The organism is Bradyrhizobium sp. LB14.3 (genome assembly GCF_040547985.1).
Taxonomy (GTDB): Bacteria; Pseudomonadota; Alphaproteobacteria; order Rhizobiales; family Xanthobacteraceae; genus Bradyrhizobium.
The window spans coordinates 57672-112236 of sequence record NZ_JBEPQT010000016.1 but is presented as its reverse complement, the minus strand read 5'-3'; the positions used below and the strand labels follow the sequence as shown (position 1 = coordinate 112236).

The following is a 54565-nucleotide window of genomic DNA, read 5'->3' as shown; positions in this document are numbered from 1 at the left end:
AGAGCACGTCGTGGAATTCCGACGGCGGCGGCGACAGCATGGGATCGCCGGGCTTGACGACGTTGCGCCGGCGCATCTCGTAGGGGTTGATGCCGAGCTGCCTTGCCAGTTCCTCGATCGCGGCTTCGGTCGCGATCAGTGTTTGCGGCAAGCCATAACCGCGGAACGCGCCTGCCGGCACCGTATTGGTGTAGACCGCGTAGCCGTCGACCTTCTTGTTCGGGCAATTGTAGACGCCGATGGACTCGGACAACGAGTGGAACATCACGGGGCCGGCGTGATTGCCGTAGGCGCCGGTGTTGGAGAGCACGTTGAGCTGGAGCGCGGTGAGCCTGCCGTCCGCGTCCGCACCGGCCTTGATGTGGACCCGCATCGGATGTCGCGTCGAGGTCGCGATGAACTGCTCCTCGCGGGTGAGCTCCAGCTTCACCGGCCGCCCGGTCTTGAGCACCGCGAGCGCCAGAATGTCCTCGACGAACATCTCCTGCTTGCCGCCAAAGCCGCCGCCGACGCGCTCGCAGAACACGCGGACCTTGTCGATGGGAAGCTCGAAGATATCGGACAGCGCGCGCCGGGTCAGGAACGGCACCTGCGTCGAGGTGCGAACATTGAGCACGCCCGAAGCATCGAGCCAGGCCAGGCCGCCATGGGTCTCCAATGCGGCATGCTGCACACGGTGACTGTGGAAGGTAGCCTCGTAAGTGACGGCGGACGTCGCGAGCGCAGTTGCGACATCGCCGAATTCGCCGTGCGTCTCCGCAACGAGGTTGCGCTGGGCGTCGGCGATCCGGTTCGCGGTGGTGCGGTCAGGATGAATGACAGGTGCACCCGGCGCCATCGCCTTTTCAGGGTCGATCAGCGCAGGCAGAAGCTCGTAATCGACCTTCAGCCGGCGGCAGGCGTCCTCGGCGGCGGCTTCGCTGTCTGCGACGACGGCGGCGACCTTCTGTCCGATGAAGCGGACAACGTCGTCAAGGATCCGGGTGTCCTCGGGATCCATCCAGTCCTTCTCGTGCCGCGCGGTCGAGATCAGCACCGTAGGCGCATCCTCATGCGTCAGCACCGCGTGCACGCCGGGAATGCTCAGCGCCGCAGACTTGTCGATCGCGACGATCTTCGCGTGGGCGTGCGGTGAACGGAGCAGCTTGATATGCAGCAGGCCGTCAATCTGCGTGTCGAACGTGTAGCGCGCCTTGCCGCGCACGACGTCAGGGCCAGCTGGCGCCGGCAGGCTGCGGCCGAATGCGGCGCCGGCCTCGACGTTCTCATCGACATTGGACTTGCCGAGCAGCGCATCCTCGATCGAACGATAGCCGGTGCAGCGGCAGATATTGCCCTTCAGCGCCACGCCCAGATCGGTGCGCTGCGCCTGGTTGAGCGAGGCACAGGTCAGGATCATGCCGGCGGTGCAGAAGCCGCATTGAAAGCCTTGCGCATCGAGGAAGGCCTGCTGCATCGGATGTGCGCCGCTGTCCCCGCCGAGACCTTCGATCGTGGTGACGGCGCGCCCCTCGGCGCGGAAGGCCGGGATCAGGCAGCTATGCACCGGCTCGCCGTCGAGCAGCACGGTGCAAGCGCCGCAATCGCCGGCGTCGCAGCCCTTCTTCACGCCGAAATGGCCGAGCTCGCGCAGGAACGTGCGCAGGCACTGGCCGGCGCGCGGTGCTTGCGAAAACGGTTTGCCGTTGACCTCGAAGCTCATGATGGTGCCGCGCCCAGGAGTTCGTCACGGATCTCTTCGGCAAGCCGTAGTGTCATGTGCTTGCGCCAGAGCGGCTTGCCGTGGATGTCGGTGTGGTAAAGCTCGTCGGTGATGTGTTGCTCGATCGCATCGCGGAGCGCGCTCGCGTTGGGCGGCTTGGGAAAGGACAGCTGGATCGGTCGTACCGTGGATGCCGTGACCGTGAGCTTCAGCGTGCCGTCGGTATCCAGGCTGCCGATCAGAAGCGCCGCCGAGCGGCCGACCGGCGCCAGCGAGATCTGGCGAAAGGCCGCGCGACGCTTCAACGCGGCAATCGGGATATCGATCTGCCGGAGCAGGTCCCCTGTCGCGAGACGATTGCGCTGGTTGCCGGTGACGAATTCGGTGACTTGTATCTTCCGTTCGCCTCCGTCTGCCTTCCAGATAGTGCAGACCCCGTCGAGCGCGGCGGTGAGCGAGATCATCGGTCCCGCCGGAAGCGACATGCAGAGATTGCCGCCGACGGTTGCAGTCTTCCAGATCTTGAACGATGCAAGGAAGGCGCGGCAGCACTGGTTGATCAGCGCCGCAGCGAACCAGCCGGGTGGGCAGACGAGTCCATCGAGCTGCGCAACGGTGCACGTGGCGGCGATGCCGAGATGGCTCTCGGTGACGGTCAGTGCCGGCCATTTCAGGTCGGCCAGATCGATGAGCCGAGTCAGGTGGACCTGCGGCTCCGAGAACAGCCAGGTGCCGCCCGCGAGCCAAGCATCACCTGCCCTCCAAATCGGTAGCTGGGCGCGCGTTTGCGGATGGGCCACTGTCGTGATGGTATTCAAATCCATGGCTGCGCCAACGCTTCCGCCCGGTGAATCATGCAACAGAGTCTTGCAAGACCGGAGCCAAGTCGCAACAACAAGTAGCTAGCTGGAAGGCGTCCGGCCGGCTTCCGCATGGGGCGGCCGCCGTCTACGGATGTGAGGAGGAGCGGGATCATGAGCGATGCAAAGCCGATCTGGATCAGGGATCCCCTGGCTATCCTGGCCGACGGGGCCGAGCGCGGGGTCGTGGTGAAGGACGGTCGGATCGTCGAACTCGTGCCGGCCGGCGGTGTACCCGCAACCGCGGATGTTGCGGTGTTCGATGCTGGCGACCACGTCGTGCTGCCGGGACTCATCAACACCCATCACCATTTTTACCAGACGCTGACACGGGCGCTGCCGGCGGCGATGGACCGCGAGCTGTTTCCCTGGCTCCAGGCGCTCTATCCGGTATGGGCGAAGCTGACGCCGGATGCGCTCGAGCTCGCTGTCACGGTGGCGATGTCGGAGCTTCTGCTCTCCGGCTGCACCACCACGACGGATCATCACTACGTGTTTCCGGCGGGGCTCGAAGACGCCGTCGATATCGAAGTCGGAGTCGCAAAACGGCTCGGCGTGCGGGTACTGCTCACGCGCGGCTCGATGAACCTGTCGCAGCGCGACGGCGGCCTGCCGCCCGATAGCGTCGTGCAGGATGAGGACACCATCCTCGCGGACAGCGCGCGCGTGGTCGCCAGGCACCACCAGCGCGGCGCGGATGCGATGGTGCAGATCGCGCTCGCACCGTGCTCGCCCTTCTCGGTGACGACGTCCCTGATGCGCGCCACCGCCGATCTCGCCGGCAAGCTCGACGTGCGCCTGCATACCCATCTCGCCGAGACCGAGGACGAGAACAAATTCTGCCAGGAGATGTATGGTTGCCGTCCGCTCGATTATCTCGAGCAATGCGGCTGGCTCAATGCGCGGACGTGGCTCGCCCATGGCATCTTCTTCAACGCCGAGGAGATGAAGCGGCTCGGCAAGGCAAAGACGACCATCAGCCATTGCGCGTGCAGCAACCAGATTCTGGCGTCCGGCGGCTGCCCTGTCTGCGAGATGGAGGAGGCCGGTGTCGGCATCGGCATCGGCGTCGATGGCTCGGCCTCGAACGATGGATCGAACCTGATGCAGGAGGTGCGGACCGCCTTCCTGCTGCAACGGGCGCGCTACGGGGTGACGAAGGTCAGCCACAAGGATGCGCTGCGCTGGGCTACCAAGGGGTCGGCGGCGTGTGTGGGCCGGCCGGAACTCGGCGAGATCGCGGTCGGCAAGTCTGCCGATGTCGCGTTGTTCAGGCTCGACGAATTGCGCTTCTCCGGCCACGGCGATCCGCTGGCCGCACTGGTGCTGTGCGGGGCGCATCGGGCCGACCGGGTGATGGTGGCGGGAAAATGGGCCGTGATCGACGGCGCGATCCCGGGGCTGGACGTCCCTGACCTCATCCGCCGCCACAGTTCGGCGGCGCGGACGATGCAGGCGGGATAACATCCCGGCGAAAATAAAAAGAGGGGGCGACCACAAGTGCCGGGTGCTTCTGGCCACCCCCTCCGAACCTCCTCCGGGAGGAGCAGGTGATTTAGGCAATGCAAGAAGCGTGCTACTTGCCCGGCAGCTTGTCGTCGATGCCCTTGACGTAGAAATTCATGCCGAGGATCTGGCCGTCGTCGAGATTTGCGCCGCCCTTGCACTCGACCGGCTTGCCGTCCTGCCCAACGACCGGGCATTTGAACGGATGCAGCTTGCCCGCGGTGATCGCGGCCTGGGCATCCTCGGCGATCTTCTTCACGTCGTCGGGCATGTTGGTGTAGGGCGCCATCGCGAACATGTGGCTGTCGAGGCCGCCCCAGGTGTCCTCGGATTTCCAGGTGCCGTCGAGTTCTGCCTTGACGCGGGCGATGTAGTAGGGACCCCAGGTGTCGAGGATCGAGGTCAGCTGGGTCTTCGGCCCGAACTTGATCATCTCGGAATCCTGGCCGAAGGCGAGCTTGCCGCGTTCGCTGGCGATCTGCATCGCCGCCGGCGAATCCGTGTGCTGCATGATGACATCAGCGCCCTGGTCGATCAGCGCCTTGGCAGCGTCCGCCTCCTTGCCCGGATCGAACCAGGTGTTGGCCCAGATGATCTTCACCTTGATGTTCGGGTTGATGGTCTGCGCCGCCAGGATCGTCGCATTGATGCCAGCGACGACCTCCGGAATCGGGAACGAGCCGATATAGCCGAGCACGCCGGACTTCGACATCTTGGCCGCGATCAGGCCCTGGATGTAGCGGCCCTGGTACCATTTGGCCGAGTAGGTCGACATGTTCGGATTGCGCTTGTAGCCGGTAGAGTGCTCGAAATGCACGTTCGGGTATTTCTTCGCGACCTTCAGCGTCGGATCCATATAGCCGAACGACGTCGTGAAGATCAGCTTGTTGCCGGCGCGGACGAGCTGCTCGATGGCCCGCTCGGCGTCGGGACCTTCAGGCACGTTTTCCAGATAGGTGGTCTCGATCTTGTCGCCGAGCTCCTTCACCAGCGCCTGGCGTGCCAGCTCATGCTGATAGGTCCACCCGAGGTCTCCGATCGGACCCAAATAGATAAAGCCGACTTTCAGCTTGTCGGCGGCGGAGGCTGCACTGACGCTTCCGGCGAGCAAAAGCCCGGCAGCCAGCGCAAGAAGTGATTTCCTCATCATCAATCTCCAAACATCAGGGGAAAGCCACGATCCGCAACGTGCGCGCCCCATCGCGCACGCGGCAGAAATGAAACGCTAGCGATCCGGCACGAACACGGTGCCGAGCGCGGCCGGCGCGGTCGATCCGCCGGTGCGCGCGCGGGAGAGCAGGACCAGCACGATGACGGTCGCAAGGTAAGGCAGCGCCGACATGAACTGCGAGGGAATGCCGACGCCCCAACCCTGCGCGTGCAGTTGCAGGATCGTCACCGCGCCGAACAGGTAGGCGCCGACCACGAGTCGGCCGGGCCGCCAGGACGAGAACACCACCAGCGCCAGCGCGATCCAGCCGCGGCCTGCAGTCATGCCCGGAATGAAGAAGGGCGTATAGGCGAGCGGCAGATAAGCGCCGGCAAGTCCGGCGCAGGCGCCGCCGAACATCACGGCCAAGGTACGAATGCGCAGCACGGGATAGCCGAGCGCATGCGCGGAGACGTGGTTGTCGCCGCAGGCGCGCAGGATCAGCCCCGGTCGCGTGCGGTACAGGAACCACCAGACGCCGACGACCAGCGCCAGCGAGAAATAGATGAAGGCGTCCTCGCCGAACAGCACGCGACCGATCAGCGGGATGTCGGTCAAACCGGGGACGTAGAGATGCGCTGCCGGCGTGATGCGCTCGCCGACGAAGCCAGCGCCGATCAGGCCGGACAGACCGACGCCGAGGATGGTCAGTGCGAGACCCGTCGCAACTTGGTTGACCGCAAGCCCGAGCGCCATCAGCGCGAAGACCAGCGACATCATCGTGCCGGCGACGATGCCGAACAGTGCGCCAATAAAGATCGAGCCGGTCAGCCACGCACCTGCAAAGCCGCAGGCGGCGCCGACGATCATCATGCCCTCGACCCCGAGATTGAGCACGCCGGATCGTTCGGTCACGAGCTCGCCGGTCGCCGCGATCAAGAGCGGCGTCGAGGCGGCGAGCACCGCGAGGATGATGGCTTCAACCAGTTCCACGAGCCACCTGTCGGTTCGGGAACACCAGCTTGAAGCGGTAGAGGATGAGGGAATCGCAGGCGAGCACGTAGAACAGCAGGATGCCCTGGAAAACCTTGGTGACGTCCAACGGAATCTTCATTGTGATCTGTGCCTGCTCGCCGCCGATAAAGGTCAACGCGAGAAAAAGGCCTGCAATTAATATTCCAAGCGGGTTCAATCGGCCGAGGAAGGCAACGATGATCGCGGTAAAACCGTAGCCCGGCGAGATGCCGGGCTGGAGATGCCCGACCGGTCCTGCCACCTCGATGATACCGGCGAGGCCCGCGAGCGCGCCGGAGACCGCGAAGGTCAGGATGACCAACTGATTGGAATTGAAGCCGCCGAACCGCGCGGCGCGGGGCGCTGCACCGACCACGCGAATCTCGAATCCCTTGATGGTGCGTCCGAGCAATATGGCCACCGCCGCGACGACCAACAGCGCGACGATGGAGCCGAGATGCAGCCGGCCGCCTTCGATCAGCAGCGGCACCGTTGCGACCGGATCGAACTCGGCCGTAGTCGGGAAGTTGAAACCGTGCGGATCGCGCCAAGGCCCGCGCACGAGATAGTCGAGGAAGAGGTCGGCGACGTAGACCAGCATCAGGCTGGTCAGGATTTCGCTGGCGCCGAACTTCACCTTGCAGATCGCCGGGATCAGCGCGTAGAGCGCGCCCGCTGCGGCGGCGAGCACAAGCATGACCGGCAGCACCCAGACGCCGGCGTCGGTGCCTTGCGTCTTCACTGCAATCCAGCTTCCGGCGACCGCGCCGATCAGGAACTGCCCTTCGGCGCCGATGTTCCAGGCATTGGCGAGATAGCAGAGCGACAGCCCGATCGCAATCATCACCAGCGGCGTCGCCTTCACCGCGATTTCCTGGAGCGAATAGCTGTCGGTCAAAGGCGCGATGAAATAGGCGTGCAGGGCGAGCAGCGGATTCTTGCCGAGGATCGCGAACAGGATGACCATCGTCACGATCGTGAGGCCGATCGCGATCAGCGGAGAGATCAGTGCGATCGTGTTGGAGCGTTCCGCGCGCTTCTCAAGCACCAACTGCATGCACGGCCTCCTCCGGTTCCAGCGTACTGCCGCCCATCAACAGCCCGAGTTTTTCGCGGGTCGCCTCGCTGATGGCGAGCGGGGCGGACAGATGGCCGTGGAACATCACGGCGATGCGGTCGGCGATTTCCGCGAGCTCGTCGAGGTCCTGACTGGTGACGAGCACGGCGGCGCCGGCGGTTGCAAGATCAAGCAGCGCCTGGCGAATGACGGCGGCAGCGCCGGCGTCGACGCCCCAGGTCGGCTGGCTCACCACCAGCACCGCGGGGTTGCGCAGAATCTCGCGTCCCACGATGAACTTTTGCAGATTGCCGCCGGAGAGGCTCGCGGCTTCCGGATCGCGTTTGGCCTTGCGGACGTCGAACGTCTCGGTCGTGCGATCGACGGTCTTCAGCGTCGCGGCGGTGTCGATGAAGCCGTGATGGACCATACCGCTGGCGGCGTGCCCGGTGAGCAGCGCGTTCTCCGAAAGCTTCATGCGCGGCGCAGTGCCGTGGCCGAGCCGCTCTTCGGGAACGAAAGCCGCGCCGAGCTTGCGGCGCTGCGTGATCGAGAGGTGGCCGGCAGCAAGGCCTTCGATCACGATCGTGCCGGGGTCCCTCGACAAGCGCTCGCCGGACAGTGCAGCGAACAATTCGTCCTGGCCGTTGCCCGCGACTCCGGCAATGCCGAGGATTTCGCCACCCTTCAGCTCGAACGAGATATGCTCGAGCCGCACGCCATGCGCCTCGCCAGGAGCGAGCGTGAGGTCATTGACGACGAGGCGCGGCACGGTGGTCTTCCGGCCGGCGGCCGCTTTCACTTGCTTGACCTCGCCGCCGACCATCATGCGCGCGAGCGAAGCGGCGGTCTCAAGCCTGGGATTGCACGTCTCGACCTTCTTGCCGCCGCGCAGGATCGTCGCGGTGTCGCACAGGCGCTTCACCTCTTCGAGCTTGTGGCTGATGTAGAGGATGGCGCGGCCTTCGGCCTTGAGCCGCTCCAGCACGATGAAGAGCTGGTCGGCTTCCGGCGGGGTCAGCACCGCGGTGGGTTCGTCCAGGATCAGGAATTGCGGATCCTGCATCAGCGCACGGACAATCTCGATGCGCTGGCGCTCGCCGACCGACAATTGCCAGACCTCGCGTTTGGGATCGAGCGGCAGACCATAAGTCTTCGACACCTGCTCAAGCCGTGCCGAGATGTCCTTGAAAGACTCTCTCCCATCGAGGCCGAGCGCGACATTCTCGGCGACGGTGAGATTGTCGAACAGCGAGAAATGCTGGAACACCATGCCGATGCCGCGACTGCGAGCTTCCGAGGGACCGGTCAGCGCGACCGGCTTGCCGTTCCAGAAAATATCGCCGGCGCTGGGCTGGATCAGCCCGTAGATCGCCTTGACCAGCGTCGACTTGCCGGCGCCGTTCTCGCCCAGCAGCGCGTGGATCTCTTTCGGCCAGATATCGATGTCGATGGCATCGTTGGCGAGGAAATCCCCATAGCGCTTGGTAAGCCCGATCGTCCTGAGGAGCGGGGTTTCGCCGGAATGCAGGCCGTTAGTCGTTGGATCCAACATTCGCTGATGCGCTTGCACGGGGTGAAGTGCCTCAATAGTGGGCTAGTTTGAACCGTCGCGTAAGGTGTGAAAAAGCGTCATCCCTTGCTCAACGCTTCGGCAGGCAGGTGGTGTCGGCGAGCCGCTGCTTTCGCCGGGCGGCGATCGACCTCAAATGCTTCCCGAACAGCCTTTGCAGCGCCGGCTCGCGTGTGACGTCTGTTGCAAATTTGTGACGGATCAAACCAAATCGGAACCCGCTATGCAGGCTTGACGTGAACTTGAGCAGAGACGCGTCATCACGCGTATGCATTTGCGAACACCGCGACAGTAGCTCCCGCCATCGTGTCTGCCTTGTCCGCTCGACATGAAAGGCAAGCGAAATCAAATGGGAATTTCCGGCAATGGCCGCTCTCGCCTGACCGCGTGGCGGTGAGATTGGTCCTCCAAATTCGCCGGTGAAACGCAGCCTCCTGGGCAAACAAGCGGCATGCCTTGAAACAAGTTGAGGCTTCTCACTCCGGGAGATCGGCGCAAGTGTCGCACCAAGGGACGCTCATTTTTGCGTGTCCAAAATTTGGGGGTATTCAGGATGTCGTTTCGTTTCAAGGCAATTGCAGCAGGGGCGCTGTCACTTGCCACGCTCGCTACCGGTGGCCTGGCTCAGGCAGCGGATCTGCCGGTCAAGGCTGCCAAGAGGGCGGCGGACCTCCCGTTCTTCCTGGTGATCGACGACCGCGTCACCTTCTCCTACATTTTCAACGCCTCGCAGCCCGGTGCGTTCACCAACACCAACGGCGTGATCAACGCCAAGACGACGAAGCAGGTCTACTCCTTCACCCATTTCGATGCCTGGGCTTACGGCACCAACTTCTTCACCATCTCGATGTTCAAGTCGGACCACAACGATCCGGCGGCCCCCTGCACCGCCACAGGCGTGATCGTTTCGCCGGCTGCGGGCTTCGCAGCGACGCCGGCGAGCTGTGCCGGCGCGACAGAAATCTATGGCCTTTTCCGCTCGACCTTCGGTTGGAACGAGATCTTCAACACCAAGGCCTTCACGCAGGGACCGCTGCACAACATCTCGTTCGAGGTTGGCATGGATGCCAACACGGAGAACCGGTATTTCGGCGCCGCCAAGCGCGACGTCGTCGCCGGTCTGCAGTTCGCCTTCGACCTTCCCTACAAGGGCTATTTCAACGTAGCGCCGCTGGTGTACTGGGAGTTTGCCAACCACAACTCCTTCTCGCAGTGCGGCGCCGGTTGGTCCGCGCCGTGTATTGCCGACGGCAACACGTCGTTCAAGCCAACCTGGGCGATCGAGACCAATTATTATATGGACCTCGGCTTCCTGCCGCCGAACATGCAGTATTTCTCGATCAGCGGCCGCGCCGGCTGGTACGGCAAGAAGGGAACAGACACCGAGCCGCTTCCCGCCAGCGTCGCCAACGGCGTCTATCCCACCAAGGTCGAGTTCAACTCCGAGCCGATCCGCCTGACCCTCGATGCCTCGAAGGCGGTCTGGGGTGAGAAGTATTCGCACTTCGTGGACGTCTGGGTCGCCTACCGCTACTGGCAGAACAAGTTTGGCCTCGATCACAACAACGCCGTGGCCTGCACCACCCTGGCCGGTGGGGCAAAGGTGAGCACCGGGTCCTGCACCGAGTCCTCGCTCTACTCCGGTGTCACTGTGAAGTTCTAGCCACCTGACACTCTTCGGCTGAACGACGATGACGCCGCGTCAAACCTCTGCGGCGTCATCTTCGTTTGTGGATAAGGAAAGTAGGGTGGATTAGTTAGCACACGGCTGCGCGAAGCGCAGTCCGCTGGCGTAAGCCCCCAACGAAGTTGAACTCTTGTTTGCTACTTCGTCCACACGCCGTCGTGCAGCGCTTCGGCCTCGTCTTCGAGCAGTGGCCCCACAACCTCCGTCGGCCGTTGCCCGCTGGCAAAGACCTCGCGGCAGGGCAGGTCGAGTGTCGGGTTCTCTGGATGGTCGCCGGTGATGCCGCGCAGGCGGTGCTCGCTGAGGCCGTAGACCACACGGCTGATGCCGACCCAGTAGATCGCGCCGGCGCACATCGCACAGGGCTCTGCGGAGGAGTAGAGCGTGGCCTTCGCCAGCACCTCGCGGCCGAGCGTACGGCAGGCCTGCGTCGCCGCGAGACGCTCGGCATGCGCGGTGCCATCGTGATTCGGCATGTAGCCGTTCTCGGTCTCGATCAGCACCTTGCCGTCGGCATCGACGACGATGCAACCGAAGGGATGGTTGCCGTGGGTGAGGGAACGGCGGGCGACCGCAAACGAAAGGCGGAGGAAGTGTTCGTCGCGCTCGGATGCGCCGCTCATCGCTCTTCCCTGGTCAATGCCCCGCCATGTGTCGGCCGACTACGGTGAGATCGGCCTCGCTGGTCCGTGCTTCATACACGAATTCGCCGTGGAACATCACCACCAGCCGGTCGGAGAGTTCCAGCAGTTCGTCGAGATCCTCGCTGACCAGCAGCACAGCGGCGCCGCGATTGCGCGCGGCCATGATCTCGGCATGGATCTGCGCCACCGCGGCGAAGTCGAGCCCGAAACAGGGATTGGCCGCTATCAGTACTTCGACCTTGCTGCCGAGCTCGCGGGCCAGCACGGCGCGCTGGACGTTGCCGCCCGACAGCGCCGAGATCGGCGTCTCCGGCGTGCGGGTCTTGATCTTGTACTGGGCTATCTTCTTCCTGGCGTCGTCGCGAAAGGCGCCGCGGTTAAGCCACCAGCCGCCGCTGGCGAACGGCGCGCGGTCGAACTCGCGAAAAGCGATGTTGTCGGCGACGCTCATGCCGCCGACGCAGGCGTTCTTCAGCGGCTCCTCGGGCAGGAGCGACATCTTGTGGCGGCGCATCTCCTCGCGGCTGGCGCGATAGGGATCGCCAGCGACGCGGATCTCGCCGTTCTCGGCTTCGCGCTGGCCGGCCAGCACCTCGACCAGCTGGCGCTGGCCGTTGCCGGAGACGCCGGCGATGCCGACGATCTCGCCGGCACGGACCGTGAGCGAGACGTCGTGCACAGCGATGGCGCCGGCGTCGTCGAGCGCGCGCAGCTCCGCCAGTTCCAGCCTCGCCTTGCCGGCCTCACCGGTGCGCGGCGGCTGTATCGTCAGCTCCTCGGCGCCGATCATGGTGCGCGCCATCGCGTCCGGCGTCAGCTCGGAAACCTTGCCCGCTCCGGCGAGTTTGCCGCGGCGCAGGATCGTGACGTCGTCGGCGAAGGCCATGACCTCGCGGAACTTGTGCGTGATCATCAGGATGGTCAGCTCGCCCTTGACGACCATGTCGCGGAGCATGCCGAGCACTTCGTCGGCTTCCGCGGGCGTCAGCACTGAGGTCGGCTCGTCCAGGATCAGGAAGCGGCGCTTCAGGTAGAGCTGCTTGAGGATCTCGCATTTTTGGCGCTCGCCGGCCGAGATGGCGGAGACTTTTGCGCCGAGCGGCACCTTGAACGGCATGCGGGTCAGAAAGGCCTCGAGCTCCTTCATTTCCTTCGGCCAGTTCACCACGGCCGGTACGTCGTCGCGCGCCAGCACCAGATTTTCGGCGACCGTCATCGCCGGCACCAGCGTAAAATGCTGGTAGACCATGCCGAGGCCGAGCGCGTGGGCGTCCTTCGGATTGCCGATCGCCTGCTCGCGCCCGCCGACGAGAATGTCGCCCTCGGTGGCGTGATAGTAACCCATGATGCATTTGACCAGGGTCGACTTGCCGGCGCCGTTCTCGCCCAGCAGCGCATGGAACGAACCCGGCCGCACCTTCAGTGCGACATTGTCCAGCGCCAGGAAATCACCGAAGCGCATGGTCATGGCGATCGCGTCGACACCGAAGGCGCCTGACGGCGGTGGTGTTTCGCCGATGATCACGAAATCGCCCCGATGAAGGCGCCTGACGTCGAGACCGCGCCAAACACGCCGCCCTGCATCTTGATCATCTTCAGCGCGTGCTCGTGGTTGCTCCTGTCGGTCGCACCGCAGCAATCGTGCAGCAGCACGCATTCGAAGCCGCGGTCGTTGGCCTCGCGCATGGTGGTGTGAACGCAGACGTCGGTGGTAATCCCTGTCAGCACGATATTCTCGATGCCGCGCACGCGCAGGATCAGCTCCAGGTCGGTGGCGCAGAACGAGCCCTTGCCGGGCTTGTCGATGATGGGTTCTCCGGGGAGGGGCGCGAGCTCCGGGATGATGTCCCAGCCGGGCTCACCGCGTATCAGGATGCGGCCGCACGGGCCGGGATCGCCGATGCCGGCGCCGATCTGGCGCGAGCGCCAGCGCTTGTTGGCGGGAAGATCGGAGAGATCGGGACGATGGCCTTCGCGGGTATGGATGATGTGAAAGCCTTGGGCACGCATCGCCGCGAGCAGCTTCTTAATCGGCTCGATCGGCGCCCGCGTCAGTGAGAGATCATAGCCCATCTTGTCGACATAACCGCCGATGCCGCAGAAATCGGTCTGCATGTCGATGATGATGAGCGCGGTGTTCTCGGGGCGGAGATCCCCGTTATAGGGCCAGGCATAGGGCTCGGACTTGATGGTGCGCTCGGGCATGATTTCGCTTCCTAGCGGGTGATCGACAATTCGGCCGGGGCTCCGGTCAGCGTTCGCTTCGGCGAGCAGGTGATGATCATAATCGCCAGCGTCAGGATGTAGGGCGCGGCGTTGAAGAGGTGGTAGCCGGAGGTGACGCCGACCGATTGCAACGCCGGTCCCAGCGCCGCGGCGCCGCCGAAGGCGAGCGAGGCCCAGAGACACAGCAAGGGATCCCACCGCGCGAAGATCACGAGCGCCACGGCCGTGATGCCCTGGCCCGAGGACAGGCCCTCGTTCCAGCTTCCGGGATAGAACAATGACAGGAACGAACCGCCGATGCCGGCGAGGAAACCGCCGACCATGGTTGCGCGCAGGCGGATCAGCAGCACCGAGTAGCCCATGGCACGTGCGGCATCCGAGCTTTCGCCGGCGGTGCGGATCAACAGACCCCAGCGCGTGGTGCGGAAGGCCCAGTATAGGATCGGGGCCAGCGCCACGCCGATCAGGAACATCACATTGATGCGGAGCGCGGCGCGAAGCTGCGGGATATCGCTCCACCAGCCGAAATCGATCGCTGGCAGCCGCGGCGCGGTCGGTTCGATCAGCGGCTTGCCGAGATAGAAGGCGAGCCCGGTGCCGAACAGCATCAAGGCGATGCCGACGGCAATGTCGTTGACGCGCGGCAGCGAACAGATGCCGGCGTGCAATGCTCCCAGCAATGCGCCGGTGATGCCGGCGGCGAGCACGCCCAACCACGGCGATCCCGTGAGATAAGAGATGCCGTAGGCGCTCATCGCGCCCATCACCAGCGTGCCTTCAAGGCCGAGATTGATGCGGCCGGAGCGCTCGGTGATGCATTCCCCGAGGCTTACGAACAGGAACGGCGTCGAGACGCGAATGGCGCCGCCGAGCACGGCGAGCGGGACGGTCCAGAGTCCGATCGAGCCGTCTGCCATTTCACGACTTTCCCTTCAGAAATCCGATGCGGCCGTAGAGCGCATCGCTGGCCAGCACGAAGACGAAGATAATGCCTTGCAGCACCAGCACGGACGCATCCGGCAATCCGAGGCGGCGCTGCAACAGCCCGCCACTGGCGCTGATGCCACCGAGCAGGATCGCGACGGGGATGATGGCGAGCGGGTTTTGCCGCGCCAGGAAAGCGACGAGAATGCCGGTGAAGCCATAGCCCGCCGCAAGGTTGGCGTTGGCGCGTCCCTGCACGGCGGCGACCTCGACCATGCCGGCAAGGCCCGCGGCGCCGCCGGCGAGGAAGCAGATGGTCAAAATGAGCTTGCTGACGCCGAGGCCGACGATCCTCGCGGCGCGGATGTTGCCGCCGGCAACCCGCGCGGCGAAGCCGAACACGGTGTGATAGATCAGGATGTAGGCGGCGACCGCGGCGATCAGGCCGAACACGAGGCCCCAATGCACATCGGTACCGGGAATGGAGCCGATCATGTTGGCCGCGCCGATCTCGCGGGTCGAGGGCTTGTTGAGGCTGGCAGGGTCGCGCATCGCGCCTTCGACGAGATGGTTGAGGACCGCGAGCGCGATGTAAACGAGCAGCAGGCTCGATATGGTCTCGTTGACGCCGCGGTACTGCCGTAGCGCGCCCGACAGCATGATCCACAAGCCACCGCCGATGACGCCGCCGATGACCATGGCGATCTGCACGATGAGCGGCGGCATGCCCTGAAGCAACAGTGCGGCGCTGGTTGCCGAAAGCGCGCCAATCAGCAGCGCGCCTTCGCCGCCGATGATGACCATGCCGAGCTGCGCGGGAAGCGCCGTGCAGAGCGCGGTGAGGATCAGCGGCGCCGCGCGCGTCAACGTGTTCTGCCATGAGAACCAGGTGCCGAACGCGCCGTAGTACATGTAGAAATAGAGGTCGAGCGGGTTCTTGCCGGACATCGCGACGAAGATGCCGAAGACCGCGAGCGCGCCGGCCAGCGCCGCGCCCGGGATCAGGACATATTCGATCGCTCCGCCGTGACGTTGGAGGAATCCCGGATCGGCGGCCGGGGCAACAGTCCCGACCGCTTCAGTGGAATCCGCCGCCTCCGCTGTCACGAAGTCGCTCCGACCACGCCCTCCACGAGATAGTCCATCTTCTCGAGCTCGGGATCCTTCTGGCCGCGATCGGTGCCGGCCGCGATCACCGTCTTGCCCTTGTTATCGACCAGGCCTCCCTTGAAGATGGCGTAGCCGTCGCCGGACAAGAACTTGGCCTTGACGTCGTCGGCGTGCTTGCGCGCTTCGGCGGAGACCACATCGCCATAGGGCGAGGTCTTGACGATCTCTTCCTTGAGGCCGCCGCGATAGAAGTTCGGGATGCTCTCGCCGGCGGCGATCATCTTGACGAACTTCGGATAGAGCGCCTCCCAGTTCCACTCGGCGCCGGTCAGGTAGGCCTTCGGCGCAAGCGGCGACTGGTTGACGTGGTAGCCGCAGACCATGGCGCCGCGGCGCGCGGCGTTCTCGACCATGGTCTTGGGACCGTCGACGTGGCAGGTCAGTACGTCGACGCCCTGGTCGATCAGGCTGTTGGTGGCTTCGGCTTCCTTGACCGGCATCGACCAGTCGCCGGTAAAGATCACCTGCGTCGTCGCCTTTGGGTTGGCGAGCCTGGCGCCGAGTGCGAAGGCGTTGATGTTGCGCAGCACCTGCGGGATCGGTTTTGCGGCGACGAAGCCGAGCTTTCCGCTCTTGGAGCTATAGCCGGCGATGATGCCCGAGATGTACTGGGCTTCGTCGATATAGCCGAAATAGCTGCCGGCGTTCTTCGGGTCCTTGTCGCTCCAGAGGCCGCCGCAGTGCTCGAAGCGAAGCTTCGGGAACTTGTTGGCCATCTTGACCGTGTGCGGGTTGTAGTAGCCGAACGAGGTCGGGAAGAGCAGGGTGGCACCGTCGAGATTGATCATGGACTCGAGCGTCTTCTCGACCGCGTCGGTCTCAGGCACCTTCTCTTCTTCCACGATCTTGAGGCCGGGAATCTTCTTCAATGCCGCAGCGCCCTGGGCATGCGCCTGGTTGTAGCCATAGTCGTCGCGCGAGCCGACATAGATGAAGCCGATGGTCGTCTCGGCCGCGAAGGCCGGGCGGATGCCTGCCGCCGCGCCGAGGGTGAGGGCCGCACCGCCCTGCAACAAATGACGTCGTGAGATCCTGCCAAATTCCATTGCCTGCTCCCCCTGGCGGATTGACCGCCTCGATCTCGCGGCTGCGCCGGTTTGGCGGAGCCCGGAACAAGATGTCGCAAGCTTCATGCCAGAGGTCGGGAAGCGGGCAAATTATCGTAAGCTATGGAAAAATATAACATTTTTTAATTTTAAGGATCTTGCCGAGGAAATCGGCAGATTATTTTATAGGCAATATCTGTCTGTTGTATGCAATGGAGTTAAGCAGACCGATCAGCTCGCGCGTGTGCACGACGGGAGCTACGCTCTGCCGGCTACCCTCATTCATGCTACCCACGCGCGGATCGGGACCGCGCCCGTGATTTCGCTGGCACCGAACTTGTATCGATTGCCGCCAGGACCGCCGCTGCCGCGGGTCCCAAGAGATGGAAAGCTCGCCGAGATGGCTGCTGGTAACGCCGTTCAGAATGCATCGCTCGGCGAAGCGATCGTGCGAGGGATCAACGAGCTCGCCGCGATCTCGGAAGAAAGCGACAAACTTACCCGCATCTATCTGACCAGCGAGCTGCGCAAGGCCGCGGATCTGATCCTAAGCTGGATGCGCGAGGCGGGCATGAGTGCGCGTCTCGACGCGATTGGCAATGTCTGCGGGCGCTACGAAGGGCAGCGGTCGGGCGCGCCTTGCCTGATGCTTGGCTCGCACTACGACACCGTGCGCGATGCCGGCAAATGGGACGGGCCGCTGGGCGTAGTCACTGCGATCGCCTGCGTCGCCGATCTCAACCGCCGCGGCAGGCGCCTGCCGTTCGCGATCGAAATCGTCGGTTTCGCGGATGAGGAGGGGGTGCGCTTCGCTTCGACCTTGCTCGGCAGCCGTGCGGTCGCCGGCACATTTGACGAGAATGTTCTGAATACACGCGACCGCGATGGCGTGTCGATGCGCGATGCGCTCGTTTCGTTCGGGCTCGATCCCGATCACATCGGCGCGGCTGCGCGGGCGCGGCGCGAACTGCTCGCCTATCTCGAGCTGCACATCGAGCAGGGGCCCGTGCTGGAAGCGCAAAACCTGCCCGTCGGTGTCGTCACCGCGATTGCGGGCGCGACACGGCTTGCCGCGCGCCTGACCGGCATGGCCGGTCACGCGGGCACCGTGCCGATGGCGCTGCGCCGTGACGCGCTCACTGGTGCTGCCGAATGCATCGGCGCGATCGAGCAATTCTGCCGGACCGACGCGAGCGGCCTGGTCGGCACTGTCGGCTACATTCAGGCGAGGCCCGGCGCGACCAACGTCATTCCGGGCGAGGTGTCCTTCACCATCGACATGCGCGCGCCGATGGACATGCACCGCAAGCGCGCGGTCGCCGATGTCGTCCGGCAGATCGAAGCGATCGCAAAGCGCCGCCAACTGACGCTTCAGCTCGACGTCACCCACGAGAACCGCACCGCGCCTTGCGCGCCCTGGCTCAAGGGCCAGATCGCGCAGGCGATCCATGCTGAAGGGTTTTCCGTGTTCGAGCTCCCGAGCGGGGCGGGGCACGACGGCATGGCCATGATCGACATTGCCGATGTCGGCATGATCTTCGTCCGCTGCCGCGGCGGTATCAGCCATCACCCGGACGAGCATGTCGAGCCCGCCGATGCCGACGCCGGCGCGCGGGTGTTGCTGCGGGTGATTGAGAATTTTCAGCCGCGGGAAGGGTAAGTTGAGGCCGCAAGTCACGGGATAGAGACACGAATCAGGCAGGTCCGGAAGCGTGACGGCCTACCGCCGCCACCACGAGACACCATTCCACGCCGCATATGAACAGCGACATCTCTTTTCCATCCCGTTGCGAGAACCGATTTTATCAGGGTCGGGCGGCGACCTTCGTCGCCAACGCGCTTCAGGCCGTGAATTTTCTCGGCGATCGATTCCTGCGAAAGTCACATCATCCGTTCACGGCCATCGAGGACCTTTACCGGCACTCGATGGACAGCGCCTTTGCGGTGACCGAAGCATTCCTCGTCACGGGCGCGCCGCACGCCTCCGCGTACTATCCGCGCGACTTCGCCTGGTTCTATCCCGACGTTCTCGACCCCGAAACCATCATTTGTTCAGCCCGCCAAACCCGTTCCTGATCAGCTCCCGCATCCGCTTGCTTGCCGTCCTCGCGCCGCGTCGTTGCACGCGCGATATCACGCCACGAGATCCAGCAGGCGGCATGATCCGCGCACCAGTACCTTGCGTCCTGTCAATGTCATCTCGGGAACGCCGTCCCTGATCGCGACAAGGCCGAGCTTGATAAGGCCTTCGACAACATGAGTCTTCGTGAGGCGACCGCGCGACGGCGGATTGCGGAGCGCTTTCAGAACTTCCCATTGGTCCGGCGAAAGATCGAAGTCGATGTCGTTGCTCATGTTGCCTCAAGCGATAGTACCGTTCGCTCACCCTGTTAGCGGCGCTGCGTGAAGACCGTGCGACGACAATGAGTCGGGAATTCGGTGAGGTGTTTAGAACTCCTCTTCACAAATTGCCGCATGTCGTTGCGCCACAAGAATTAAGATCGCTCGATCACGAATATCTTCCCGGGGCCTCGATCACATATTGATGAAGCGGGCTTGATGTCGCGCGGAGATGCCGCGCTGCACGGGAAGCGCTGCTGTCCCATTCCGCGTCGCAATATGCATGCAAATCATGAGACGAAACGCTCGAGATGCTGCTACGCTGATTCGCGGGAACGGCTTCACACGGCAGGAGTGGAGTGCATGATCAGGCTGGTCGAAATTCGCAGTCAAGAATCCCTGTGCCGGGAGCGCGCCGCGCTTGATTTCGAGCGCCGGGTGTTCTGGCTTGCGCAAGCCCAGGAATGGGAGCAGCGCGCGCTTGACGAAATCGCCTATCATTTCCGGGAGTGCAATTTGGCTCCGACGGAGTTTGCGCGAAACTGACGTCGGCCTCGGCGTAAAGCCTACTGATAAGTCGCCACGATATCGGACACCGCGCGCTCGAGCTGCTGCGCGGTGGCGCACTGGCGCACCACACTGCAGAAGGTCGCGTAGCGCGGCATCTCGGAATCGCCAAAGCCCCAGGCGAGACGTCCTTCGGGATTGAGCCACACCAGGCGCTTGGAGCGTTCGGAGATGCGGCGCAGGATGTCGGCGCGCGGGTCGAGATTATTGCTGCGGGCATCGCCGAGCACGATCACCGTGGTCTGCGGTGTCAACGTGCTCATGAACTCCTTCTCGAAATCGACCAGCGACGAGCCGTAGTCGGAGGAGCCGAAGCCCACCTTGGACATGATCTCGGCCATTGCCTCTTCCGGCGATTTCGATTCCAGAATGTCGCTGACTTCGATCAGATGCGAAGAGAAGGCGAAGGAATGGACGTCGTCGACCACCTCGTGCAGCGAGTGGATCAGGAGCAGGAAGAAATCGGAGACTTGCGCGACCGAGCCGGAGACGTCGCAGAGCGCTACGATCTTCGGCCGGTCGCGATGCTTGCGCTTCCACGCCGTGAGGAAGGGGATGCCGCCCCAGGCGGCGTTGCGGCGCAGTGTGCGGCGGACGTCGAGATGACCGCGGCGCTGGCGCTTGCGCGGTTTCGAATAGCGCTCGCGCAGACGCCGCGCGATCTGGCGGATGAGAGCGCGCATCTCCGCGACATGGCGCCGCTCAATGCGGGCAAGCGGCGCGTTGCGTAGAATCTCGTTGCGGAGGTTTTCAGCCTCCTCGCGGGCATAGAGCGCAAGCCCCTGCGCGACGGTGTCGCGGACGGCTTCGCGCAGGGCGTCGAGCGCGGAGCGAAGTCGCTCGGCCAGCGCCGGGTTCGTCGCGGTCAGCTCCTCGAGATCGTCGCGCAGCCGCTGGAGCCCCATGGCGTCGAGGATGCGGCTGGAGAAGATGCCGCGCTGGGTGGAGTAGCGGATCTCGGACAGGGAGGCCGCGCCTGAGGCGCTGGCGATCGCGGCTGCGATCGCGTTGCGATCCTGCGACAGCAGCATCTGCGCGAGCGGTCCCAATCCCTCGGAAGGCTGACCTTCGCCCGCTTCGCTGGCCGGGCTGGAGGAGGGCGATTGATCCACGTCCTCCGAAGCGTCCTCGCTGTCGGCCTCGGGCTGATTCTGCCGCGGCTCCGGCTGGCTGAAGAACAGATCAAAACAGTCGCCGAGCGCGAGCTTTTCGTCCTGCGATTTGGCAAGCGTCAGGAGCAGCGCGTCGCGCAGGATGGTCCGGTCTGAAATGCCGACCTGCGTCACCGCGCGCATCGCATCGATGCTTTCGGCGGGCGAGACATGGACGCCGACGCCGCGTGCCGCACGGAAGAAACGATGGAGGTTCTCGCGCATCGGCGTCAACCGAAGACGTTGGATCGTGCTGCCTTGGCAATGAAGGTCGTTATCTGAGGCTGAGCCGCCTCGATGTCGGCCTCGTATTTCAGGAGGACGTTGAGCGTGTCCTTGACTATGTCGGTGTCGAGCTCGGAAGCCTGGAGCAGAACCAGCACGCGCGCCCAGTCGATGGTCTCACTGACCGAGGGCAGCTTCTTGAGGTCGAGCGAGCGAATCTCGTGGATGAAGCCGACCATCTGCCGCCGCAGCGTCTGCGAGATGCCGGGGACGCGGCTCTCGACGATGCGCTCCTCGAGCCGCTGCTCGGGGAAGCCGATATGCAGATGCAGGCAGCGCCGCTTGAGAGCGTCGCCGAGATCCCGCTCGCTGTTGGAGGTGAGGATCACCGTCGGCGGCGTGATCGCAGAGACGGTGCCGAGCTCGGGGATCGTGACCTGGAAGTCGGAGAGGATCTCCAGCAGCAGCGATTCGAATTCCGCATCCGACTTGTCGATCTCGTCGATCAGGAGCACGCAGCCGCCGGGCTGCTCCAGCGCTTGCAGCAGCGGCCGCGGTTCGACGAATTCCTTGGAGAAGAACACGTCGCCGAAATCGTGAAGCTGGGCGAGCGCGTCGTGCAGCGTCTGCGCGCCGCCGAGGACTTCGCCGAGCTTGTCCTTCAGGATCTGTGTGTAAAGAAGCTGCTTGGCGTATTTCCACTCGTAGAGCGCCTTGGCCTCGTCGAGGCCTTCATAGCATTGCAAGCGGATCATCTTCAGGCCGCGCCAGGCCGCGATCGCCTTGGCCAGCTCGGTCTTGCCGACGCCTGCAGGGCCTTCGACCAGAATCGGCTTTTCGATCTGTTGCGACAAATAGACGGCGGTCGCGATCTGCCGGCTCGCGATGTAGCCTTGCGCGGCGAGGCCGCTCTCCACTGCCTCGATCGCGGTCGAGGCCTTCTGTTCAGCCACGAAAGGCGCTCCCAAAGGTCTTGCTTGAGGCTTGTTCTGCCTGTGTTCCCGGCAAAGAACAAGCCTCGTTTGGGAGGGACCAGACCCGCGCGTACAGACGTATTTTCCGCTCAACGCAAATAGTTGAACGGCACACCGGCCGCGCGATCAGTGCCGCAGCAACTCCGGCTTGCGGATGGTCTGTCTGACCTCGGCGCCGCAATCGGCGCATTCATAGACGAAGTCGATCTTGGCAAGGCTCCAATGCGGTTCAACCTCGCGCACATACATCGGCAGGAACCCCATGCAAGCAGGGCAGATCACAGGCGCGATTTCCATATCCTGATGATGCTGTACATAAGCTGGCATCTCGGCTCTCCTTCGCAGGCGACCACCAAACCCGCGCAAAGGCTACTGCCGGTCGGCGCAAGGCCGACATCAACTCTTTCGAACAGAGACGGAACGGCGGAGGTTTGTCGTTCGCTGTGACATTCTTGTTACGTCTCGGTACTGTGACGGGCGGACTAAATGCCTATTTCAAAGGGCCGATCCGGTATTCGGACTTTTACCTCAACGATAAGGGAGCAACGCCCATGACGCATGCCATTCGCTTTCACCAGACTGGTGGTCCGGAAGTCCTGGTCTGGGAGGAGGTCAGCGTCGGCAAGCCCGGACCTGGCGAAGCACGCATCCGCCACACTGCGGTCGGTCTCAATTTTGTCGACATCTACAACCGCTCCGGTGTGTACCCGGTGCAATTGCCGAGCGGTCTCGGCAGCGAGGGGGCCGGTGTCGTCGAGGAAGTGGGTTCGGGTGTCACCGATCTGAAGCCGGGCGATCGCGTCGCCTATGGCGCCTCACCGCTCGGGGCTTATTCGGAGGCGCGGCTGATTCCCGCCGACCGGCTGCTGAAGCTGCCCGACGGCGTCGACGACAAGACCGCCGCGGCGATGATGCTGAAGGGGCTCACCACGCAATATCTGATCCGGCAGACCTATCGCGTAAAGGCCGGCGACACCATTCTGCTCCATGCGGCTGCCGGCGGCGTCGGCCTGATCCTGAGCCAGTGGGCCAAGCACCTCGGCGCGACTGTGATCGGCACCGTCAGCAACGACGAGAAGGCCAAGCTCGCCAAGGCGCATGGCTGCGATCATGTCATCATCTACACGCGCGAGGATTTCGTGAAGCGCGTGGATGAGATCACTGGCGGCAAGAAGGTGCCGGTGGTTTACGACTCCGTCGGCAAGGATACGTTCCTGAAGTCACTCGACTGCCTCGCGCCGCTCGGCGTCGCCGCGCTATTCGGTGCATCCTCCGGCGCTGTCGAGCCGCTCAATCTCGGTTTGCTCGCACAGAAGGGCTCGCTTTACGTCACCCGGCCGACGTTGTTCACCTACGCCGCCAAGCGTGAAAGCCTGGTCGCGATGGCAGGCGAGCTGTTCGACGTCGTCAAGTCCGGCGCGGTCAAGATCGAGGTGCGCCAGACCTATCCGCTGAAGGACGCCGCCAAAGCGCATACCGATCTCGCCGCGCGCAAGACCACGGGCTCGACCGTCCTGACGGTGTAGTCTCCGACCGGGCTGTGGCGCACGCCGGCAGAGCGTTATCGAGCGAAGTGGATTCCGGTTCGCGCAAAGAAAACGCGTCAAGATAAGAATCTAGGGCCGGTTCGCTTCGATCGGAACGGAAACGGCCCTAGGCCTGCGTCACGTCCGTTCGTGCTTGCGCAGATCGCGGGCGTGATCGAGCCGGATCGCCTGGAGGTCGATATCTTCGGGAGGGATCCGGGGCAGGACAGCCTCGGCTAGGATCGCCTCGGTCACGTCCTCGACCGAACTCTCCACGATCTCGTGGATGAACGAGATGTTCTGATATTCGCCTGACGCGACGCGGGAAATGACCTCGCGCCTAGTGATTTCAGGATCGACCACCGCCTCGCGGCCGCGCCGCCCATAGTCGATCATCACGACGAAATACTGCATGAAACGATCCTGCCGTGCCCGACGGCCGGGGCACGGCAGAGTATTTCCGAAAAACGGAATCAAGTCAAGCTAGATTTCTAAACATCAGAAGTCGGCGCCTACCTGCTCTTCTTGCGAGGGCGCGCCGACTTGGCGCGCAACCGCTCGAGTTGGCCCTTGGGCATGGACAGGCAGATCTCTCCGACCCACTCCAGTTTCACGCCGACGATCTGCTTGGCATTGAAGCTGCTGAGATTGACGACGGAGGGGGATTTGCCCCGCTCGATGGTCTTCAGATAGCGCTCGCCGGACTTGAGCCGGACCACTGCCTCTTCGCCGTAGAAGCTCGACAGCGGATGGCGCTGGTCCTTGTAGACCACGATCACGTCGCCGCTCTCGTATTTGGGCAGCATCGAATCGCCCACGATCTCGAACGCGATGGTCTCCTCCATGATCGGGAAGGGCAGCGCGATGTCGCCGAGCCCCTCCGGGGGAACCTGCTCATAATCCGGCTCGATCACGGCACCGGCGCCGACGCGGCCCATGATCGGGGCGAGATTGAGCTCGAGATATTCCATGATCGGAACGATTTCCGAGGCCTTCACCAAACGTTCGCCGCCGAGGATCTCTGAGACCGCGCCGGGCCGTACGCCCATGGCTGCCGCCAGGCCGCCCTTGCTCTTGCCTGTCTTTTCCAGGCCCCGTTCGATCATTGCAGCGTCCAACATGGTGATTCCCTCGATTGTCCATCGTTCCGCCTCTTGTAATCCGAAATTCGGAATTGATGCAATTATGAATATCAGAATTATTGCTTGACACTGACTTCGGAATAACGGAATGTACGCTCCGCCTCGCGATCGTGCGATCGGAGGAGGCGCATCACAGGACAGCAGCATGGAACCGGGCCATTGGCCGTCGGAGCACTCCGACGCGCTTCGCGAATATTTTCTCAAGGGAATGTCTTATGCGGAGATCGGAAGAGAGATTAACGCAAGGTTTGGAACGGCTTACACGCGCAATGCGGTGGTCGGCCGCGCCAAGCGGCTCGGGCTGGTCGTGAAGGTACCGATGAGGAGTCCGTCGATCGTGCCGGTCTTGCCGTCTGGAGCCTGTCTTATCCTCCCGCACCGTCCCACGTTACTGCACCTGCCGCCGAAATCCGCGATGAAGCCCGCCGCGCCGGTCAAGCTGCGCTGCGTCGGCGTCCGGCCGCGTCTGGTCCCGTTGGCCGAACTCGATCGCGACGACTGTCGCTATCCCTACGGCGGCGACAGAGACGGGGAGGAGATTACCTTCTGCGGCCATTCGCGCCAGCCGGGCTCGAGCTATTGCGCGCCGCACGCGCGCCTGACCCGCCGCTCTGTAGCCGGGTCCGGCCGCGCCGCCGGTCCGGTCGTGCTGAGGCTGGTCTCCGCAGCCTGACCTGGCGACCGCCCGTTCAATCGTCAATTTCGCAAAGGAGTATCCGAGTGGCACGTGTCCGAAGCAACAGGTCCTACAAATTGGCGAAGATCTACGACCGGCGCTCGCGCGAGGTACCGTTCAATGCGGAGGTGGCGGACGTCGAGGTCGATAATCCGCTGGCGCTCGACCCCGGAGAGAAGATCATGGCCGTGCGGTCGATCCGCAGCGATCCGCTCGGCAGGCTGCACGCGCACCATCAGATTGACGAGGCGCAATTTCGCGGCGGGCGTGCCTTCCAGAACGATTGGGAGAGGGCCGAGCGAGGTCTTCAGGCGATGGACCCGACCCGCGAATATGTCGATGGCGCGCGCACGCGCGAGCCCGTCACCGAGAGCCAGCGTCAGGCGGTGCTGCGTCTGAACGGGGTCGAGCGCGAACTCGGCACCGACGGCGCCGCGCTGGTGCACGATGTGTTGGTACTGGGCCTGACCATGGACGAGATCGGCCAGCGTCGCGCCGTCCGTACCCAGCGCTGGAACGACTATTTTTCGCGGCGCTTTCGGGAATGCCTGGACCGGCTGGCGCTGATCTATGGCTTTGCGACGGAAACGGGGAGACAGCGTGCAGGGCAGCGCGGATGACAACGGCACGCCTGCGGTCTCGGCCGCCGGCGTGCCAGTCTGCTGCTTAGGGATGCGGCAGGATCTGGTAGGGCGTGGTATAGGGCTCGACGCGGAGCGAGGCGTTGGCCAAAAGCCCGATCTTGGCGGTCGGCGCCTGCTGCAATTCTCCGCTCGGACCGCGATGCACATTGTATTGCCACACGGTGAGATCGCCCTTCTGCGCAAGAGCATGCGCAATCGCGCTGGCATCATTGCCGCCGAGCGCTTGAAGCTCCTCCGCCGACAATCCGACGACGATTTCGTCCTTGATGGTGACGACCTTGAACAGGTTCATCCTGGTCTCCTGCGCCCATGCGCCTTGTATCGAGAGGGTGAGAAGCGCGACCGCGGCGCCTTTGATGAAATCGCAGCGAGAAAGCATGCCGTCGTCCTTAGGTGCTGGGGCGCGCCCGAATCGATCAGTCCGTCGGCTATGGCGCCCGTGATCTGCGTGACTGTTTCGCATCCGCTTTGTCGTTCGCTCCTCAAGAACGGTTCATGGCCAGCAACCAAATACGGCCCGAATGAAGAGCCGCGTCCGAGTCTGACAGCTCGAGGCGGCGGGTATGATGAAATTCTCCGGCGCAGTTTGCCTTCTCATGTCGCTTGGGGCAGCAGACGTCGCTGTGGCTGCCGATCCGTTCTATATCGGCAACTGGACATTGACTGCCGCCGCCGTCGCGCCATGGGCCGATCCGCAACGCAAGCCTGACAGCACCGGGCAGGCGCGGCTGATGGGAAAAGAGGCTGCCTTCAAGGCGAGAGATATCAGGACCTCGTCCAAGCCGCAGGACAAGGTCAGCGATCGAGACAGTATGCCGAATTGATGCCGCTTCTTGACGCAGGTGGGTGACGGGGGGCCATATTCCTGTTATCCGGAATTGCTGTAGCGCGATGCAGACGAAGCATTGCTGCGCCAACTGTTGGGCTTGCCGGAGGAGTTGTTCCTTGGCATAAGTGCAACCTGCTCGGTTGAGCCCGAACGTTCGGACATGTAGCTCAGCGTGCTAACACGCGAGGGTCCGCTCCGGCCGAAAGCTCGCCGTCGCCATGGTATCCAGTTATGCGTTCGGTTATGGCGTTCGGTTCTCAGTTGGGACCTCGATGTCGGATCACGAAAGCCGATGCTTGTTATAGGTGCGAGATGAAAAACCTCAATTTCGCCGCTGAACTGCACCTCAAGCTCGGCGCGCCTGCAGGCGGCACCGTCGAAAGCCTGCGTCTGCTCCGCGCGTTTCTGAAGCTGGCGCCCCGGCAGCGTTTCGAGGTCATCAAGCTCGTCGAAGACCTCGCCACCGAAGAAACTGTTTCCGAACACCCCCTGTCCTAAGCCGGGCTGCGCGCCGGCCTTCCGCCTTGCCCTTCGTTTTCCTGCCAGAACCGGCCGCCGGGCGAGGTTTGCCCCGGGCTGGACGCTGGAAGGCGATCCGGCAAGTGTGGTATTCAGTTTGAAAAAGGGAGGAGTGCGACCATGATCGAACCGAAGATCGAAGTTCCGGCCGAACTGCGCGACCTGGCGGAGAAGACGATTGACCAGGCGGAAAAGGCATTCGGCATGTTTTTCGAAGCCGCCACCAAATCGATGACGACCGTTCCGGGCGCGGGGGCGGAGGTGTCGAAGCAGGCGCTCGCTTTCACCGAGCAGAACATGAAGTCGGCGTTCGAGCATGCTCGCAAGCTCGTTCATGCCACCGACCTTCAGGAGGCGATGCGAATCCAATCGGATTTCCTGCGCAGCCAGTTCACCAGCGCCGGAGATCACATGCGCCAGATGACCGGCAGTCTCATGCAACCGGGAAAGGACAAGTCCTGATCTCGGTGTCTGACTCCATCATCCTCTGCTGATCCCTGCCGGTCCTCCGGCAGGGATTTGCATTTTAGGGCACGCGTTAGTTTGCGACGCCGTGCTCATCCGCAACACGAACCCGGAAATTGCGAGAGGCCGATGCGGGCAATGATCGACCGCAGCTGCCTGCGGGCCGAACGATAGAGATGCCGCGCGAATCTCGGCGTCCTTGCCACGGGCAGGCCAAAGCTTGTCGTATCGAGATTTTTCGTGTCAAGGCTTTGATGGAGTGCGACACGTGCCTCTCCGAGATGGCGAGGCCCTTTCTATCGTGCCCGGCTCGGGGCAGCCTTGACCTGCCGCAAAGGTGCCAGGCTAATAGTCGCCGGGGTTCATGATCATCGGACTTTTCGTATCGGCAGGCGCGAGCGCACTGCTGGCGCTGTCGCGCAGGAAGCGGTCGAGCGTCGCCTGGATTTTCTCCTTGACCGCATCGGGACCGCGGTCGCTCATCTCGGTATGCTGTGCGCCGGTGTGGATAATGTCGATGCCGAGCGCCTTGGCCTCTTCCGGCGTCGGCAGCACGCCCGGGTCGGTCTGGAAATGCGGATCCTTCGAGCGGAACGACAGGATCTTCATGTTGTCGCTGAGCACGAAAGGCACCCGCAGATTGTCCAGCGTGATCACTTTCGACACCAACTCCGGGTGCTGATGAGCGACATACATCGAAACGTCGCCACCGTTCGAATGTCCGACGAGGGTGATGTGGTCGAAATCGACGTTCTCCTGCCGCCTCTTCAACTCAGCCAAGGTGAAGAGGATGTTGGTCTCGCAGCGGATATAGACCTCGCGCCGGCCGACATATTCCTGGCCGACCCGGGTCATCAGCGGCGGATCGCTCGGTAGGTCCTGCTGGATGCTGGCGACAAGATAACCGCGTGCGGCGAGCACGTTGGCGAGAAAGGAATACTCGGTGGCCTTGACGGTGTTGCCGTTGCTGATGATGGCGAGCGGCAGCTTCCAGAGACCGAGATTGGCCTTGGTCTCGTAATCGCGCCGCACCGCGATTTCAACCGCGATCGGCCGCTGGCGGGCGGCGTCGAACAGGGCCAAAACCTCGTGGCGGATCGCGAACCGGCTGACGACGAAGTACTGGCCGACGCCGAGGACACAGAGAAACGCCAGAACTGCAAACACCCTTTTCATGGTTCCGTCTCAAATCACTTTTCACTGAAGATGGCCATTGTGAACTGCCGGATCGAGCGATCGTGAGCAGGTTACGGTATTAAATTTAGGACAGTCTGTGAGGAACGCTGCAAAAGGGCCGCATCAAGGCAGCGGCAACAAGGGTCGCGCGGCTAGAGGTAGCCGTCCCTGCTGCGTTCGGGGCAGAGCCGGAACGCGCTCGACAGGGTGAACAGGAAGCGGGCGCTGCGGCGCTCGTTGTCTGACGCCCGGTAGCTCAAGGGGACCGCCACGCCGAGATCGGCCTGGAAATCGTCCGGCAGGAAGAACCGCACGCCAGCTCCGGCCGAGGTCAACGACAGGCCGTCGCTCAGGCGGTAACCGTCGTTCCAGACTGCGCCAGCATCGCCAAAAGCATAGAGCTGATAGCCGGTCCAGTAGCGGAAATTGAGCTTCTGGTCGAAGCGCAGTTCGAGTGAACCGGCAAGACCGTTGTCGCCGCTGATCTCGGCTGCGCCATAGCCGCGGCCGAAGGCAGCGCCGCCGAGATAGAATTGCTGCGAGGTGAACAGCGGCCGCGACGCCGTCTGGTTCGCAGCGGAGAGCTTGAGCGACCAGGCGTCGTTGAGCGTCTGGTAGCGCGTGAACCAGAGGTTCAGCACCGAGAAGTTCGATGCCGCGCCATCGCGCGACAACAGATCGTCGTCGAAATGCGAGGCACCGAAGATGTCGAGGCCCTGGCGATAGGTCAGCGTCGCGAAATTGGTGCCGCCGAAATGATCCTGGAGCCGGTAATCGGCGGTCAGGCTCGCGGTCCTGATATGGTCGTTGTACCAGGGCCCGTAAAGGTCATGCTCGGATACGTTGCTGAATGTCCCGGCCACGGTAAGCGTCAGCCCCGACGATTGCGACATGAAGGGCACAGTGCTTGCCCGCACCTCGAAAGCTTCGGTCGTGGTGATGTCGCTGTCGAGGCGGCGGGCATCGCCCGGCCGCACCGCGCTGTACAGGACGGAGGCGCCGAGACGCACGCCGTCGACGCCGACGGGCGCGTCATAGGACAGCCGTGCGAAACCGAGCTCACGGGGATCGTTGGCAATGGTCGACAGGTTGACCGCCAGCGTGTCGCCGGGCGTGAGGTAGGAGTTGAACGCGCCGGTCGCGTAGGTCTGCCACGGGCCCACTGACGACGAGCCGAGATTGTCCAGACCGAGCGACGAGAAGACGTGCCAGGTCTTCAAATAGACGGTGAGGCGGAAGCGGCCGGTCGAACCGCCGATCTCCTCCAGCGCGGTATCGGTGATGCGGACGCCCGGCCTGCCGCTGACGAGGAAGAGTTGGCGTTCGAGCGTTGCCAGGCGCGAGGGCTGCTCGGCCAGGATTGGCCCGAGCATCGGCCTCACGCCGAACTGCTCGGTGCCATCGCCTTTCAGGTCGGCCTGCACGATGGCGCCTTCGACCACCTGGATCCGGACGCGTCCGTCGGCAATGTCCTGCGGCGGCACGATCGCCCGGCTCAGGTGAAATCCATCGGCGCGGTAGAGATCGCTGATCGCGCCGGCGATCGCGGCGAGATCCGCCTGCGAAACCTTCTTGCCGACATAGGGCTGGTAGACCGCGGCGATGCGATCGGGGGAAACGGCCTGGGCTCCGCTGACGTTCACGCCGCGCAGCACGAACTGAGGCTTGGTAGCGGCGCCCGTGTTGGGCTGGCCGACTGTTGGTAGCCTGACCGGAGGACGGCTCAGCGATTCCCGCTCGGTTTGGTTTTCAAAGTATTTCTCAGGTTGGCGCGGATCGAAACCCGGCTGGCTCGCCTGTTGTCCGAAAGCCTGAGGAACTCCCGCAAAAATCGGTACCAACAGCACCAGCGCGGTAAGGAGATGCCGCTTCTCAACGCGCGCAACAAGCCTGTTCCCGTAGTTTGACGGAGAAGTGCTCCTAAGGCGGTAAGAGGTCGTTAGCCACATGATTTTTCATAGTTTTTTATGGTCAATGAATCGTTAACGCGACCGCTCCGCTCGCCGCTTCCCGCTAATTCTATCTTGAGTGATTTCGGATACCCCCCAGGACTGGCTGTAACGCGGACTGAGGATCGTCATGCTGGTCAAAATTGGAATGCGGGGCGCCTTGATGGCTGCGCTGATCCTGGGAACGGCCTCCGGCGCCTCCGCCGCGGACGATGGCGTCTGGTCGGTCGGCAAGGCCACCGGCGACGTCTGGGTCGCTACCAACGGCGCTCAGCAGGTTTCGTTGAACCAGCAGGAGGCGCTCAAGCCCGGCGACACCATTCGCACCGGACGTAACGGGCGCGTACTGCTCGTCCGCGGCGAGGAAACGATACTGATCTCTCCCAACTCGGTGGTCGGCTTGCCCACGGAGAAAAAGGAGGGTCTCTCGACCACCATCATCCAGCAGGCAGGTTCGATCCTGCTCGAGGTCGAGAAGCGCAACGTCAAGCATTTCGAGGTCGAGACGCCCTATCTCGCCGCCGTGGTCAAGGGAACGCAGTTCAGCGTCACTGTGAATGCAGGCAGCACCAAGGTCGGCGTGCTTCGCGGCCAAGTCGAGGTCTCCGACTTCAAGACAGGACAGATCGCTCAGGTCATGCCGGGACAAGCGGCTACCGCCTTCGAGCACGGCAAGCCCGGTATCAGCCTGAGCGGTGCCGGCACCTTCAATCCGATCGAGCACGGCAAGCCGCGCGCCTCGACGATCGAGCGCGTCCCCGTGCCGAAATCGGGCCTGTCGGCTCCGCGCAGCGCAGCGAATGGCCGTGCGATTCATGCGCTCGGTCCGGTCGACAAGGGCACCAAGGCGGCCGGCGCAGCTAAGCAATCGCATCAGGCAGCCGGAGTTCACGCGCCCAAGGCTGGGGTCGTGCGCATCTCGAGCTCGCTTGGCGAGGTCAAGCTGAACGTCCACAAGGTCACGCACGGACTCGCCCACGGCGCTGTTGCTCCCGGGCAGGTGCGCAACGCGAACGCCAGCGCTGGTACCGGGACGGTCTGGAGCGATACGAAGGCGAGCACGACGACCGCAGCCGCCAATAGCTCCAACACAACGGCAGTCAGCGTGAGCAGCAGTTCATCCGCAGCCAGTGCCACATCGGCGTCGGCAAGCGCGACGACCGTTGCGACCACCGCTGGGCCGCCGGATAATGTGTCCGGTGGAAGTCCAGGAAACGAAAGCAACGGCAACGGCAACGACGGCGCCACCGGTAACGGCAATGGCCGCAATGGTCACGGCAATGCCTACGGCCATAACAAGCACTGAGGCGATTTCCTAGGGGATGAGGGGCGCACCCGCCGACGCGGGTGTGTAGGAGGATCGGGTGAAACGCTATCGGCCGCATATTCTTGTCGTGACCGCACTCGCGGTGGTGCTGTCCACGGGGTGGCACGGTGCACTTCGCAACGCGCTGACCGATCTGCGGTTCGCATGGCAATCGCGTGCTGCCAGCGGCAACGTCGTCGTGGTCGCCATCGACGCGCCCTCGATCGACCAGATCGGGGTATGGCCTTGGCCGCGCCGGCTGCACGCGGAACTGTTGCACAGGCTCGAGGCGGCGGGGGCGCAGGACGTCGCCTTCGACATCGATTTCAGCACGCCATCTGATCCGGCCGCTGACGAGGCGTTGGTCACTGCGCTTCGTGAAGTCGGCGGCTCGACGATCCTGCCGTCCTTCAAGCAGCCAACGCCGAATGGCGGCGGGGCTCACATCAATCGGCCTCTGAAGCCGTTCAGCAACCAGTCGTGGCCCGCCGTCGTCAATGTCGCGGTCGAATCCGACGGGCTCGTGCGCCGTTATCCGTTCGGCGAGAAGCTCGGCGATGCCTTGATGCCGTCGATGGCCGTCGTGCTGGCCGGGCAGGACGCCAATCGGCGGCCGCCTTTCCTGATCGATTTCGGTATTCGAAGCGCTTCCATTCCGACTGTCTCCTATTTCGACGTGCTCCGCGGCGATACCGCCACTCTCGACAAGCTGAGAGATAAAAAAATCATCGTTGGTGCGACGGCGCTCGAACTCGGCGATCGGTTCAGCGTTCCTAACGGGCGCATCGTCTCGGGACCCGTCCTCCAGGCGCTGGCAGCAGAATCGATCCTCCAGAACCGGATGCTGCGCTGGACCTCCGATATCGGCATGATCCTGGGCCTCAGTGCGATCTGCCTGCTGATGATGTATTCGTGGCGCCGCTTCGCACCGGGAGTTCGCGTCGCAATCTTGATCTCAGCCGGAGCGGCCTTCGAGCTGGTCGCTATCCTCGTGCAGGCAAGATGGCCCTTCATCATCGACACATCGCTGTGCCACATCGCGATTGTCGCTTATCTGGCGGCGATCGCACTGGACGAAATCGACTTCCGTAGTCTCCTGGGACGCATCGCCGAAAGCCGCTTTCATCGGATCGCGATGTCGCTCGGCGATGGCCTCGTCTGCACCGACGAAGATCAACTGATCACGGTGTGGAATCCCGGCGCCAGTGCGATCTTCGGCTATATGCCCGCCGAGATCATCGGCCGCCCGTTCGAAACGCTCTGCGCCGTGCCGGTGGACGATGACGCGCGGCCGTCCATGCGCAACGCCGCACGCCAGGCGCTCCTCGTGCCCGGCGGGGCGGTCGTCGTCGAGTTCGACGGGCGGCGCAAGAACGGTGACACTTTCCCGGTCGAGGCGAGCTTCTCGGGCTGGCAGGGAACGGACGGTTTCCAGTACGGAGCCATCCTGCGCGACATCTCGGTCCGCAAGCGCGAGGCCGACCGCGTCAGATATCTCGCCGAATACGACGCGCTGACTGGTCTTGCCAACCGCAACACGCTGCATGCCGGACTGGTCGACATGATTGCGGACGCCGGGCAGCGCTCTTGCGAGGTCGCGTTGCTCGTGATCGGACTCGACGGTTTCCAGAGCATCAATGACATGCTGGGTCATTCCGCCGGAGATCTCGTGCTGCAGGCGGTCGCTATTCGCCTGAAGGGCCAGGCGGGGGATGGCGCTATCGTTGCCAGGCTTAGCGGAGACGAATTCGCCATTGCGCGTGAAGGCTCTGATGGCGGCGAGCCGATCGCAGAGTTCGCCGAGCGAATCGCGCTCGCCTTCGAAGCACCGCTTGCGACTGGCACACGGCAGCATCGCGTCAGGATCAGCATCGGCGTCGCCGTCTATCCGGAAGGCGGGCACAACGCGGACGATCTCCTGAGCAATGGCCATCTCGCGCTGAGCAAGGCAAAGCTGACGCGGCGGGGCGGCCATGTGATCTTCGAGAGCGCGATCAGGCAGGAGCTGGAGAACCGGCTGACGCTGGAGAGTGAATTGGCGCTTGCCGCGGATCGCGGCGAGTTCGAGCTGTTCTACCAGCCTCAGGTTCGCCTGATCGACGTCAGCCTGATCGGGGCCGAAGCGCTGATCCGTTGGCGGCATCCCGTGCGCGGCTACGTTTCGCCCGGGGAGTTCATGCCGGTGGTCAACACCTCGGCGCTATCCGAGCGGATCGCGAATTGGGTAATGGAGACCGCCTGCCGGCAGGCGCGCGCCTGGGAGCTGTCCGGCAATAGCGTGCGCGTCGCGATCAACCTGTCGCCCTCGCAGCTTCACTCCGGCGATCTCGCGCATTCGGTCGCGACGCTTCTGGACGCAACGGGGCTCACGCCGTCGCTGCTCGAGATCGAGGTCACAGAGGACATCCTGCTCCACGACGAAAGCCGCGTGCTCGACATGTTCAAGCGCATCCAGCAGCTCGGCGTCCGCGTCCTGTTCGACGATTTCGGCACTGGCTATGCGAGCCTGAGCTATCTGAAGAAATTTCCGCTCGACGGGCTAAAGATCGACCGGTCGTTCGTGCTCGATCTGCTCGCGGATTCCGATGATGCCGCGATCGTCGGGTCGACCATCGGCCTCAGCAAGCAGCTCGGACTGACGGTCGTGGCTGAAGGCATCGAGAATCGCGCTACGGCCGATTTTCTGGTGAGCATGGGATGCGAGGAAGGGCAGGGCTATTTCTTCGGCCGCCCGATGCCGGCGGAAGCATTCGAGCGGCAATTCCTCGCGGTCGAGTGCGCTGCCGTCAACGCCGCCTGAACGGGCCCGCTCTAGCGCCGACGCGCCACCGCGACCCCGAACAGGAAAGCAACAAACAGGCTCGCAAGCGGCGCTTCGCGCGTGATTGCCGCAACGGTCGCGAGGGGCCGTCCGGGCTTTCGCGCTTCATCGATTGCGGAGGTCATGCGGTCGACAGCTGCATGCAAGCCGCCTGCGACCTCACCGACGGTGCGGGATACGTCCGTCGCGGCATCGATGGCGCGCTCGGCCATGCCGGGGTGGGAAGTGGACTGCGGAATCTCCGTGCTCAAGCGCGCGACCTCCAGGCTGATCGTGTGACGGAGGCCGGTACCTTTGGCTATCCGCGCGAGCGCTCGTTCTGAACAGCGGGTCCGACGACCTTTGGCTATCCGCGACAGGCGCCGTGGTTTTTACGGCGGGTACCGGCCTTGGATGAGCAATTCGGCGCGCGGGGTTTTGTTCCGAGTCGATACGCCGCTACGCGGACCTTCCCCGTGAAACGACGGGCGCGAATCTCTGTTAGGCTGGCGCAAACTTGCTGATCTCAGGAGACGGCTGTGACCGATCGGACCCCGACGGATCGAGCCCGGCGCATCGCCTTGCTGGGCGCCCCCATCGACATGGGGGCTTCGCAGCGCGGCACCCTGATGGGTCCTGCGGCGCTCCGCACCGCCGGCCTTGCGACACTGCTCGAAAGCCTGGATCTCGAGGTCACTGATTACGGCGATCTCTCGGTGGCCGAGGTCCGGGACCTCGCGGACAGGCCTCCCGAAAAAGCCAATCACTACCGCGAAATTCAGCGCTGGACGCGCGTGCTGAGCCGCAAAGGCTACGAGATCGCGAACACCGGTGCGCTGCCGATTTTCCTGGGAGGCGATCACACCTTGTCGATGGGATCGGTGAACGCCATGGCCCGTCACTGGCAGGAGCGCGGACGCGAGCTGTTCGTGCTCTGGCTCGATGCCCATGCCGACTACAACACGCCGGAGACGACGATTACCGCCAATATGCACGGCATGTCGGCAGCGTTCCTGTGCGGCGAACCCGGCCTCGACGGATTGCTCGGCGATGATCCGCGCGCCTCGATCGATCCCGACAGGCTCGACCTGTTCGGCGCGCGCTCAATCGACAAGCTCGAAAAGGAGTTGATGCGCGCGCGCCGGATCAGGGTTGTCGACATGCGACAGATCGACGAGTTCGGCGTCGCCGTGCTGATCCGCCGCGTCATCGAGCGCGTCAGGGCCGGCAACGGCGTGCTGCATGTCAGCTTCGACGTCGATTTTCTCGACCCCTGCGTCGCGCCGGGTGTCGGCACGACGGTGCCGGGCGGAGCGACCTATCGCGAGGCGCATCTGATCATGGAGCTTCTGCACGATTCCGGCGTGGTCGGATCAGTCGACATCGTCGAGCTCAACCCGTTCCTCGACGAACGTGGCCGCACTGCGCGGACCGCGGTTGAACTGATCGGCAGCCTGTTCGGCCAGCAGATCGCCGACCGGCCGACACCAAGCAATGCGATCGCGCCGGGTGAGTGACGTACGAGCCGTTTGTGCGTTGCGAAGAAGGGAACTGCCGTCGCCGCCGCCGGATTTAGATCAGTCGAGGTCGAAATCGCCTATTTTTGAAACAGCTGCGAATTGCAAATGCACGTCGCAGAATGTTTCATGCGGGTGGCGCTTCAGCCGAGGATCCGCAAATGAGCAGCACGTTCGACGCCGACGACAAATCCGCAGGCACGACTCGCCGCCTCTTTCTGCGCGGCAGTGCTGCGGTGGCGGGCGGCACCGTCATGGGCGCCGGTGCATCGGCTGTCGCCGAGACCGACAACCTTCCACCCAACGTTCCCGAATGGATGAAGGCGCCGGGCGAACCGATGGGAAGCCAGCCCTATGGCGCGCCGTCACCGTTCGAGAAGGGTGTCGTCAAGAACATCTCGAAGACTCTCAAGCAGTACATATCGGCCTCCGGCCGGACTCCATTGCAGGAGCTCGATGGCATCATCACGCCGAACGGACTGTTCTACGAGCGGCATCACGGCGGCGTTCCGACCATCGATCCGGCTCAGCACCGGTTGATGCTGCACGGGCTGGTCGAGCGTCCGCTGATCTTCACAATGGACGATCTCAGGCGTTTCCCGTCGGAATCGCGCGTCCACTTTCTCGAATGCTCCGGCAATCCCGGCTACAGCAAGCCTTACGGCAAGACAGCATCGGACCTTGTGGGTCTGGTGAGTTGTGCGGAATGGACCGGCGTCAGTCTCAAGCTGGTGCTCCAGGAGGCCGGGTTGAAGCCGGAAGCCAAATGGGTCGTCGCCGAGGGCGCCGACGCCGCTGCGCTGACCCGCAGCATCCCGATCGAGAAATGCCTCGAGGACGCCATGTTGGTTTACAGCCAGAACGGGGAGCGGCTGCGTCCGCAGCAAGGCTATCCGCTGCGGCTGTTCCTGCCTGGCTTCGAGGGCAATATGAGCGTGAAGTGGCTGCGCCGCCTGCATGTGACGGCGGAGCCGGTTTATTCGCGAGAGGAGACCTCGAAATACACCGACCTCCTGCCGGACGGCACCGCACGTGAATTTTCGTTCTTCATGGAGGCGAAGTCGATCATCACGCGGCCCTCGGGCGGCCAGCGTCTGAACGCGCCCGGCTTCCACGAGATCACCGGCATCGCCTGGAGCGGGCATGGCAAGATCGCGCGCGTCGAGATATCCGTCGACGACGGCAAGAGCTGGCAGGACGCGCGATTGCAGGAGCCGGTGCTGACGCGCGCTCTCACGCGCTTCCGTCTGCCGTGGCGATGGGACGGCAAACCTGCCGTGATCCAGAGCCGGGCCATCGATGAGACCGGCTATGTGCAGCCGACGCTGTCGGAGCTGCTCGCGGTGCGCGGCGAGAACTATTTCTACCACAACAACGCGATCTGGCCCTGGCGCATCGCGGCTGACGGTGAGGTGACCAATGCGCAGGCGTGAGATTTGCAGCATCGCCGTTGCAATCGTGGTCTCTGTCTTTGCATGCGAAGCGCAGGCGCAAAGCCTGTACGGCATCGGGCACCCGGCGACGGCTGCGGAGATCGCAGGCTGGAATATCGATATCGGGCGCGACGGCAGCAATCTGCCGAAGGGAAATGGCTCAGTCAGCCACGGGCGCGAGGTGTTCGCCCAGCAATGTGCTTCATGCCATGGCGACCAGGGCGAGGGCGGACTGGGTGATCGGCTCGTCGGAGGGCAGGGCACGATCGGGACTCCTAAGCCTATCCGAACGGTCGGCAGCTATTGGCCTTATGCGCCGACGCTGTTCGACTACATCCGTCGCGCCATGCCGCAGAACGCGCCGCAGTCGCTGAGTGACGAGGACGTCTATGCGGTGTCCGCCTATATCCTGAACCTGAACGGGCTGGTGGCAGCCGATGCGGCGCTCGATGCAAAATCGCTCGCGGCCGTCAATATGCCGAACCGCGACAGGTTCGTTGACGATGCGCGGCCTGATGTGAAAAAGTGATGGCCTTGTCGCGATCAGGTTCCACGCGGCGGCTCGGAACTTGCTTATGCGAATGGTGGAACTCGCGGGACGTCATTGAATTAACCTGCGAGAGGAAAAAATATGGATCATACGATGGCAACTGATCGCTTCGCAAACTCCATGTTGTCAGCGCTTCGCCATCCCGGCGTGATTGCGTTGATTGTGGCCGGCGTGACGATTGCTGCGATGCTCATCGTCGATCATGGGCCATGGAATCGCGCCAAGACGCAGCCGGCTCACGTCGCGATGTATGCGACCACGGGAGAAGCTGCGCGAGCCGCTGGTGCGGCAGTGCTCCCGACCGAACAGAAGTCGCCGATCGAGCCGGAGCGGCCGGGGCCGAACACGTCCCCGACCATCAATCCCGTGACGCCGTAGTCGGCCTTAGCCTTTGCGACCGTAGTTGAGGAGCCCGCCGCTGGCCTTTGGCGGATGCGCGCGAAGGGCTTCCTCGTTCGGCTCGGTGCCCCAGCCGGGCCGGTCTGGAATAACCAGATGTCCGTTCGCAATCTCCGGCTCATGCGTGAACAGCTCGCGGTCCCATGCCAAGCGATCGATGTCGATCTCCATGATGCGCAGGTTCGGCACCGCGGCGCAGAAATGCGCATTCATCATCGAGCAGAGATGGCCGTAGAAATTATGCGGTGCGACGTTGACTTCGAACGCTTCCGCGGCGGCTGCGATTTTCATCGACTGCCAGACGCCGTTCCAGGGCGTGTCGATGATCGCGACATCCATCGCCTGCTCGTGGAAATAGGGCAGGAATTCCCGCAGGCCCAATAGCGTCTCGCAGGACGAGATGGGATGCGGGCTTTGCCTGCGGATGTAACCGAGCGCTTCCGGGTTGAAGCTGTCGATCTCGATCCAGAACATGTCGAGGTCCGCGATGGTACGCAGGATCTTCAGATAGCCCTCGGTCTTGGCGTTGAAGTTGCAGTCGAGCAGAATGTCGACGTCGGGGCCTGCACCGTCGCGGATCGCTTCCAGATGCATGCGCAGGTCGCGCAGGATTTTGCGGTCGACGTTGATCTCGGGGGCGAAGGGAGAGCCGAATCCCGGCCGCCAACCGGTCGGCTTGCCGTCGTCGTAGGAAAAGATGTTGGTCTTGAGCGCGGTGAACTTCTTCTCGCGCACCTCGCGTCCCATTGCCTTGACGCCGTCGAGGTTCTCGATCGGCGGCTTGTACCAGGACGGATGATTGATCCGCCATGTCGCGCAATGCGACCAATAGACCCTGACGCGGTCGCGGATCTTGCCGCCGAGCAGTTCGTAGCAGGGCACGCTGAGACACTTCGCCTTGGCATCGAGCAGTGCGTTCTCGATCGCGCCGAGCGCCTGCGCCACCACGCCGCCGGCGGCGGGACGTGTGGCCGCGAACAGCTCGGCGTAGATTCGCTCGTGCCGGAAAACGTTTTGCCCGATGACGCGGGCGGAGAGGCGCTGGATCGCAGCGCCGACGCCGGGCGAGCCGAAGCCCTCGTCGAACTCGCTCCAGCCGACGATACCGTCTTCGGTCGTCAGCTTGACGAAGTGGTAGTTTCTCCAACCGGCATCGCAGGCGAGAATTTCGAGACTTGTTGCTTTTGATGATTTGGTCATGTCGCTCCCCGTCGCCCGGCCGGGCTTTGCTTTTTCTTGAGGCCCGGTCGCAAGCCCCGGCCCTGGTCGCAATTGTTAGGCCAACCACGGATCGGCGTGAAGCCCGCAGCGGGCCTGGCCCTAGACGTTTTACGGCCATTGTCGCAAGGTTAGTCAGCCGATCGCGGAGGAACCGAGCAGAGCAAGCACGGCCAGCGCCATCAACGCGGTGCCGAGCCAGCCCAATACGATGAGCCATGACCGGGCCTTGAAGCGGCCCATGATCGCCTTGCTCGAGACGATCAGCATCATCATCGCCATGATCGGAACGGCGACGACGCCGTTGAGCACGGCGCTCCACACCAGCATTTGAATTGAGCCGATCCCGGTGAAGCCGAGCCCGAAGCCCATAATGGTCGCCGCGGCGATGATTGTGTAGAAGCCGACCGCTTCGTCCGGCTTGGCCTCTAGCGTCGCGCGCCAGCCGAAGATCTCCGCCACGCCGTAAGCGGCCGAGCCCGCCAGCACCGGAATTGCGAGCAGGCCCGTGCCGATGATGCCGGTCGCGAACAGGGCGAAGGTGAAGTCGCCGGCGAGCGGCCGCAGCGCTTCGGCGGCCTGCGTCGCCGAGTTGATGTTGGTGACGCCATGTGCGTGCAGGACCGACGCGGTGGTGAGGATGATGAAGAAGGCGATGCCGTTGGAGAGCAGCATGCCGGCGAGGGTGTCGACCCTGATGCGCGCGAGTTCGGGATTGCCGCCGCGCTTCAGTCCGCGAAGCGGCTTGTCGCGCTTGCCCTGATTCATCTCCTCGACCTCCTGCGAAGCCTGCCAGAAGAACAGATAGGGGCTGATGGTGGTGCCGAGCACGGCGACCACCATCATGAGGTAGTCGGCGCTGACATTGGCCTTCGGCCACACCGCCGCGAGCAGCGCCGTGCTCCACGGGATATTCACGGTGAAGGCCGTCGCGACATAGGCGAACAGCGCCAAAGTGAGGAATTTCAGCACCGGCGAATAGCGCCGATATGGCAGAAACACCTGCAGCAGGGTCGAGCCCGCCGCGAAGATCAGCGCGTGCTCGTGGTTGAGGCCGCCGATCACCAGCGAGAGCGCCTCAGCCATCGCGGCGATGTCGGCGGCGATGTTGAAGGTGTTGGCGGCGACGAGCATGGCGACGAGCGTTAGCACCGCCCAGCGCGGCGCGATCTGCATCACGTTGGCAGCCAGCCCCTTGCCGGTGACGCGGCCGATCCGGGCGCTGACGAGTTGGATGGCGATCATGAACGGTGTGGTCAGAAACACCGTCCAGAGCAAGCCATAGCCGAATTGCGCGCCGGCCTGCGAATAGGTGGCGATGCCGGACGGATCGTCGTCGGCCGCCCCGGTGACGAGACCCGGCCCGAGCCTTTGCAACAGCGTCGGCGACGATTTCGGGGGGGTGAGGGCACTGTCGGTCATGGCAGGAGGGGACCTCGGTCGGGGGCGTCCTTAGCAAATGCTAATGAGGGAACAAGGTTCCGAGCGGCGCATGAGCTGGCTTCTCGCTCATTTCTGATAAAGCTAATCGACTTTTGACTCGTCGGGCGAAACACCTGTATAAGTGCATCATCGAAGAACACTCGGTGCCCGCTTTTGCGCACATCCCTAGCGCAACCGGCGACCATGGACGGCCGTCGCGCGTCCGCAACGTGCGCATGGAGAGCAGCGAGGTGTTTGTCCCCTGAGCGAGTACGCTTCGGGACTATTTGATGCTGACGAACATGCCCCAGGCGCCGGCCAGCGCGGCGCCGGAAAAGACGATCAGCGGATTGTCGCAGAACGCGCTCCCATAGGTGCACATGGTGACGCCGAACGAGCCGATCTCGTGATGGCTTGCGGAATAGAACAGTCCCGACAGCACCAGCAATGCAGCGGCGACGTAATACATCGACGATCTCTCCGAAGCTTTCCCGATTGCGTCTTTCGCAAGGGACACGTTCCAGCATGGCGCGAACGAATTGCATCCTGCCGAATGTGCCTTGCTGCATTTGAACTAAAGTCGATCAGTCCCGCGAGACGTTGCCGCCATTGGTTGCAGTTTGCTGCGCTGTCTACGTTTGATTCGGGACGGGAACATCTGGACGCGCGGTCCATTAACGAACAGGAATTGGCTGGACCCAACCTAGGAGTGGCCCATGGGCGCCGAAAGGATGCACTCTCCGCGGTACTGGCGAATGCGGGCAGAAGAATTCCGCACCAAGGCGGACAATTGCGAGTACGCCGAGACGCGGGAAGTGCTGCGCAAGGTGGCGGAAAATTACGATGAACTGGCGCGCCGCGCCGCGCGCATCTGCACCGTCCCGACCCTGGGCGAAGGGCGACGGCAGGAATCCCACCAAGTCGTTCAGGACTACGCCGAGGATCAGCGCGCGATCATGGGACGTCTAGGCGCGCCCATGAATTAGAAGCGCTACCGCGCCAGGGAACAAACGTTCACTTTGGGACTTAGAACTCAGTTCGCCAGCGAGGGGGAGATGAGCAAGGACCAGCAAGCCGGGCCGTTGAGAGTCCATCATCATCAGCCGGGGCCGTCGTGCTCCAAATGCGAGACGTCCACGCACTACCTGACCTCGATCCTCGACGTGCAACGCGATCGCCCGGTCCTGATCTACCGGTGCGATGGTTGCCGCGAGGAGGTCTGGGTGTGAGCGAGGCTGTCTGCCGGCGGTCCCGCAGAAGCGCAGACCCTGAAAAACAGCTAGTTTGAAGGCCCGCAGCTCAGCGCCGCGATCTTCCCGGAGGCATTAAAAGTGAGGATCGCGCTCACGATGCCGTCGCGGGAAACGTATGAGATGATCGTTGCGTCCGCGGTCGGCTGGAGGTTGTCCAGGCGGGATGCGGGGTAGTTCTTCATGCGATCGACCCAATACTCCCGCAAGCCTTACTCCCACAAGCCTTGCCGGCCCGAGATCGTATTCATGCCGCCGCAGCCGCAATGGACCACCGCGTCGTCAGCATACATTGCCAGAATGGTTTCGATATCGCCGTCGCGGTAGGCATCGAGCCAGTCAACCGCAGCGGCCATCGGGTCAAAGGACATGATCCTACCTACGTGATCCTACCTACGTGCCGTTTCTCGCCGTGGTTTAGGGGCGGGTCGTGAACGTGAGGTGAAAGGCGCGGGTTCGGATTGCGCAAGAGGGCAAGAGCGCACCGGATGGCTGCAGGCGAGCTTCCCGTGTTCACTTTTGGACTGTCCTAAATCGTTTCATAACCTACGCTGCGAATAGAGCAGGAAGACGGGAGCTTGTCATGCTCATCAGCAAGGAATTCGAGGCCTATCTCGACGTGCAGAAAACGCACCAGCTTGACGGAAGCCAAACGACACGACGATTGCTGCGCCGTTCGCGGGAGCAGATCGAGATGTCAACGACACTGCTTCAGCAACGGGTTCCGAAGATCTGGCACCCTGAGCCTCCAGAACAATAGAAACCTCGTCCGCCGTTCCCGCGTTGCGCGGAATGGCGAACCAAGACACCAGGCAGCGGCCTATTTGTGCTGCGTGCAACATACCCATGACGTTCATCGACGCGGTTGCTTCACCGGACGGGGCGATTGCCATCTTTCGGTGCTCCGGGTGCAACAAGCTATGCTGGGAGAAGCCCAGACGAGATCAAAACTAAGGCCGCCTCGGTCGGCGCCTTCAGGCTGCCAACGCTGCCCCCATAGCGGCTGAACCTCTGGCCTGCTTTGACCTGCGAGTGGAAAGAAACGGCCCCAGCGCGGCGGGCCGAGCTGAGGCCGTGGAGGTTGTCGGTCGTTCATCCGGACCGACACCCGAATAACCCTTTGGCCCTTAAAGCTGTTCCTAATCGGGTGGCGTGTTTTTCGCTGTCGCGTAGCTGCCGGGGCCGTGCTCCGGCCGGTTTGCGTGCCCAATGCGGCATGGCGCGTCTCGACGAAACACGCCTGAAACAGTGCTGAAACCAGATAGTCTCGAACTCCCCGCCCGCGGCGCCCGACCAACCAGGCGAAAAGGAGATCACCATGATCCAGGTCGGCTCGAAGGAAGAAGTCGCGTTTCTGCTGGCGCTGTTCGGCACGCACACCCAGCCGGTCAAGCGGCCGAAGTCGACATCGCAGCAGGCGTGAGGCGCTGATCCCATGCCAGGTTTGGCCGAATGCCAGAGCCTCTTGCGCCTTCTGATCGCAAGGGGCGACCCGAAAGCCGTCCCGCTCGCCCAAGGCGCTATCGATTCATACCTGAACACGGCGCCGGTGTGCATGCGCGGGCGCGGCCTGCGCGTGCTCCAGCGCGATGCACTCGACCAGCATGGTGCCGCGGTCGGCGTGCAGCGCTCGTTCGCCGAGACGGTGGATGCCTATATCGAGCGGAAGCTTGCGGAGGAGTGAGGGTGGCAAGTGTCATTTCGCCCCTGTCGCTTTCGCCCGTGAAGAGACCGGGCACGAACGCGGCAACTGATGCTGCCGCGTTCGCGTCTTCATCGAATTTCACGCTCGGCTTCCGCGCGGTTACTGGGTCGGCGGCAGCACCTGTCTGGTTGCTTGTTTTGCTTGAAACCGTCGTCGTGGGATGAGTGATAGGCCGTTGTGGCGCGCGCATCCGTGACGCAGGCGCGGAATCGGCGAGCAGGACGCTGGAGTTCCTGGAACTCGTTGATTCCCCACAGATTTTTTCGTGCCGCCGGAAACCCTTTGTCCGCTTCGGACCTATTACGGCAAAGGATGCTGCAATGCCCCGATATTATTTCGACCTGCGCGACGAGACCGGTGTAGCGCTCGACGAGGAAGGGCTGGAGCTGGCAAGCCCTCGCTCCGTTCACGCGGAGGCCGCCAAGTCGGTCGCGGATATGGCGCGCGACGCCATCCTCTCCGCGCCTCCCGCCGGCCGCAGGCAGACGATGGCGATCGACGTTCGCGATGCCGCAGGTCCCGTGATGCAGGTGAACTTCTCGTTCGCGATCGAGATCTTCAGGACAGCTTCAGAATCACGCGATCATTGACGCGTCAGCAATGTCGCCGACTGCTCGGGCTCGAGCACGGCGATCTTGCGGCCGAGCTGCCAGACCTCGACCTTGCCGTGCCGCGTGAATTGCTGCGCGAAGATGAGCGCGGTCGCATCCGACGTGGCCTCGAAAGCTTCGGCGGAGCGGAAGACACCGTTTTCGCCGACCAGGTAGGCGCGATATTGCTGTGTCATGTCGGAGCCCTCAGACCCGGGGAATGCAGCCAGGCGTCGATGCGAATGGCCGTCTCGTCCTGCCGCGCGCGGCGCAGCAGCATCTCGCGGCGGCGCCCCGGCGCGAGCGTGCGCGCCTCCTCGCGAAGGCGTGTCGCTTCGTCTGCGAGTCGCTCATGGAGGGGTTTGGTCTGCTTGAAGCGTCGACGCGTCAGCATGGCGCATGTCCATCGTGCGAGCAGGGGGAGCGCAACCCCGGCGTTGTCGTTGCCGATCGATGCCGAGTGAGGCGCGGTGATGTCTCAAGCCTAGGCCGCCGGTTTCGCACCGTCTTTGTCATTTGCTATTTTGTTTAGAAGAATCTTTCGGGGGTGCGCGCGGCTAGTCTGAGCGGCTTGAGTGGCTTACTCATTTTGCGGTGCAGGATGCGAGCTGCGGTGGACCGCATCGGCTCGGGCAGCAGCGCCGCGGCGACCGATGAGTGCGCATCGATTTCACCTCCGCGCTACCGTCGTCCCACCTCCTTCAGCGCCCGATGCGGACCACCTCATTGCCGTCGCGAACGCATGCACGCCGGCGAGGTGCAGCGCCAGCAGGCGGCGGGCCGGGGCGCCGGAGAGGTCGTCGAGGTCGATCGAGAACATGGATGCCGGCCTGTGGTCGCGCGCCGCCGGGACGAAGGAGCTCGTCGCAGATAGTAGAGGAGTGTTCTCAACGGGAGCGCCTGCGTACAACGCGTTCATTGACGGGGGCATGACTGGCGCCACGACCAGCAGTAGCTCCGCGTCGTCGATGTCCGGATCGCCGCTGACCGAGCACGCACAGCTTGATCAAGAGGCTGTTTCCGCCGGTTCCTTCGTCGATTGCCTCGGAAACTGGACCGACACGCCGGCCGGCGCTATGCCTGCCCAATACTCGCCAGAACCACTGCTCCCTTCCGCCGCGGGAGTAGTCGCTCCCGAAGAGGTCCGCCGTCTCAGTCGTGTCAATGAGTCGAATGCGGGCAGTGTTTTCACGTCGGGAAGTGCGCCAGTCCCGTATCTGCCTTCCAGGCCGCAGCCGGTCCGAACCACCTCGTCAGCGCGTTAGCGAGTTCGTGTTGGCGCTGATCTCCCACCCAGGCCACGTGCCCGTCGGGCCGCACCAGCACGGCGCCTGGTGCTGCGACTTGTCCGATCGCCGGAAGCTGCCACGGGCCGTCGCAATCGGCGTAAATGCGATCGATGCGATCTGCCCAGGGCGCAATGTCGAGGCCGCCTGTCTTGCTGAAATTGAGCAGCAAGCCCCGCGCGCCATGTAGCAGCGTGAACAATCGCAGCGGTCGTCCGTCGATCGTGAGATCGAGATCGGGCATGCGGCGCCCGAGCAGTGGATGTCCTTTGCCCAGATCATAGTGCACGTCGAGCCCGCTCATCATCGCGCCAAAACGCTGGCGCGGCTCGTCCATCGCGAGCAGCTCCGCCACGATGTCGCGCGCGGCCTTGAGGCCGTCCTCGCCACGGCGGAGCAGGGCGATTTGCGCCATGGTGTTGCGTCGCACGCGCGCGGCGACGGGATGGCGCTCGGCACTGTAAGTGTCGAGCAGGCTTTCGGGGGATATGCCTTTGACCACCTGCGCGAGCTTCCAGCCGAGATTGACCGCGTCCTGCGCGCCGATGTTGAGGCCTCGTCCGCCGACGGAATGATGGATATGCGCGGCATCGCCGGCGAGCAGCACGCGTCCCTTGCGATAGAACACGGCCTGCCGTGCTGCATCGGTGAAGCGGGATCCAGGACGGGCTGTGCAGTCCGAAGTCGGTGCCGTACACGGCGACGAGGGCCTCGCTGAGATCGCGCAAGCCGGGTTCTCCGGTGCGGTCGAGCGTCGCTTCGGTCAAGACCACCAGCACGCGTCCGCTCGTGGTCTTGCTGAGGCCGTGAAAGCCGAGCGCATCGTGGCGCAGGCCCCAGGCCGGCTCGCAAGCCGGTTTTTGGCGCATTTCGACCTCGGCCATGAGGTTGCTCAGCGTCGGATCGGAGCCGGCGAACTCGATGCCGGCGGCCTTGCGCACCAGGCTGCGGCCGCCGTCACAGCCGACCAGATAGTTTGTGCGCAAGGTCTCGCCGTCGGAGAGCGTCAGGTCGATGCCGGTCTCGTCCTCCGCGAAGCCCGTCACCTCCAGGTTTCGATAGATCGGCATAGCGAGCTCTTCGACCCAGCCGGCCAGGATGCGCTCGATATGGCTCTGCCGCAGTGCGAGCCCGTAAGCGTGCCGGGCGGGGAGGTCGCTGATGTCGAGCGTGGTCCAGGCGAAGCCGGCGAGCTGGGTGATCTGTCCTTCGCGCAGGAAACGATCCGCGACGCCGCGCTGGTCGAGGATCTCGATGCTGCGCGCGTGCCTGATAGCTCCTGGTCGGCGCGCCGTTCGACCACGGCGACGTCGACATTCGCGAGCGCGAGCTCCGCGGCCAGCATCAAGCCGGTCGGGCCACCGCCGACGATCACCACGGCGTGGTCGGTCGCGTCGCCGGCGCGGGCCGGTGTGGTGTGGCCGCGCGGCCGGGACGTCGGATGCAATACGGACATGTGGTGACCCCCTCGAGTTTGGATATTGTTCGGGTCGAGGGTTCTACGGCAGGGCCGGGGGCTTGAAGCAAGCCCGTTGCACACCACATATCTGAGTGGGAGAGGAAATCCCCCTTCCGCGTCCGCCACGTTGACACATCGGGCAAAACACCGGCAGAATGGCATCATTGAGATGCGTGCCGCCCGCGGAAGCGGCCTAGTCATCCTTCGACAAATCGCCGGGCTTGGTGGGAAGGTTGATGGTGCCGCCGTCGCCGTGCACGAGATCGCGGCCCTTGTCCTCCGTCTCGCCGGCGTCTTCAACGATGGCCTCTCGCGTGTTGCGCTCCTTCTCGATGCGCGGCTTTTGTCTTGGAAGATTTCGCGACGTCTGTTGGGACGTAGTGTTGCGTGTCATCTGTCGGTCCTCCTGATCGCCTAACGCAGCCTTGGCGAATTCGTTCGTTTGACACGTCGGGCAACACACCGGCAGAATGATATCATCGAGACGAGTTGGTTCACCCGCGCGGAAAACATCCGCCGCGGGTTTTTTTGTCTTGATTTCGAGATCGGACGGCGGTGGCGCATTGCGGCCACGCACTCGTCGAACCTCGAGCGCCGATCGGCGCGCCGTTGGTGCTCGACGGCCCCTATGCGGAGACCAAGGAGCAGTTGCTCGGCTTCTACATCGTCGATTGCAAGAACCTCGACGAGGCTCTCGATGTTGCGCGCGACCTCGGATCGGCCAATCCCGGCGGCGCCTATGAGGTGCGTCCGGTCGGCGTGTTCAGGCCCGGAGGGAATCTGACGTGAGCGAGGCCGATACCGCCTGGATCGAGACCGCGCTGACCTCGGCGCGCCCCCAGGCGGTCGGCGCGCTGCTGCGCTATTTCCGCGATCTCGACACCGCCGAGGAGGCCTTCCAGAACGCCTGCCTGCGCGCGCTCAAGACCATCCGCGGCGTCGTGCCGCCGTCGTCCGAACCATTGCTGGCCGTGCACGCGCGAACGTGCCGGTCGCGGAGTTGGGCATTTGCTCGCGCCGCTGCGGTCTCCGGAGCCAATCTGGTTGTGTCCTTCTACTTCGCTAACCGCGGCTTCGAAAATGTCGCAAGGATCATCAAGCGGTGAAAATGCCAGATGATGAAATCAGGGCAATCGTTGCCGAGACGCTGGCCGAGCAACACAGGCTTCAGCAGGCGAATATCGATGCGATCGTATTGAGGAAGGTGGCATCGGTGCTGGCCTCTTTTGGAATCGAGGATGACGACCGAAAGGAGCTAAGGGCTGATTTTCAGCACCTACGCCGATGGCGAACGAGCGTGGAGCAGGCGCAGAGCTACACCTTCAAGGCCGTCATTACAGTGATTGCCACCGGCCTGATGGGTGCGGTTTGGCTAGGCGTCAAGGTCGTGCTCGGCAAGTGAGCCTCAACCGCGACGACATTGCTGTACTTCCACTCACGTCATTCTTCGCCAATGGACCGTCTCATGTACAGAATTCGCATTGTCGATGCATCCGATGACGACATCGCCGAGACATTGGCCGATCTGCATCAGTTGACGTTCTTCGATGCGGCTGCCTTGCCACAATTCGAGTTAGGGGCGTGGTGGCTTGCCTATCACGGCGATGAGGCGGTAGCCTTCGCCGGTGTCGTGCCCTCAACGCACATTCGAAATGGCGGCTACTTCTCCAGGGTCGGTGTGTTGCAGCGGCATCGGGGACGTGATCTTCAGTGCAGGCTGATGCGGGTGATCGAGGCGAGGGGACGGCGTATTGGATGGGACAGCATCGTCTCGGATACGACGGACAATCCGGTGTCTGCCAATAATTTCATCCGGGCGGGCTATCGGCTCTTTGAGCCCCAAGTGCCCTGGGCTTGGTCGCATACGCTTTACTGGCGAAAGCGGCTTCGCTGAGCGAATGGAGCCAGGTTTCCCGCGGTGCGACACGTGATTCGCGCAACGTAAGATGGTTCGCGCGAGATGAAGCGCAGCACGAAACGTCCAAGGGCCCGGCAGCTTGACAGCTGCCGGGCCCTTTTGCGTATTCGAGCGATGCGGGTGAAGCACTTGCGAAGTCAGCGGTGGCGCGCTTTAAGTTTGCTCTCGCAGGAAATTCGGCGACCACAAGCCGATGTAAGGGAGCTCGATCGATGCCCACCAAGCCACAACTGCCGGAACGTTCGCCGCGGACGACGGGAGGGCTGACCGCACTCGATGGTCTACTGGTCGTCGATTTCACGCGTGTGGTTGCCGGTCCGGCCTGTACGCAGACGCTTGCCGATTTCGGCGCGCACGTCATCAAGATCGAGAATCCGGACGGCGGCGACGACACGCGTGCGTATGAACACGCCGAGATCGGTGGAGAGAGTGCTGCCTATCTCAGCTTGAATCGCAACAAGCGCGGCATCGCGCTCGACCTGACCGTACCGGAGGCTCGTGAGATTGCGCTGGATCTGATTCGCAAGGCCGACGTGGTCGTCGAGAACTTTTCCAGCGGGGTCATGAAGAAATTTGGCCTCGATTATGAAGCTGTTGCGCCGCTCAATCCGCAGCTGGTCTATTGCTCGATCTCCGCCTACGGGCGCACCGGGCCGTTTGCCTCGCGTCCCGGTTTTGATCCGATCACGCAGGCGGAAAGCGGCTTCATGTCGCTTAACGGATTTGCCGATGGACCGGCGGTTCGCACCGGCCCGCCCATCGTGGACATAGCGACGGGGATGTCTGCCTGCAACGCCATCCTGCTGGCGCTGTTGGCGCGGGATCGGCTCGGTCGCGGCCAGCATGTCGAGGTCGCCCTGTTCGACATCGCCATGGGCATGACGAGCTTCTACGGCATGGCTTATCTGATCAATGGCGAGAACCCTGGGCGGTTCGGTAATTCGCCGAGCGGGTCTCCCACCGTCGGCGTCTACGAGGCCTCCGATGGGCCGCTCTACATCGCGTGTGCCAACGACCGGCTCTATCGCAGGCTGGTCGTCGAGGTGCTGAACAGGCCTGATCTCATAACCGATCCGCAGTTTGCAACGCGCAAAGCCCGCTCTGAGAACAAGGAGCTTTTGCGAGCAGCCATCGCGGAGGTCTTTGCAAGCGATACCCTCGAGAGCTGGATGGCGAAGATGAAGCTCGCCAATATCCCGGTCGGCTATCTCCGGACGGTCGAGGAGGGGTTCAATGCACCGGAGGCGCGAGAGCGCCATCGCTTGAGCCGGATTCCGCATCGTACGGCAGAGTGGGTCCCGAACATCGAGCCACCTATTGCCATGAGCCTGACCGGTTCGGTTGATCCTGTGGCTGCTCCGCTGCTGGGCGAGCACACGGAGCAGGTTTTACGTGATACGCTCGGTTATGACGAGCGTCGGATATCGCAGTTCACCCAAAGGGGTGTCTTTGGCTCAGGTAAGCCCTCGGCGTCGGTTTGAACCTGAGGGGTTGATCCTGCAGGCTAAGCCTGGCGCGGTTCGCAGTTCTCGGCGTCGCGATACCGCCTTCGCGACATCGCAATCCTTCCCGGGCGGCCGGGTTCAGGTCGACCATACCCAGCGGGCGCCGCCTCGGCTTGATTTGGCAAAAGTCTCGCCTCATAACTGCGTGAAAGCGAGGGATACCAATGGCGCCTGGTCAAGAGCCGAGCGTGGGCCAGCCCGCGGGGGCGCAATCCGATGAACGTGCCCATGCGGCAATGGTCGCGAAGGCCCGGGCGCTCGTACCACGGCTGCGAGACCGCGCGGCACGAACGGAAGAGCTGCGGCACCTGCCGCCGGAGACCGAACTGGACCTGCACGAGGCCGGCCTGTTCCGGATGCTCCAGCCCAGGCGCATTGGCGGCGCAGAACTCGACTATGTCGCCTTAATCGATTGCGCGGACCTCCTCGGACAAGCAGACGCCTCGGTGGCCTGGAATCTGGCCAATCTGGCGAGCCATCACTGGATGCTCGGCATGTTCGAGCCGTCGGCGCAGGATCTGGTCTGGGGCCGTGATCCGGACGCGCTGATCGCATCCTCGTTCATATTTCCCGCCGGACGCGCCACGAGAGTGGAGGGGGGATACCGGCTCCATGGCAGCTGGCCGTTCTCTTCGGGCGTTGCCTCCTGCGCATGGAACATGCTCGCAAGCGTGGTTTACTCCGACGATGAGGCAGACGGCATCGAGTATCGGATATTTCTGCTGCCGAAAGCCGACTACAAGGTCCTTGATACCTGGAATGTCGCGGGACTGCGCGGCACAGGGTCTTGCGACGTGGAGGTCAGGGACGTTTTCGTGCCCGACTACATGACGGTCGCGGTGGGCGATCTTGCCGGCGGTCCGACTCCGGGGAGCGAGCTCAATCCCAATTCGCTGTATGCGCTCCCCGTGTTCGCGCTGTTTCCTTACGTCCTCTCCGGCGTCGCGCTGGGGAACGCGCAGGCGTGTCTCGACGATTATGCGGAGGTCGTCCGTCATCGCATTTCCACCTACAACCACGCCAAGCTGAGCGACTTTCAAAGCACCCAGATCAAGATCGCAGAGGCCTCGGCGAAGATCGACGCCGCACGCTTGATCATGCGCTCGGCCTGTCTGAATGCCATGGAGGATGCGCGGCGCGGTCATGTCCCCGATATGGCGACCAAGACCAGATACCGGCGCGACGGGGCTTATTCAGTAAACTCCTGCACGGATGCGGTTTCGATGCTGTTTGCCGCGAGCGGAGCGCGGGGTTTGTTCACGACGGGCGTGTTGCAGCGGCAGTTCCGCGATGCGCACGCGATCAACTCGCATCTCGCGTTCAATTTCGATGCGGCCGGGACCAATTATGGACGCGTGGCGCTGGGCCTGCCGTCCGAGAATCTCACGCTTTGAGGCCGGCCGATGAATGATCTGCCGAAGCAACCGGCCGTTCCCGATCCAGCCAACGAATTCGCGAACGACAGCTCGCCGATCGATCCCCGTGATTTTCGCAGCGCGCTTGGCACCTACGCTACGGGCGTGACGATCATCACGGCCGCGGCGCCTGATGGCAAGCCCTATGGCCTAACATGCAATTCGTTCGCCTCGGTCTCCCTGAATCCTCCGCTGGTTCTTTGGAGCCTGGTCGTCTATTCGTCCAGTTTGACCATCTTCCAGAACGCCAGTCATTTCACCGTCAATGTGCTTGGCGCTTCGCAACAGGCGCTTGCGAGCAAATTCGCCAAGTCGTCGGATGACAAGTTTACCGGTGTTGACTGGACGCCGGGCCTGGGCAACGCACCGGTGCTCGCCGAGAGCGTCGCCAATTTTCAATGCCGCTCGGTCAATCGCTATTACGGCGGCGACCATGTGATCTTTCTCGGTGCAGTCGAGGCCTATGCTTACAATGCGGCGGAGCCGCTGCTGTTCGCGCGGGGCGCGTTTGGTCGATTTCTCGCCGACGACGAGCCCAAGAAGTTACCCTAACGTGCTTCAGCTCGCGCTGGACGGTTCAGCGCTCCCGCGCCGAAAGCTTGTAGATTTCGAGTGCATCTGCATCCGCACCTCGCGCGGCCTTGGCGAGCCTGAAAAGTTGTCCCGCAAGCGAAGCCATGGGTACCGGCGTTGACGTCGTCTGCGCGACATCGGCGACCGTATCGAGGTCCTTGAGCATTGTAGCGATGTGACCGAGCGGCGGTGAGTGAATGCCCTGGACCATCCGTGGCACGAACAGCTGAAGCGGAATGGAGTCTGCGAAGCCGCCGGCGAGTGCTTCGGGCAATCGCGTGGCGTCGATTCCGGCGTTCACGGCAAGGCGCGTTGCTTCGGCAAGCACAGCCATCGCGCATCCGACAATCACCTGGTTGCAGAGCTTTGTAGTCTGGCCGGCGCCGGTCGGGCCCATGTGGGTGAACCTGCGTGCCATAGCGAGCACATAGGGCCGAACCCTCTCGATGTCGCCTGCTTCTCCGCCGGCCATGATCGCAAGGGTGCCTTCCTCGGCGCCCTTGGTGCCGCCAGACACCGGTGCATCGATCCAGCGAGCTCCATTCGCAGCTTTCAGTCGCGCTGCAAGGTCCCGTGCGGCGTCAGGATGGATCGATGAGAAGTCGACCACGAGCTTCCCTGCTCCGGCAGCGGTTGAAAGGCCTTCGGGCCCGAAGATCACCTCTTCGACGGCGGCGGCATCGGTCACGCACATGAAGACGATGTCCGAGCTCTCCATCAAGTCGCGTGGGGTGGCTGCACGCCTGGCGCCGGCCTCGACGAGCGCGGCCATCTTCCCTTCCGAACGATTCCAGACAATGACCTGATGGCCGGTCTCGAGCAGGCGCCGGGTCATGGGTGTCCCCATCAGTCCAAGGCCGAGATAGCCGAGCCGCTCGACGCCTTGCGGGTTTGTCCTGCTCGCTTCAGCCATAGGTTGCCTCCATCTGTCGCTCTGCGACCCTGCATTACCATACATGGCGCATGCCACGACGAAACCGCCCGGCCCGCATGGCTTGCTTGATTGTTTGAACCATGAAACATTTGCGGCGGTCGGATTGGATGGCGCCGGTCGGTGCCGGAGCAGCGGAGTGGGCACGATGCGAACCGTTTCGAAGTGGATCCTGGCTTTGGGGGCGGCAGCGGCCGTGAGTGCGAGTGCAGGCTCGTCATGGGCGCAGCAGACGATCCGTGTCGGCTGGACGATTCCGGCTGAGGAATCCAAGTACTGGATGATGCGCCGACCGGCTGAGTTTCCCAATATCGGCAAGACCTACAACATCGAATGGACCCAATTTCAGGGCACCGCTCCGATGACGCAGGCATTGGCGGCCGGCGCGCTGGATTGCGCGACGCAGGCGCCGCTGTCGCTCGCCAACGGAGTGGTTGGAGGCAACCTCAAGGCCTACATTGTGGCGCAGCACGTCTTCGAGAAGCCCGGCGGATTCTCGGTCTACTGGGCCGTCATGGACGACTCCCCGATCAAGTCAATCGCCGA

58 protein-coding genes and 4 pseudogenes (2 of these 62 only partly in view) are annotated in these 54565 nt (G+C 63.4%); 30 read left to right on the top strand and 32 right to left on the bottom strand.

The window, feature by feature from the left end:
* Both ABIB00_RS25895 and ABIB00_RS25890 read right to left on the bottom strand, forming a co-directional pair.
* Window positions 1–1702 carry the 5' portion of a molybdopterin-dependent oxidoreductase gene (locus ABIB00_RS25895; protein ID WP_354106315.1) on the bottom strand. 1025 nt of this gene lie to the left of the window's left edge, so 1702 of the gene's 2727 nt are visible here — the first part of the coding sequence; it begins with the start codon at window positions 1700–1702; its stop codon lies off the left edge, out of view.
* On the bottom strand, window positions 1699–2526 hold the full coding sequence (locus ABIB00_RS25890) for an FAD binding domain-containing protein (RefSeq protein WP_354106314.1): 828 nt from the start codon (window positions 2524–2526) through the stop codon (window positions 1699–1701). Before ABIB00_RS25890 ends, ABIB00_RS25895 begins: the two co-directional genes overlap by 4 nt.
* A gap of 150 nt (window positions 2527–2676) precedes the next feature.
* On the opposite strand from ABIB00_RS25890, the gene ABIB00_RS25885 reads away from it, so the two are divergent.
* On the top strand, window positions 2677–4026 hold the full coding sequence (locus ABIB00_RS25885) for an 8-oxoguanine deaminase (RefSeq protein ID WP_354045201.1): 1350 nt from the start codon (window positions 2677–2679) through the stop codon (window positions 4024–4026).
* A 112-nt stretch (window positions 4027–4138) separates the two neighbouring features.
* On the opposite strand, the gene ABIB00_RS25880 is transcribed toward ABIB00_RS25885, so the two are convergent.
* The 4 genes from ABIB00_RS25880 to ABIB00_RS25865 form a co-directional block, all read right to left on the bottom strand.
* Window positions 4139–5215, bottom strand: coding sequence for a BMP family ABC transporter substrate-binding protein (locus tag ABIB00_RS25880; protein WP_354106313.1), 1077 nt, complete (start codon window positions 5213–5215; stop codon window positions 4139–4141).
* A 78-nt stretch (window positions 5216–5293) separates the two neighbouring features.
* Complete coding sequence (locus ABIB00_RS25875) at window positions 5294–6211, bottom strand: ABC transporter permease (protein WP_354106312.1); 918 nt, start codon at window positions 6209–6211, stop codon at window positions 5294–5296.
* On the bottom strand, window positions 6198–7289 hold the full coding sequence (locus ABIB00_RS25870) for an ABC transporter permease (protein WP_354106311.1): 1092 nt from the start codon (window positions 7287–7289) through the stop codon (window positions 6198–6200). Before ABIB00_RS25870 ends, ABIB00_RS25875 begins: the two co-directional genes overlap by 14 nt.
* Window positions 7273–8844: an ABC transporter ATP-binding protein gene (locus ABIB00_RS25865; RefSeq protein WP_354106310.1), complete on the bottom strand. Its 1572-nt coding sequence runs from the start codon at window positions 8842–8844 to the stop codon at window positions 7273–7275. Before ABIB00_RS25865 ends, ABIB00_RS25870 begins: the two co-directional genes overlap by 17 nt.
* A 571-nt stretch (window positions 8845–9415) precedes the next feature.
* On the opposite strand from ABIB00_RS25865, the gene ABIB00_RS25860 reads away from it, so the two are divergent.
* Window positions 9416–10525, top strand: a complete 1110-nt coding sequence (locus ABIB00_RS25860; protein ID WP_354106309.1) for a hypothetical protein — start codon at window positions 9416–9418, stop codon at window positions 10523–10525.
* Window positions 10526–10686: 161 nt separating this feature from the next.
* On the opposite strand, the gene ABIB00_RS25855 is transcribed toward ABIB00_RS25860, so the two are convergent.
* The 6 genes from ABIB00_RS25855 to ABIB00_RS25830 are packed head-to-tail and all read right to left on the bottom strand — an operon-like array spanning window position 10687 to window position 16559.
* Window positions 10687–11172 carry a nucleoside deaminase gene (locus tag ABIB00_RS25855; RefSeq protein WP_354106308.1) on the bottom strand — a complete coding sequence of 162 codons (486 nt, stop codon included), beginning with the start codon at window positions 11170–11172 and terminating at the stop codon, window positions 10687–10689.
* Window positions 11173–11185: 13 nt separating this feature from the next.
* Entirely contained in the window at window positions 11186–12718 is a 1533-nt protein-coding gene (locus ABIB00_RS25850) for an ABC transporter ATP-binding protein (protein ID WP_354106307.1), read from the bottom strand.
* Window positions 12715–13398: a biuret amidohydrolase gene (gene biuH / locus ABIB00_RS25845; protein WP_354106306.1), complete on the bottom strand. Its 684-nt coding sequence runs from the start codon at window positions 13396–13398 to the stop codon at window positions 12715–12717. Before biuH ends, ABIB00_RS25850 begins: the two co-directional genes overlap by 4 nt.
* Window positions 13399–13409: 11 nt before the next feature.
* Window positions 13410–14336, bottom strand: coding sequence for an ABC transporter permease (locus tag ABIB00_RS25840; protein ID WP_247443862.1), 927 nt, complete (start codon window positions 14334–14336; stop codon window positions 13410–13412).
* Between the two features lies 1 nt (window position 14337).
* Window positions 14338–15450, bottom strand: a complete 1113-nt coding sequence (locus ABIB00_RS25835; RefSeq protein ID WP_354106305.1) for an ABC transporter permease — start codon at window positions 15448–15450, stop codon at window positions 14338–14340.
* Complete coding sequence (locus ABIB00_RS25830) at window positions 15447–16559, bottom strand: BMP family ABC transporter substrate-binding protein (protein ID WP_354106304.1); 1113 nt, start codon at window positions 16557–16559, stop codon at window positions 15447–15449. The genes ABIB00_RS25835 and ABIB00_RS25830 overlap by 4 nt, the downstream gene beginning before the upstream one ends.
* Window positions 16560–16959: 400 nt before the next feature.
* Here ABIB00_RS25830 and ABIB00_RS25825 point away from each other — a divergent pair, with 400 nt between their 5' ends.
* Together ABIB00_RS25825 and ABIB00_RS25820 are read left to right on the top strand one after the other, a co-directional pair.
* Window positions 16960–18219, top strand: a complete 1260-nt coding sequence (locus tag ABIB00_RS25825) for an allantoate amidohydrolase (RefSeq protein ID WP_354106303.1) — start codon at window positions 16960–16962, stop codon at window positions 18217–18219.
* A 98-nt stretch (window positions 18220–18317) separates the two neighbouring features.
* Window positions 18318–18608: pseudogene (locus tag ABIB00_RS25820) on the top strand (hypothetical protein); the annotation flags it as partial.
* Between the two features lie 84 nt (window positions 18609–18692).
* On the opposite strand, the gene ABIB00_RS25815 reads toward ABIB00_RS25820, so the two are convergent.
* Window positions 18693–18914 (bottom strand): hypothetical protein, encoded by a 222-nt coding sequence (locus ABIB00_RS25815; protein WP_354045174.1) that lies wholly within the window; start codon window positions 18912–18914, stop codon window positions 18693–18695.
* A gap of 348 nt (window positions 18915–19262) precedes the next feature.
* Between ABIB00_RS25815 and ABIB00_RS25810 the strand changes: the two genes are divergently transcribed.
* A complete protein-coding gene (locus ABIB00_RS25810; protein ID WP_247348323.1) occupies window positions 19263–19445 on the top strand; it encodes a hypothetical protein in 183 nt (60 codons plus the stop codon).
* 20 nt (window positions 19446–19465) lie between these two features.
* Here the strand turns inward: ABIB00_RS25810 and ABIB00_RS25805 are convergent, their stop codons facing one another.
* From ABIB00_RS25805 to ABIB00_RS25795, 3 genes are all read right to left on the bottom strand, one after another.
* Window positions 19466–20842 (bottom strand): vWA domain-containing protein, encoded by a 1377-nt coding sequence (locus ABIB00_RS25805; protein WP_354106302.1) that lies wholly within the window; start codon window positions 20840–20842, stop codon window positions 19466–19468.
* Window positions 20843–20847: 5 nt separating this feature from the next.
* Complete coding sequence (locus tag ABIB00_RS25800; protein WP_247348318.1) at window positions 20848–21795, bottom strand: AAA family ATPase; 948 nt, start codon at window positions 21793–21795, stop codon at window positions 20848–20850.
* A 147-nt stretch (window positions 21796–21942) separates the two neighbouring features.
* Window positions 21943–22143 carry a hypothetical protein gene (locus ABIB00_RS25795; protein WP_247443856.1) on the bottom strand — a complete coding sequence of 67 codons (201 nt, stop codon included), beginning with the start codon at window positions 22141–22143 and terminating at the stop codon, window positions 21943–21945.
* 224 nt (window positions 22144–22367) lie between these two features.
* Here ABIB00_RS25795 and ABIB00_RS25790 point away from each other — a divergent pair, with 224 nt between their 5' ends.
* On the top strand, window positions 22368–23342 hold the full coding sequence (locus tag ABIB00_RS25790; protein WP_354106301.1) for a quinone oxidoreductase family protein: 975 nt from the start codon (window positions 22368–22370) through the stop codon (window positions 23340–23342).
* A 138-nt stretch (window positions 23343–23480) separates the two neighbouring features.
* Here the strand turns inward: ABIB00_RS25790 and ABIB00_RS25785 are convergent, their stop codons facing one another.
* Both ABIB00_RS25785 and ABIB00_RS25780 read right to left on the bottom strand, forming a co-directional pair.
* On the bottom strand, window positions 23481–23756 hold the full coding sequence (locus ABIB00_RS25785; protein ID WP_354106300.1) for a hypothetical protein: 276 nt from the start codon (window positions 23754–23756) through the stop codon (window positions 23481–23483).
* A 98-nt stretch (window positions 23757–23854) separates the two neighbouring features.
* Complete coding sequence (locus tag ABIB00_RS25780; protein WP_247348314.1) at window positions 23855–24463, bottom strand: S24 family peptidase; 609 nt, start codon at window positions 24461–24463, stop codon at window positions 23855–23857.
* A gap of 166 nt (window positions 24464–24629) precedes the next feature.
* Between ABIB00_RS25780 and ABIB00_RS25775 the strand changes: the two genes are divergently transcribed.
* Window positions 24630–25157 carry a GcrA family cell cycle regulator gene (locus tag ABIB00_RS25775; RefSeq protein ID WP_354106299.1) on the top strand — a complete coding sequence of 176 codons (528 nt, stop codon included), beginning with the start codon at window positions 24630–24632 and terminating at the stop codon, window positions 25155–25157.
* 47 nt (window positions 25158–25204) lie between these two features.
* On the top strand, window positions 25205–25780 hold the full coding sequence (locus ABIB00_RS25770) for a hypothetical protein (protein WP_247443853.1): 576 nt from the start codon (window positions 25205–25207) through the stop codon (window positions 25778–25780).
* Between the two features lie 46 nt (window positions 25781–25826).
* Here ABIB00_RS25770 and ABIB00_RS25765 read toward each other — a convergent pair whose 3' ends face one another.
* Window positions 25827–26183 carry a hypothetical protein gene (locus ABIB00_RS25765; protein WP_354045166.1) on the bottom strand — a complete coding sequence of 119 codons (357 nt, stop codon included), beginning with the start codon at window positions 26181–26183 and terminating at the stop codon, window positions 25827–25829.
* Between the two features lie 187 nt (window positions 26184–26370).
* On the opposite strand from ABIB00_RS25765, the gene ABIB00_RS25760 reads away from it, so the two are divergent.
* The 3 genes from ABIB00_RS25760 to ABIB00_RS25750 all read left to right on the top strand — a co-directional run bounded on the left by ABIB00_RS25760 (window position 26371) and on the right by ABIB00_RS25750 (window position 27614).
* Window positions 26371–26628, top strand: a complete 258-nt coding sequence (locus ABIB00_RS25760; RefSeq protein ID WP_354106298.1) for a hypothetical protein — start codon at window positions 26371–26373, stop codon at window positions 26626–26628.
* A gap of 317 nt (window positions 26629–26945) precedes the next feature.
* The gene (locus ABIB00_RS25755; protein ID WP_247348309.1) at window positions 26946–27131 is read left to right on the top strand and encodes a hypothetical protein; all 186 of its coding nucleotides are present in this window, start codon (window positions 26946–26948) and stop codon (window positions 27129–27131) included.
* 141 nt (window positions 27132–27272) lie between these two features.
* Window positions 27273–27614, top strand: coding sequence for a phasin (locus tag ABIB00_RS25750; protein WP_247348308.1), 342 nt, complete (start codon window positions 27273–27275; stop codon window positions 27612–27614).
* A gap of 348 nt (window positions 27615–27962) precedes the next feature.
* On the opposite strand, the gene ABIB00_RS25745 is transcribed toward ABIB00_RS25750, so the two are convergent.
* Entirely contained in the window at window positions 27963–28793 is an 831-nt protein-coding gene (locus ABIB00_RS25745; RefSeq protein ID WP_354106297.1) for an alpha/beta fold hydrolase, read from the bottom strand.
* A 152-nt stretch (window positions 28794–28945) separates the two neighbouring features.
* Window positions 28946–30742, bottom strand: coding sequence for a ShlB/FhaC/HecB family hemolysin secretion/activation protein (locus ABIB00_RS25740; protein WP_354106296.1), 1797 nt, complete (start codon window positions 30740–30742; stop codon window positions 28946–28948).
* A 130-nt stretch (window positions 30743–30872) separates the two neighbouring features.
* On the opposite strand from ABIB00_RS25740, the gene ABIB00_RS25735 reads away from it, so the two are divergent.
* On the top strand, window positions 30873–32048 hold the full coding sequence (locus ABIB00_RS25735; RefSeq protein ID WP_354106295.1) for a FecR family protein: 1176 nt from the start codon (window positions 30873–30875) through the stop codon (window positions 32046–32048).
* A 58-nt stretch (window positions 32049–32106) separates the two neighbouring features.
* Window positions 32107–34848 carry an EAL domain-containing protein gene (locus ABIB00_RS25730; RefSeq protein ID WP_354106294.1) on the top strand — a complete coding sequence of 914 codons (2742 nt, stop codon included), beginning with the start codon at window positions 32107–32109 and terminating at the stop codon, window positions 34846–34848.
* An 11-nt stretch (window positions 34849–34859) separates the two neighbouring features.
* Here ABIB00_RS25730 and ABIB00_RS25725 read toward each other — a convergent pair whose 3' ends face one another.
* Window positions 34860–35120, bottom strand: coding sequence for a hypothetical protein (locus ABIB00_RS25725; RefSeq protein ID WP_247350644.1), 261 nt, complete (start codon window positions 35118–35120; stop codon window positions 34860–34862).
* A gap of 267 nt (window positions 35121–35387) precedes the next feature.
* On the opposite strand from ABIB00_RS25725, the gene rocF reads away from it, so the two are divergent.
* From rocF to ABIB00_RS25705, 4 genes are all read left to right on the top strand, one after another.
* Window positions 35388–36365 (top strand): arginase, encoded by a 978-nt coding sequence (gene rocF, locus ABIB00_RS25720; protein ID WP_354106293.1) that lies wholly within the window; start codon window positions 35388–35390, stop codon window positions 36363–36365.
* Between the two features lie 161 nt (window positions 36366–36526).
* Window positions 36527–37798, top strand: a complete 1272-nt coding sequence (gene soxC / locus ABIB00_RS25715; RefSeq protein WP_354106292.1) for a sulfite dehydrogenase — start codon at window positions 36527–36529, stop codon at window positions 37796–37798.
* Complete coding sequence (locus ABIB00_RS25710) at window positions 37785–38327, top strand: c-type cytochrome (protein WP_354106291.1); 543 nt, start codon at window positions 37785–37787, stop codon at window positions 38325–38327. Before soxC ends, ABIB00_RS25710 begins: the two co-directional genes overlap by 14 nt.
* A gap of 114 nt (window positions 38328–38441) precedes the next feature.
* A complete protein-coding gene (locus ABIB00_RS25705) occupies window positions 38442–38726 on the top strand; it encodes a hypothetical protein (RefSeq protein ID WP_247444028.1) in 285 nt (94 codons plus the stop codon).
* 6 nt (window positions 38727–38732) lie between these two features.
* Here the strand turns inward: ABIB00_RS25705 and ABIB00_RS25700 are convergent, their stop codons facing one another.
* From ABIB00_RS25700 to ABIB00_RS25690, 3 genes are all read right to left on the bottom strand, one after another.
* A complete protein-coding gene (locus ABIB00_RS25700; protein WP_354106290.1) occupies window positions 38733–39947 on the bottom strand; it encodes a mandelate racemase/muconate lactonizing enzyme family protein in 1215 nt (404 codons plus the stop codon).
* Window positions 39948–40100: 153 nt separating this feature from the next.
* Window positions 40101–41387, bottom strand: a complete 1287-nt coding sequence (locus ABIB00_RS25695; protein ID WP_354106289.1) for an NRAMP family divalent metal transporter — start codon at window positions 41385–41387, stop codon at window positions 40101–40103.
* Between the two features lie 283 nt (window positions 41388–41670).
* On the bottom strand, window positions 41671–41856 hold the full coding sequence (locus ABIB00_RS25690; RefSeq protein ID WP_211398252.1) for a hypothetical protein: 186 nt from the start codon (window positions 41854–41856) through the stop codon (window positions 41671–41673).
* 247 nt (window positions 41857–42103) lie between these two features.
* Here ABIB00_RS25690 and ABIB00_RS25685 point away from each other — a divergent pair, with 247 nt between their 5' ends.
* Together ABIB00_RS25685 and ABIB00_RS25680 are read left to right on the top strand one after the other, a co-directional pair.
* Window positions 42104–42373, top strand: a complete 270-nt coding sequence (locus tag ABIB00_RS25685; protein WP_354106288.1) for a hypothetical protein — start codon at window positions 42104–42106, stop codon at window positions 42371–42373.
* A gap of 69 nt (window positions 42374–42442) precedes the next feature.
* Entirely contained in the window at window positions 42443–42616 is a 174-nt protein-coding gene (locus ABIB00_RS25680) for a hypothetical protein (protein WP_354106287.1), read from the top strand.
* Between the two features lie 233 nt (window positions 42617–42849).
* On the opposite strand, the gene ABIB00_RS25675 is transcribed toward ABIB00_RS25680, so the two are convergent.
* On the bottom strand, window positions 42850–43008 hold the full coding sequence (locus ABIB00_RS25675) for a hypothetical protein (RefSeq protein WP_354106286.1): 159 nt from the start codon (window positions 43006–43008) through the stop codon (window positions 42850–42852).
* 212 nt (window positions 43009–43220) lie between these two features.
* Here ABIB00_RS25675 and ABIB00_RS25670 point away from each other — a divergent pair, with 212 nt between their 5' ends.
* The 3 genes from ABIB00_RS25670 (at window position 43221) to ABIB00_RS25660 (ending at window position 44932) form a co-directional block, all read left to right on the top strand.
* Window positions 43221–43397, top strand: a complete 177-nt coding sequence (locus ABIB00_RS25670; RefSeq protein ID WP_354106285.1) for a hypothetical protein — start codon at window positions 43221–43223, stop codon at window positions 43395–43397.
* A gap of 675 nt (window positions 43398–44072) precedes the next feature.
* Entirely contained in the window at window positions 44073–44321 is a 249-nt protein-coding gene (locus ABIB00_RS25665) for a hypothetical protein (RefSeq protein ID WP_354106284.1), read from the top strand.
* Between the two features lie 341 nt (window positions 44322–44662).
* Entirely contained in the window at window positions 44663–44932 is a 270-nt protein-coding gene (locus tag ABIB00_RS25660; RefSeq protein WP_354045137.1) for a DUF6894 family protein, read from the top strand.
* Here ABIB00_RS25660 and ABIB00_RS25655 read toward each other — a convergent pair.
* The 5 genes and pseudogenes from ABIB00_RS25655 to ABIB00_RS25635 form a co-directional block, all read right to left on the bottom strand.
* Entirely contained in the window at window positions 44926–45129 is a 204-nt protein-coding gene (locus ABIB00_RS25655) for a hypothetical protein (RefSeq protein ID WP_247350673.1), read from the bottom strand. The genes ABIB00_RS25660 and ABIB00_RS25655 overlap by 7 nt on opposite strands.
* Window positions 45126–45326 carry a hypothetical protein gene (locus ABIB00_RS25650; RefSeq protein ID WP_354106283.1) on the bottom strand — a complete coding sequence of 67 codons (201 nt, stop codon included), beginning with the start codon at window positions 45324–45326 and terminating at the stop codon, window positions 45126–45128. The genes ABIB00_RS25655 and ABIB00_RS25650 overlap by 4 nt, the downstream gene beginning before the upstream one ends.
* A 794-nt stretch (window positions 45327–46120) precedes the next feature.
* On the bottom strand, window positions 46121–46939 hold the full coding sequence (locus tag ABIB00_RS25645; RefSeq protein ID WP_354106360.1) for an FAD-dependent monooxygenase: 819 nt from the start codon (window positions 46937–46939) through the stop codon (window positions 46121–46123).
* 184 nt (window positions 46940–47123) lie between these two features.
* A pseudogene (locus tag ABIB00_RS25640) lies at window positions 47124–47563 on the bottom strand (FAD-dependent monooxygenase); the annotation flags it as partial.
* Between the two features lie 307 nt (window positions 47564–47870).
* Entirely contained in the window at window positions 47871–48071 is a 201-nt protein-coding gene (locus tag ABIB00_RS25635; protein WP_354106282.1) for a hypothetical protein, read from the bottom strand.
* Window positions 48072–48283: 212 nt separating this feature from the next.
* Between ABIB00_RS25635 and ABIB00_RS25630 the strand changes: the two are divergent.
* From ABIB00_RS25630 to ABIB00_RS25600, 7 genes and pseudogenes are all read left to right on the top strand, one after another.
* Window positions 48284–48466, top strand: a pseudogene (locus ABIB00_RS25630) (YciI family protein); the annotation flags it as partial.
* Window positions 48463–48627, top strand: a pseudogene (locus tag ABIB00_RS25625) (RNA polymerase sigma factor); the annotation flags it as partial. The pseudogenes ABIB00_RS25630 and ABIB00_RS25625, both read left to right, overlap by 4 nt.
* Window positions 48628–48779: 152 nt before the next feature.
* Window positions 48780–49079 carry a hypothetical protein gene (locus ABIB00_RS25620; protein ID WP_354106281.1) on the top strand — a complete coding sequence of 100 codons (300 nt, stop codon included), beginning with the start codon at window positions 48780–48782 and terminating at the stop codon, window positions 49077–49079.
* A gap of 63 nt (window positions 49080–49142) precedes the next feature.
* A complete protein-coding gene (locus tag ABIB00_RS25615) occupies window positions 49143–49571 on the top strand; it encodes a GNAT family N-acetyltransferase (RefSeq protein WP_354106359.1) in 429 nt (142 codons plus the stop codon).
* Between the two features lie 236 nt (window positions 49572–49807).
* Window positions 49808–51076: a CaiB/BaiF CoA transferase family protein gene (locus ABIB00_RS25610; RefSeq protein WP_354106280.1), complete on the top strand. Its 1269-nt coding sequence runs from the start codon at window positions 49808–49810 to the stop codon at window positions 51074–51076.
* Window positions 51077–51264: 188 nt separating this feature from the next.
* Window positions 51265–52494 (top strand): acyl-CoA dehydrogenase family protein, encoded by a 1230-nt coding sequence (locus ABIB00_RS25605; protein WP_354106279.1) that lies wholly within the window; start codon window positions 51265–51267, stop codon window positions 52492–52494.
* A 9-nt stretch (window positions 52495–52503) separates the two neighbouring features.
* Window positions 52504–53067 (top strand): flavin reductase family protein, encoded by a 564-nt coding sequence (locus ABIB00_RS25600; protein ID WP_354106278.1) that lies wholly within the window; start codon window positions 52504–52506, stop codon window positions 53065–53067.
* Between the two features lie 25 nt (window positions 53068–53092).
* Here ABIB00_RS25600 and ABIB00_RS25595 read toward each other — a convergent pair whose 3' ends face one another.
* Complete coding sequence (locus tag ABIB00_RS25595) at window positions 53093–54001, bottom strand: NAD(P)-dependent oxidoreductase (protein ID WP_354106277.1); 909 nt, start codon at window positions 53999–54001, stop codon at window positions 53093–53095.
* Between the two features lie 166 nt (window positions 54002–54167).
* Between ABIB00_RS25595 and ABIB00_RS25590 the strand changes: the two genes are divergently transcribed.
* Window positions 54168–54565, top strand: the 5' portion of a protein-coding gene (locus ABIB00_RS25590; RefSeq protein ID WP_247443805.1) for an ABC transporter substrate-binding protein. 586 nt of this gene lie beyond the right edge of the window; the window shows 398 of its 984 coding nt (coding positions 1–398); the start codon lies at window positions 54168–54170; its stop codon lies beyond the right edge, outside the window.

Coding starts and splice junctions, on each gene's coding strand:
- ABIB00_RS25890 (WP_354106314.1), bottom strand. CDS start 2,526: ATGGATTTGAATACCATCACGACAGTGGCCCATCCGCAAACGCGCGCC.
- ABIB00_RS25885 (WP_354045201.1), top strand. CDS start 2,677: ATGAGCGATGCAAAGCCGATCTGGATCAGGGATCCCCTGGCTATCCTG.
- ABIB00_RS25880 (WP_354106313.1), bottom strand. CDS start 5,215: ATGAGGAAATCACTTCTTGCGCTGGCTGCCGGGCTTTTGCTCGCCGGA.
- ABIB00_RS25870 (WP_354106311.1), bottom strand. CDS start 7,289: ATGCAGTTGGTGCTTGAGAAGCGCGCGGAACGCTCCAACACGATCGCA.
- ABIB00_RS25865 (WP_354106310.1), bottom strand. CDS start 8,844: ATGTTGGATCCAACGACTAACGGCCTGCATTCCGGCGAAACCCCGCTC.
- ABIB00_RS25860 (WP_354106309.1), top strand. CDS start 9,416: ATGTCGTTTCGTTTCAAGGCAATTGCAGCAGGGGCGCTGTCACTTGCC.
- ABIB00_RS25855 (WP_354106308.1), bottom strand. CDS start 11,172: ATGAGCGGCGCATCCGAGCGCGACGAACACTTCCTCCGCCTTTCGTTT.
- biuH (WP_354106306.1), bottom strand. CDS start 13,398: ATGCCCGAGCGCACCATCAAGTCCGAGCCCTATGCCTGGCCCTATAAC.
- ABIB00_RS25840 (WP_247443862.1), bottom strand. CDS start 14,336: ATGGCAGACGGCTCGATCGGACTCTGGACCGTCCCGCTCGCCGTGCTC.
- ABIB00_RS25830 (WP_354106304.1), bottom strand. CDS start 16,559: ATGGAATTTGGCAGGATCTCACGACGTCATTTGTTGCAGGGCGGTGCG.
- ABIB00_RS25825 (WP_354106303.1), top strand. CDS start 16,960: ATGGCTGCTGGTAACGCCGTTCAGAATGCATCGCTCGGCGAAGCGATC.
- ABIB00_RS25815 (WP_354045174.1), bottom strand. CDS start 18,914: ATGAGCAACGACATCGACTTCGATCTTTCGCCGGACCAATGGGAAGTT.
- ABIB00_RS25810 (WP_247348323.1), top strand. CDS start 19,263: ATGATCAGGCTGGTCGAAATTCGCAGTCAAGAATCCCTGTGCCGGGAG.
- ABIB00_RS25805 (WP_354106302.1), bottom strand. CDS start 20,842: ATGCGCGAGAACCTCCATCGTTTCTTCCGTGCGGCACGCGGCGTCGGC.
- ABIB00_RS25795 (WP_247443856.1), bottom strand. CDS start 22,143: ATGCCAGCTTATGTACAGCATCATCAGGATATGGAAATCGCGCCTGTG.
- ABIB00_RS25790 (WP_354106301.1), top strand. CDS start 22,368: ATGACGCATGCCATTCGCTTTCACCAGACTGGTGGTCCGGAAGTCCTG.
- ABIB00_RS25785 (WP_354106300.1), bottom strand. CDS start 23,756: ATGCAGTATTTCGTCGTGATGATCGACTATGGGCGGCGCGGCCGCGAG.
- ABIB00_RS25780 (WP_247348314.1), bottom strand. CDS start 24,463: ATGTTGGACGCTGCAATGATCGAACGGGGCCTGGAAAAGACAGGCAAG.
- ABIB00_RS25775 (WP_354106299.1), top strand. CDS start 24,630: ATGGAACCGGGCCATTGGCCGTCGGAGCACTCCGACGCGCTTCGCGAA.
- ABIB00_RS25765 (WP_354045166.1), bottom strand. CDS start 26,183: ATGCTTTCTCGCTGCGATTTCATCAAAGGCGCCGCGGTCGCGCTTCTC.
- ABIB00_RS25760 (WP_354106298.1), top strand. CDS start 26,371: ATGAAATTCTCCGGCGCAGTTTGCCTTCTCATGTCGCTTGGGGCAGCA.
- ABIB00_RS25755 (WP_247348309.1), top strand. CDS start 26,946: ATGAAAAACCTCAATTTCGCCGCTGAACTGCACCTCAAGCTCGGCGCG.
- ABIB00_RS25750 (WP_247348308.1), top strand. CDS start 27,273: ATGATCGAACCGAAGATCGAAGTTCCGGCCGAACTGCGCGACCTGGCG.
- ABIB00_RS25745 (WP_354106297.1), bottom strand. CDS start 28,793: ATGAAAAGGGTGTTTGCAGTTCTGGCGTTTCTCTGTGTCCTCGGCGTC.
- ABIB00_RS25740 (WP_354106296.1), bottom strand. CDS start 30,742: ATGTGGCTAACGACCTCTTACCGCCTTAGGAGCACTTCTCCGTCAAAC.
- ABIB00_RS25735 (WP_354106295.1), top strand. CDS start 30,873: ATGCTGGTCAAAATTGGAATGCGGGGCGCCTTGATGGCTGCGCTGATC.
- soxC (WP_354106292.1), top strand. CDS start 36,527: ATGAGCAGCACGTTCGACGCCGACGACAAATCCGCAGGCACGACTCGC.
- ABIB00_RS25710 (WP_354106291.1), top strand. CDS start 37,785: ATGCGCAGGCGTGAGATTTGCAGCATCGCCGTTGCAATCGTGGTCTCT.
- ABIB00_RS25705 (WP_247444028.1), top strand. CDS start 38,442: ATGGCAACTGATCGCTTCGCAAACTCCATGTTGTCAGCGCTTCGCCAT.
- ABIB00_RS25700 (WP_354106290.1), bottom strand. CDS start 39,947: ATGACCAAATCATCAAAAGCAACAAGTCTCGAAATTCTCGCCTGCGAT.
- ABIB00_RS25695 (WP_354106289.1), bottom strand. CDS start 41,387: ATGACCGACAGTGCCCTCACCCCCCCGAAATCGTCGCCGACGCTGTTG.
- ABIB00_RS25690 (WP_211398252.1), bottom strand. CDS start 41,856: ATGTATTACGTCGCCGCTGCATTGCTGGTGCTGTCGGGACTGTTCTAT.
- ABIB00_RS25685 (WP_354106288.1), top strand. CDS start 42,104: ATGGGCGCCGAAAGGATGCACTCTCCGCGGTACTGGCGAATGCGGGCA.
- ABIB00_RS25680 (WP_354106287.1), top strand. CDS start 42,443: ATGAGCAAGGACCAGCAAGCCGGGCCGTTGAGAGTCCATCATCATCAG.
- ABIB00_RS25675 (WP_354106286.1), bottom strand. CDS start 43,008: ATGTCCTTTGACCCGATGGCCGCTGCGGTTGACTGGCTCGATGCCTAC.
- ABIB00_RS25670 (WP_354106285.1), top strand. CDS start 43,221: ATGCTCATCAGCAAGGAATTCGAGGCCTATCTCGACGTGCAGAAAACG.
- ABIB00_RS25665 (WP_354106284.1), top strand. CDS start 44,073: ATGCCAGGTTTGGCCGAATGCCAGAGCCTCTTGCGCCTTCTGATCGCA.
- ABIB00_RS25660 (WP_354045137.1), top strand. CDS start 44,663: ATGCCCCGATATTATTTCGACCTGCGCGACGAGACCGGTGTAGCGCTC.
- ABIB00_RS25655 (WP_247350673.1), bottom strand. CDS start 45,129: ATGACACAGCAATATCGCGCCTACCTGGTCGGCGAAAACGGTGTCTTC.
- ABIB00_RS25650 (WP_354106283.1), bottom strand. CDS start 45,326: ATGCTGACGCGTCGACGCTTCAAGCAGACCAAACCCCTCCATGAGCGA.
- ABIB00_RS25635 (WP_354106282.1), bottom strand. CDS start 48,071: ATGACACGCAACACTACGTCCCAACAGACGTCGCGAAATCTTCCAAGA.
- ABIB00_RS25615 (WP_354106359.1), top strand. CDS start 49,143: ATGTACAGAATTCGCATTGTCGATGCATCCGATGACGACATCGCCGAG.
- ABIB00_RS25610 (WP_354106280.1), top strand. CDS start 49,808: ATGCCCACCAAGCCACAACTGCCGGAACGTTCGCCGCGGACGACGGGA.
- ABIB00_RS25605 (WP_354106279.1), top strand. CDS start 51,265: ATGGCGCCTGGTCAAGAGCCGAGCGTGGGCCAGCCCGCGGGGGCGCAA.
- ABIB00_RS25600 (WP_354106278.1), top strand. CDS start 52,504: ATGAATGATCTGCCGAAGCAACCGGCCGTTCCCGATCCAGCCAACGAA.
- ABIB00_RS25595 (WP_354106277.1), bottom strand. CDS start 54,001: ATGGCTGAAGCGAGCAGGACAAACCCGCAAGGCGTCGAGCGGCTCGGC.